Origin of the sequence: Micromonospora lacuserhaii (genome assembly GCF_036902735.1) — a bacterium.
In the GTDB taxonomy this organism is placed as follows: Bacteria; Actinomycetota; Actinomycetes; order Mycobacteriales; family Micromonosporaceae; genus Micromonospora.
In genome coordinates, this window is sequence record NZ_JBAKHO010000046.1 from 1 (window position 1) to 42,379 (window position 42,379).

A 42,379-nucleotide genomic window follows, 5' to 3' on the forward strand; every position below is an offset into this window, starting at 1 on the left:
GCTCGCCCCGGTGGCCGCCGGCCGACGCGGCGCGCCGGACGGGCCCGGCGCCGCCGGACGGGCCGGCGTCTCCGGGTTGCCGCCCACGCTGCGGGCCGGCGGCTCCTGCTCGGGCCGCTCGACCACGACCGCACCAGCGCCCGCCTCGCCGTCGATGGTCGGCGCGGAGTATTGCAGGCCCTGCTGCTGCGGCGCCCGGTTGAGGCCCTTGGCCCGGATCTCGACCGGCTTCTCCAGCAGCTGGACCTCTTCGGCCTCCGGCTCCGGCTCCTGGACCTGCACCTCCAGGTTGTACAGGAAGCCGACCGTCTCCTCCTTGATGCCGTCCATCATGGTGGCGAACATGTCGAAGCCCTCGCGCTGGTACTCGATGACCGGGTCGCGCTGGGCGTACGCCCGCAGGCTGATGCCCTCCTGGAGGTAGTCCATCTCGTAGAGGTGCTCGCGCCACTTGCGGTCGATGACCTGGAGCAGCACCATCCGCTCGAGCTGCCGGGTCCCCTCCTCGCCGAGCTGCTCCTCACGCCGGTCGTACGCGGCGTGCGCGTCCTCCTTGAGGCGGGCGAGCAGGAAGTCGGCGTCGATGCTGGCCCTGGAGCCGCCGGCCTCCTCCTCCAGCTCCTCGATGGTGAACCCGACCGGGTAGAGCTGCTTCAGGCTCGACCAGAGCTGCTCGAGATCCCAGTCCTCGGCGTAGCCGTCGCTGGTGGCGCCGGTGACGTACGCGGTGATCGTGTCGTCGATCATGTTGCGGACCTGGTCGGAGAGGTCCTCCCCGTTGAGGACCCGCAACCGCTCGGCGTAGATCACCTGGCGCTGCTTGTTGAGCACCTCGTCGTACTTGAGGACGTTCTTGCGGATCTCGGCGTTCTGGCCCTCGATCTGCGCCTGGGCGCTCTTGATCTGGCGGGTGACCATCTTCGACTCGATCGGCACGTCCTCCGGGATGTTGAAGCGCTCCATCACCGCCTCGACCGCACCGGCCCGGAAGCGCTTCATCAGCTCGTCCTGCAGGGAGAGGTAGAAGCGGGACTCGCCCGGGTCACCCTGCCGGCCGGCGCGACCGCGCAGCTGGTTGTCGATCCGGCGGGACTCGTGCCGCTCGGTGCCGAGGACGTACAGACCACCGGCGGCGGCGACCTCCTCCGCCTCGACGTCGCAGGCCTGCTTCCAGGTGGGCAGGACCTCCTCCATCGCCTTGGCGTACTCCTCCTCCTGCTCCACCGGGTCGAGGCCGCGCTGGCGCAGCTCGTTGGCGGCGAGGTACTCGGGGTTGCCACCGAGCAGGATGTCCGTACCACGGCCGGCCATGTTGGTGGCGACGGTGACGGCGCCCTTGCGGCCGGCCTGGGCGACGATCTCCGCCTCGCGGGCGTGGAACTTTGCGTTCAGGACCGAGTGCGGGATGCCGCGGCGGCGCAGCAGCTGGGAGAGGATCTCGGAGTTCTCCACCGAGACGGTGCCGACCAGCACCGGCTGGCCGGCCTGGTGCCGCTCGGCGATGTCCTCGATGACCGCGTTGAACTTGGCCTTCTCGGTCTTGTAGATGACGTCGGCCCGGTCGAGGCGGACCATCGGCCGGTGCGTCGGGATGGTCACGACGCCGACCTTGTAGACCTTGTTGAACTCGCTCGCCTCGGTCTGGGCTGTGCCGGTCATGCCGGAGAGCTTCTCGTAGAGGCGGAAGTAGTTCTGGAGGGTGATGGTGGCCAGGGTCTGGTTCTCCTGCTTGATCTCCACCCCCTCCTTGGCCTCGATCGCCTGGTGCATGCCCTCGTTGTAGCGGCGGCCGTGCAGGATGCGGCCGGTGAACTCGTCGACGATCAGGACCTCACCGTCGCTGATGATGTAGTCCTTGTCGCGCTTGTAGAGCTCCTTGGCCTTGATCGCGTTGTTCAGGTAGCCCACCAGCGGGGTGTTCACCGACTCGTAGAGGTTGTCGATGCCGAGCCGGTCCTCGACCTTGGCCACGCCGCGTTCGGTGATGGCGATGGTCCGCTTGGCGTAGTCGACCTCGTAGTCGCCCTCGCCGTCGGTGCCGGGCTGGAGGCGGGCCACCACGCCGGCGAACTCGGAGTACCAGCGGGCGGAGTGCTCGGCCGGGCCGGAGATGATCAGCGGGGTCCGGGCCTCGTCGATGAGGATCGAGTCGACCTCGTCGACCACGGCGAAGTTGTGGCCGCGCTGCACCAGCTCGTCCTTCGACCAGGCCATGTTGTCGCGCAGGTAGTCGAAGCCGAACTCGTTGTTGGTGCCGTAGGTGATGTCGCACTCGTACGCGGCGCGGTGCTCGCTGGACGGCCGGTTCGGCAGCACGACGCCGACGGTCAGCCCGAGGAACTCGTGCACCCGGCCCATCCAGCCGGCGTCGCGCTGGGCCAGGTAGTCGTTGACCGTGATCACGTGCACGCCCTTGCCGGAGAGCGCGTTGAGGTAGACCGCCATGACCGAGGTCAGGGTCTTGCCCTCACCGGTCTTCATCTCGGCGATGTTGCCGAAGTGCAGCGCCGCGCCGCCCATCACCTGGACGTCGTACGGGCGCTGGCCGAGCACCCGGGCGGCCGCCTCCCGCACCGTGGCGAAGGCCTCGGGCAGCAGGTCGTCGAGGGTCTCACCGTCGGCGAGCCGCTCGCGGTACTGCTCGGTCAGGCCACGCAGCTCCTCGTCGGTGAGGTTGACGTAGTCGTCCTCGATCGAGTTGACGGCGGCGGCGATGGCCTTGAGCCGGCGCACCATACGGCCCTCGCCAGCGCTAAGGACCTTTTCCAGAATCGACACGGATCAACGCTCCCCTAGACAGTCTCGAACCATCGTAGGCGCTTCGTTGCGGCGATGGTCACTGGTGGCGGCGGTCGGGCCCGGCGAAACCGACATAACTCCCGGTCGGCGCCGCCGCCGACGCTTATCCGGTTACGCCCACCGCGAACGATCCGGCACGATGGCTCGGATGGAGCCTGTGGAGATCATCGAGGACGGCCTGCTGCTGCGCCCGTGGCGGGCCGCCGACGCGGACGACGTGCTCCGGGCGTGCCAGGACCCGGACATCCAGCGCTGGACCACCGTACCGCGCCCGTACCTGCCGGAACACGCTCACGGCTTCGTCGCCGAGGTCGCCCCGGCGGCCTGGGCGGACGGCACCGGGGCGCCCTTCGCGGTCTGCGACGCCGGCACCGGTGAGCTGCTCGGCTCCTGCGGCCTGGTCTCGATCGACCGGGGCCTCGACTCGGGCGAGATCGGCTACTGGACCGCGCCGTGGGCGCGTGGCCGGGGCGTCACCGTACGGGCCACCCGGGCGGTCGCCCGCTGGGCCTTCGACACGCTGAAGCTGCGCCGGCTGATCTGGCAGGCCGAGGTCGGCAACCACTACTCCCGACTGGTCGCGCTCCGGGCCGGCTTCCAGATCTCCGGTGAGCTGCGGCTGGCCCACCCCGCCGAGGGCGGGCGCGTCGAGGGCTGGATCGGCTCGCTGCTCCCCGGTGAGGTGCCCGCCGCCGGCGAGCCCGGCCAGGCCGGCCCGGACACCCTGGACGCCCGGCGGGCCGCCGTGTTCGGCCGGCCGCAACCCGTCCTCTTCGCCACCGCCGGCGACACCGAGCTGCGGCTGCGCCCGATCGAGGAGCGCGACCTCGACGCGATCGTGACGGCCTGCCAGGACCTCGACACCGTGCGCTGGACGACGGTGCCGCATCCGTACCAGCGCGGCGACGCGGAGGGCTACCTCGACCACGCCGGGCTGGGCTGGGCCCGGGGCACCAGCGCCACCTTCGTGATCGCCGACGCCGACGACGCGTACGCCGGGACCATCGACCTGCGGTTGAGCCCGACCGCTCCCCGGGCCGACGTGGGTTTCCTGACCGCGCCGCACGCGCGGGGCCGCGGGTACATGCCGGCCGCACTCGGCGCGCTGAGCGCCTGGGGCTTCACCACCCTCGGCCTGGATCGGATCGAGTGGCGGGCCAACGTCGGCAACACCGCCTCCCGGCGGGTCGCCGAGAAGGTCGGGTTCACCTTCGAGGGGACCGCGCGCGGCGGCGTCCGGCACCGCGGCGAGTCGACCGACGCGTGGGTGGCCGGGCTGCTCCCGGAGGACCTGCGGTGACTCCCGAACTGATCGACGCGGGCGCGGTCCGGTTGCGCCCGTTCCGGCTCGACGACGCCGCGGACACCGCCGCCGCCTGCTCCGACCCGCTGACCCAGCGGTTCATCTCCGGCATGCCCGACCCGTACACCGAGGAGAGCGCCCGCTGGTGGGTCACCGAGGGCGCGCCCGCGGCCTGGGCCGCCGGCGGCTCGGCGTACGCGATCGCGGACCCGGCCTCCGACCGGCTGCTCGGCGGCACCGGCCTGAGCCAGGTCGTGCCGACACGCGGGCAGGCGGAGATCGGCTACTGGGTGGCGCCCTGGGCGCGGGGCCGGGGGGTGGCCACCGCCGCCACCCGCGCGCTGGCCGCGCACGCCTTCGCCGCCGGCATCTCCCGGCTGGAACTGCTCACCCACGAGGAGAACGCGGGCAGCCAGCGGGTGGCCCTCGCCGCCGGCTTCCGCTTCGAGGGGGTCCGCCGGGGCGCCAACCCGAGCCGGGGCGGTGGCCGGCACGACCTGCTGGCCTGGGTACGCCTCGCCGACGATTCGGACGCCCCGGCGCCCCGGCTGCTGCCCGACCTGCCGGACGGCCGGCTCACCGACGGCGTGGTCGTCCTGCGCCCGATCCGCCCCGACGACGCGGAGCTGGTGCACCGGCTGCACACCCGGCCGGAGGTGGTGGCGAACCAGGCCCCGCCGGTGCCGCCGACCCGCGAGGCGATCGAGCGGCGCTGCCGGCTGGCCGAGAGCGGATGGCTGACCGGGGTCATCGCCCGCCTGCTGATCGTCGACGCGGCCACGGGAGAGCCGGCGGGCACCTGCGGCCTGTCGGTCTCCGACCCGGCGGCCCGGGAGGGCACGGTCGGCTACGCGCTGCTGCCCGACTGGCGCGGCCGGGGGTACGCCACCCGCGCGCTCCGGCTGCTCACCGGCTGGGCGTTCGGGCCGGCGGGGATGGCCCGGCTGGCCGCCGGCACCATGCCGGAGAACACCGCCTCGCACGGGGTGCTGGAGCGGGTCGGCTTCCGCCGGGAGGGGCTGCTGCGCGGCCGACTGCCCGGGCTGGACGGCTCTCGCGTCGACGACCTGATCTTCGGCCTGCTCGCGGAGGACCGACGCGCAGACGGGGTCGGTCACGGAGCCGGGGCGGGACAGCCGCCCCCGGCTCCGTGACCGGCGTAGCGGGGTGGACGGGGATCAGGGTTCGATGTCGAGCGAGATGATCCCGTAGTCGTAGGCGTGCCGTCGGTAGACGACGCTCGGGCGGCCCGACTCCTTGTCGTGGAACAGGTAGAAGTCGTGCCCCACCAGTTCCATCTGGAACAGGGCGTCGTCCACGGTCATCGGCTCGGCGGGGTGCACCTTCGCCCGCGCGATGTGCCAGGGCTGGTCGTCGTACTGGTCGGCCGGATCCTCGTCCCGCTCGGCCACCGCGGTGGCGGTGGCGGCGGTGCGGGTGACCGCCCCGGCGAGGTCGTCCACCGGCAGGTCGGCGGTGGCGGCGGCGACGGAGAGCGGCGCGTGCCGGCCCCGGTGCACCCGGCGGCGGTCGGCCGCGCGGCGCAGTCGGGTGTCCAGCTTGGCGATCGCCGCGTCGAGTGCGCTGTAGAAGTCGTTCGTGCAGGCCTCCGCCCGGATCACCGGCCCACGGGAGACGCAGGTGATCTCCACTCGCTGGCAGGTGTCGGACTGGCGGGGATTGCGCTCGTGAAACAGCTCCACATCGACGCGGATGAGCTTGTGATCGTAGCGCTCGATTTTCGCGAGCTTCTCCGCTACGTGCACCCGGTAATGGTCCGGCACTTCGACGTTTCGACCCTTGACCACGATGTCCACGTGACCTCCCTTTTTCGGATGGTCGTCTCATTTTCGAACCCGGTCGACCGGCCCGTGGAGCGTCCGTGCGGGCGTCGACCGGTCAGGTACGGCTACGCCTCCTTCCACCGTCGGGGTGGGGTGCGGACCCTGGTACCCCCGACAGGAAAACGCTAACTCCTGTTCGGGAAGCCGTCACCCCCGGTTGCCGAGAACGCTCAGGAATTTTCACACCTCGTACACCAAGGGGTGAAACGGAAACACGAAGCGTCACCAATGACGTCGCTTTTGCGTTGCGGCGAGCACCGCCGCTCCCTTTGGCGTCATTCCCACGAGCCGCAAAGACCGGCTGACCGCCGCCAGGGTGGCGCCGGTGGTGACGATGTCGTCCAGCACCACCACCGCCCGGCCGTCGGCGCCCCGGCCTACCGCGCCGCGCGGGTGGAACGCCGCCTCCGCCGCCGCGGCCCGCCCGGCACTGTCCAGCGCCACCGAGTCGGGCCGGGGTGCCGCGCGCAGCGGTCGGGCCAGCCGGACGTCCCAGCCCGCGCCCCGCAGCCGGGCGGCGGCGTGCCGGGCCAGCCGGGTCAGGTGGTCGCCGTAACGGGCCCGGGCCGCCGCTGCGGTGTCCGGCACCGGCACCAGCAGCACCGGCCGCGCCGGGCCCACCGAGGCGGCCACCGCCTCGGCCAGCAGCGCGCCCAGCGGCCGGGCCAGCCCGTGCCGGCCGCGTTCCTTGTACGCCAGCAGCGCCTCCCGCAGCGGCCCTCCGTACGGCCCCAGGGCGTGGCACGGGGGCAGGCCGGGCGGCGCCGGGTCGGGGCGTACCGGGGCGGGGCGCAGCGCCGCCAGGGCCCCGGCGCAGGTCGGGCAGAAGCCCCGCCGGATGGACGTGGCGCGTTGCCGGCACCCCGCGCAGTCCGCCGGCAGCACCAGGTCGGTCAGGTCCGCCCAGAGCCCGCCGACGTCCCGCACGAGGGGCTCAGAAGAGGAAGAAGGGCGCGGTCGGGCTGCTCGCCCGGGGGCCGGCCGGCGGCGGGGTCACGTCCAGCACCTGGTCGCCGAGGATCTTCTCCGCCGAGGGGTAGCGGTAGGCCACCCCGTTGGCCTCATACATGATCAACGCGCCGGGCCGGGTGAGGACCGGGTTGGTGGGGTACGCGGCCAGGTGGGTGACCTTGGCGCCCACGTCGCTCACCAGCGGGGTCTCCACCGTCCCGTCGACGCCGACCTCGTACACCCCCGACCGCTCCGCCGTGCCGGCGACCACGAGGGCGTTCTCCCCCGCCCAGTCCACCGCCGACAGGTCGGTCAGGGAGGTGTGCACCTCCCGGGCCGGCCCCAGCGACACCACGCCGCCATCCAGGCTGACCACCGCCACGTAGAGCCTGCCGCCGACGATCAGGGCGATCCGCTGCCCGTCCAGCGAGGCGGCCACCGCGCTCACCGCGCCGGGGACGTTCAGCGGCACGGGCAGCATGTCGGCCCCGTCGTCGAACCGGTAGAGCCGGCCGCCGGCCGTCACCAGGCCGTACGGCTGGGCCGGATCCGGCGAGCGCAGCCAGACCGGCCGCCCGATGGCGGGGAACGTCTGTTTCGACTCGCGCGTCGCCGGCAACGGGGCGGCACCGTAGCCGACCCGTAACCGCTGCCGGTTGCCCGCAACGGTGGTCACCAGCGCGGCGAGGACGCGGTCGTCGGCGCGGCGGACCGCCGCCGAGACGATGCCGCGGTTGGCGGTCGTCGCCACCGGCACGGCGCCGGTGGACTGTTCCGGGAACGACAGCGGGTGGATGGCGCCGTCGTAGACGGTGAACGGCTGTGGGCTGTCACCCAGCGGATAGAGCGGGTGGGCGAGCCGGTGCCTGTCGAGGTCGTCGATGCGCACCTGGGACTGGTTGCGGGTGGTCAGCTGAAGCTGGCCGTGCAGGTCCGGCAACGACCAGGCGAGCTGGGTGGCGAGCTGCTCCAGCCGGCTGTGGTCGTCACCGGGCAGGTCGAGGGCGACCTCCCAGCGGCCGTCCGTCTCGACGGCGTTGTTGATCAGGTTGGTGCCCTTCGGCAACCGGGCCACGCCCGTGCCCAACCACTCCGAGGGCCCGCCGGTCAGCCACCGGACCACCTCGCTGACCAGGCGCTCGCTCGCCACGGCCTGCGGCAGGTAGCGCTGGTCCGCAACCAGCCGGCTCTGGTTGGAGTTCCGGCTCTGGTTGGAGTTCCAGAAGTAGACGTTGCGGGGCTGGTAGTACTGGCGCAGCGCGTCGGTGCTCATCAGCAGCACGTTCGGCGGGTTGGTGACGTAGAGGCCGGCCTCGTCGGTCCCCTCCTGCCCGGCGTTGCGCAGCGAGAAGCGGTAGGTGTCCTCCGTCGCCACCGGCGGCGACAGCACCCCGTCGGCGCGCAGCTGGCCGACCTGCTCGACGGTCAGCACGACACTGATGTCGCCGCCGACGTTCTCGGTGATCACCGGCCGGTCGGTCAGCCGGATCACGTTGATCACGGTCTCGTTGCCGGGCTTGTCCGGCAACCGGTTGCGGCTGTCCCGGTCGATGAACTGCCGCACCCGGGTGTACGCCCGCTCCGGCTCACCCGCCGCCGCGGACAGGAAGTTGTCGACGAACGCCCCCCGGTTCGTCCCGCTGGCCGTCCGGGTCGGCGGCTCCTTGCGGAAGCTGGACGCCCCGGCCTCCACCGCCGGCCCCGAGCCGTCCACCTGCACCTCGGAGTTCGCCGGAATGCCGCAGCCGGCGGCACCGACGGCGAGCAGGACGGCACAGAACACCCCGGCCACAGTCGGCCGGCGCCCACCCCACGTCGTCACGAGCGGACCTCCGCCCGATCGTTGCCGGTCGCCGACCCGGGGCCGATCGCCAGCGCGCCGTCGCCAGCGGGCCCGATGGCCAGCATCTCCCCGTCGCGCGGGCCGCCGAAGGGCAGCGTGGCGTCGGCCGGCACCAGTCGCAGCGGCGAGGTGGTGAGCCGGTCCCCCGCCCGGGCCGGCAGGGTGAGCCGGAACTGGGCGCCCTGCCCGGGCGCCCCCCACGCCTCCAGCCAGCCGCCGTGCAGCCGGGCGTCCTCCAGGCTGATCGACAGCCCCAGCCCCGTCCCGCCGGTCTGCCGGGCCCGGGACGGGTCGGCCCGCCAGAACCGGTTGAAGACCAGCTTCTCCTCGCCCGGCTTGAGGCCGACGCCGTGGTCACGCACGGTCAGCGCCACGGCGGTCTGGTCGACGCCCAGGGTGATCAGCACCGGCTTCGCCTCGCCGTGCTCGACGGCGTTGCCCACCAGGTTGCGCAGCACCCGCTCGACCCGGCGGGGGTCGACCTCGGCGATCACCGGGGTGGTCGGCACGTCCAGCTCGATGGTCACCCCGACCCGCTCGGCCAGCCCGGCGAGCCGGTCGGCGACCCGGTGCACCACCGGCACCAGGTCGGTCGGCTCCGAGTCGAGCATCGCGAAGCCGGCGTCGAAGCGGCTGATCTCCAGCAGGTCGGTCAGCAGCTCCTCGAACCGGTCCAGCTCGGCCTGGAGCAGCTCGGCGCTGCGCGCCACCGCCGGGTCGAACTCGTCGCGCTCGGCGAAGATCAGGTCGGCGGCCATCCGGACCGTGGTCAGCGGGGTGCGCAGCTCGTGCGACACGTCGGAGGTGAACCGGCGTTGCAGACGGGACATCTCCTCCAGGCGGAGGATCTGCCGTTGCAGGTTGGTCGCCATCTGGTTGAACGAGGCGGCCAACAGCGCCAGATCGTCCTCGCCGTTGACCACCATCCGCTGGTCGAGCAGGCCGGCGGAGAGCCGCTGGGCCGTCCGCGCGGCCACCCGGACCGGGGTGACCACCAGCCGGGTCACCAGGGCGGCGAGCAGGCCGAGCAGCAGCACCAGGGCCACCCCGGTGGCGAGCACGGTGGACCGGGCGTCGGCGGCCGTGGCGTCCTGCCGGTTGAGCGGCACCAGGTAGTAGAGCTCCACCTGACCGAACCGGGTGGGCACCGGCGAGCCGTACACCAGGTATTTCGTCCGCTCGCCGGCGAGCCGGCCGGTCTGGATCTGGTGGGCGATCTTGCCGTCGGCGACCGCCGCCCGCAGCTCCCGGCTGATCAGCGGCCGAACGTCCAGCGCCGGCGAGGTGCGGGTGTCGATGATGCCGGCGTAGTTGTCGGCGGTGATCGCCACGACCACCCCGCTGGTCTGCTGCGGATCACCGCCGGCCAGGTAGTTGACCGTGCCCTCGATGGTGTCCTGGAGCTGAGCGTCCTGCGGCTGGCTGTAGAGCTTGAACTGCTTCGACGAGTAGTCGCTCCCGCTGCGCAGCCGCAGCAGCACGTCGGTCTGGGCGTTGTCCAACAGGATGTTGGTGATCTTGTCGGCGATCAGATAGGCGAAACCACCCACCAGCAGGCTGGACGCCACCAGCGTGATGGTCACCACCCGGACCTGCAACGACCGCCGCCAGGTCTGGCGCAGGCCGGCGGCCAGCCGCAGCGACCGGCCCACCAGCACACGACGCAGCGCCCGCGCGGCGGGACGCCAGCCGGCGGGCGGGTCGAGGTGGGGAGTCGGGGAGCTGGTCACGGTGCGACCAGGCTATCCGGTACCCGCCTTGTAGCCCACGCCCCGAACGGTGAGGATGATTTCCGGCCGCTCGGGATCCGGCTCGATCTTGGCGCGCAGGCGCTGCACGTGCACGTTCACCAACCGGGTGTCGGCCGCGTGCCGGTAGCCCCAGACCTGCTCCAGCAGCACCTCCCGGGTGAAGACCTGGCGCGGCTTGCGGGCGAGCGCGACCAGCAGGTCGAACTCCAGCGGCGTCAGCTTCACCTCCTCGTCGTCCCGGGTCACCGTGTGCGCCGGCACGTCGATGGTGATCTGGTTGCCGGGCGGGCCGATGGTCAGCATCTCCGGGGCGACGTCCTCGCCGCGGCGCAGTCGGGCCCGCATCCGGGCCACCAGCTCCTTGGGCTTGAACGGCTTCACCACGTAGTCGTCGGCGCCGGACTCCAGCCCGAGCACCACGTCCACCGTGTCGCTCTTGGCGGTCAGCATCACGATCGGCACGCCGGATTCGGCCCGGATCGCCCGGGCCACGTCGATGCCGCTCATCCCGGGCAGCATCAGGTCGAGCAGGACGATGTCGGGTCGACTGTCCCGGAACGCGGCCAGTGCCCGTTCCCCGTCGGCGACGAACGAGGGCAGGAAACCCTCGCTGCGCAGGACGATGCCGAGCATCTCGGCGAGCGCGGGGTCGTCGTCGACCACCAGTACCCGGGCTCTCATGGGATTGATGTTTCCATCCCCGTTCAGTTCGTGGGATCGGCGTTCACCCGGCACGGTACTGCCGTGGGCCGCGTCACCGCACGTCCCACACGCAACACCGCCGCGCCGGCGGACCTCCGGAGGCCACCCGGCGTGCGGGTCCACCCGATCGGGCCGGGCGTGTCACCATGATCCCCGGGCGCGTCGCCGTCCGCCACCACACCCCGCCAGGAGTACCCGTGCCCGACGTCGGCCCGACCGCCGTGCTCCCCGGGCGCCCGCTCACCGTCGGGGAACTGCTCGACTCCGCCGTGCTGCTGCTGCGCGGCCACGGCCGCCTGCTGATCCCGCTGGCCGCCCTCCTCGCCGTCGGCGAACAACTGCTGCTGTACCCGCTACGGCAGGCCGCCTTCACCACCCCGCCGATGTGGTTCGCCAACCCCGGGTTGGTCGGCCGGTGGTGGCAGGTGGTGGTGGTCGGCGCCGGCATCGAGGCGGTGATCGTCACGCTGCTCGGCAACCCGGCCGCCCGGGCCGCCGGGGCCGCGCTGCTCGGCCGGCGGGCCGGCGTACGCGAGCTGCTCCGTCCGGCCGACGCGCGGTGGGGCGCCACCCTGCTCCTCGCCCCGCTGACCGGGCTGCTGGTCGGGCTGGCCGCGCTGCTCGGGCCGGTCTGGGCCGTCGCGTACGGGCTCACCGGGTCGGTGGCCGCCGCCCTGGTGATCGACCGGGTCCACCGCGGCGAGGCCTGGTCCCGGGCCGCGCGACTCGCCACCCGAGGCGGCGGCCGGGCCGGCCTGGTCCGGCTGCTGGGCTACCTCGGCTGGTGGTTCCTGCGGGTCGGGCTGGCCCTCGGCGTCTTCCACGGCCTGCGCTCGCTGGACCTGGTCGACGTCAGCCCCGCGGCGGCCCCCTGGCTGGCGATGGCCGCCTGGGCGGCGGTGAACAGCGTCGCGTACCCGGCGCTCGCCTGCCTGGACGCGGTCGTCCACCTGGACGTCCGGATGCGCACCGAGGGGCTGGACATCCGGCTGTCCCGCTCCCCGGCCGGCCTCCCCGAGCCCGTCCTGCTGGCGGCCGACCGGTGAGCGTCGACCGCTGGTGGACCGAGGCGGTCGCCGCCCTCGGCGATGTCGTGCCGCTGCCGCTGGCCGCGCTGCTGCTGGTGCTGCTCGCCGGGCTGGTCGCCCTGGCCTGGTACCACTTCCCGGCCTGGGTGCCACGCCGCCTGCCCCGACTACGGCTGCCCCGGCTGCGGCTGCCCCGACTACGGCTGCCCCGGTTCCGCCGGCCCCGGCTGCCCCGGCGGCGACGCCGGACCCGTAAGGCGCCCGCGTCCGCGTCGGCGCTGCCCCGCCCCCGGGCCGGCGAGACCGGCCCGCTCGCCGCGCCGGCGCAGTCTCTCGCCGACCGGCTGGCCGCCGAGGGGCGGTACGCCGAGGCCGTCCGGGAACGGCTGCGGGGCATGGTCCGCCGGCTGGTCGCGGCCGGCGCGGTCCAGCAGCGGCCGGGGATGACCGTCACCGAGCTGACCAGCGCGGCGGCCGCCAGCCGCCCGCCGGTCGACCCGCCGCTGCGCGCGGCCGGGGCGATCTTCTCCGAGCTCTGGTACGCCCAGCGGCCGGCCTCCGCGGCGCACGACCGGCGGATGCGGGAACTCGCCGAGGAGCTGGACGGGGCGCTCACCGGCCGGCCTGCGGAGGGCACTCCCGAATGACCGCCACCGCCACCGCCACCGCCGCCGCCCCGGCCGGCCAGGTCCCGCCACCGCCCCGGCGTCGCCGCCGGCACCGGGTGCTGATCCCGCTCGCGGCGGCGGCCCTGCTGCTCACCGGCACCCTCGTCATGCACGCCGTCGACCAGCCGGACCCGGCCGACCCGGGATACCTCTCCCCGGTGGCGACCGACGACGACGGCGGCAGCCGGCTCGCCGAGGCGCTCCGCGCGCAGGGCGTCACCGTGCAGCGGGAGACCGACCCGCTGCGCGCGTTCGACGCGCTGGACGACGGGCGGGCCACCCTCTTCGTACCGGCGCCGGAACTGCTGCACCCGAGAACCCTGCGCCTGCTCGGCGAAGTGCCCGCCGGCCGCCGCCTCCTCCTGGTCGACCCGTCCCGCCGGCTGCTGGAGTCGGCCGGGCTGCCGCTGGTGCCGACCGGCCGCCGCTGGGCCACCCGGGCGGTCGACCCTTCGAGCGACGGCCGCCCCTGCCCGCTGCCCGAGGCGGCCCGGGCCGGCACGGCCGCCGCCCACCGGCAGCGGTACGCGGTGCCGTCGGGCCGAACGGTGGCGCTGGACCGCTGCTACGGGTCGGGGCTGGTCCGGGTGCCGTGGAGCACCGACGTGGTGGTGATCGGCGCCGGCGACCCGTTCCGCAACGACCGGATCGGCGAGTGGGGCAACGCCGCCCTGGCCACCGGCCTGCTGTCCGCGTACGGCCGGGTTATCTGGCTCGACCTGGACGGCCCGGCGGCGGCGCCCCCGACGACCGCGCCCGGCCCGGGGGGCGACCCCACCACGGGCCCCGGCCGGGGCAGCGATCCGACCCCGGGCCCCGGCCAGGGAGACCCGACGACCGGGGACGGCGGCGCCCCGGGGGACGGCACCGGCGACCCGTCCGGCGGCGGCCGCCCGGGCGGGTCCTCGGGGAACGGCGGACCGAGCAGCGGCGACGGCGGACAGTCCGACTCGGCCGGGTCGCCGGACGATCGCAACCCGCTGTGGGACGCCTTCCCGCCCTGGTTCTGGGCGCTGCTGGCCCAGCTCGCCCTGGCCGCGCTGCTGCTGGTGCTATGGCGGGGTCGGCGGCTCGGCCCGCCGGTGGCCGAGCCGCTGCCGGTGCGGGTCCGCGCCGCCGAGACGGTCCTCGGCCGGGCCCGCCTGTACCAGCACGCCCGGGCCCGGGGCCCGGCCGCGAGCACGCTGCGCGCCGCCACCCTGGACCGGCTGCGCGGCCGGCTCCAACTGCCCGCCGAGACCCCGCCGGCCGAGGTGGCCGCCCGGGTCGCCGCGCGGGCCGGCGGGACCGCGGAGCAGGTGCACGAGCTGCTGTACGGCGCGGAGCCGGAGTCCGACGCCGAACTGCTGGAGCTGGCCCGGTCGCTGGACCGGGTGACCCGTACGGTCACGGCATCCGCCGCGGACCCGACCGAAGGAGACCACCGGTGAGCCGACCCTTGACCGCCGAGACCACGGCCGGCCCGGACGAGGCCCGGGCCGCGCTGCACCGGCTGCGTACCGAGGTGGCCAAGGCGGTCGTCGGTCAGGACGCGGTGGTCACCGGCATGGTGATCGCGCTGCTCTGCCGGGGCCACGTGCTGCTGGAGGGCGTACCGGGGGTGGCCAAGACGCTGCTGGTCCGGACCGTCGCCGCCGCGCTGGACCTCGACTCGAAGCGGGTCCAGTTCACCCCGGACCTGATGCCGGGCGACGTGACCGGTTCGCTGATCTTCGACCCGCGTACCGCCGCGTTCACCTTCCGGGAGGGGCCGGTCTTCACCAACCTGCTGCTCGCCGACGAGATCAACCGGACGCCCCCGAAGACCCAGTCGGCGCTGCTGGAGGTGATGGAGGAGCGGCAGGTGTCGGTGGAGGGTGCCCGCCGGCCGCTGCCCGACCCGTTCATCGTGGCCGCCACCCAGAACCCGGTCGAGTACGAGGGCACCTACCCGCTGCCCGAGGCGCAGCTCGACCGGTTCCTGCTCAAGCTGACCGTGCCGCTGCCCGGCCGGGACGAGGAACTGGGGGTGCTCCGCGCCCACCACGCCGGCTTCGACCCGCGCGACCTGGCCGGCGCCGGCGTACGCCCGGTGGCCACCGCCGCCGACCTGGCCGCCGCCCGGGACGCGGTGGGCCGGGTGCACGTGGCCGAACCGCTGCTCGGCTACATCGTGGACCTGTGCCGGGCCACCCGGGCCGCGCCGGCGCTGGAGCTCGGCGCCTCGCCCCGGGGCGCCACCGCGCTGCTCGGCACCGCCAAGGCGTGGGCCTGGCTGGCCGGCCGGGACCACGTCACCCCGGACGACGTGAAGGCCACCGCCCGGCCGACGCTGCGGCACCGGCTACGGCTACGGCCCGAGGTGGAACTGGAGGGCGTCGGCGTGGACGCGGTGCTGGACACGGTGCTGGCCACCGTGCCGACGCCCCGATGACCTGGCGGGCGGCCGTCCTGCTGCTGGGGGGCGCGCTGACCCTGCCGGCCTGGCCGGCGCCGTTCCTCGGCGTGGCCGTGATGACCGGCGCCGTGCTGCTGCTGACCGCCGTGGACTGGGCGCTGGCCGCCCCGCTGCACCGGGTGGTGACCGCCCGGGAGGGCGACCGGACCGTCCGGCTCGGCGGCACCGCCACCGTCGCGCTGCGCCTGGCCAACACCTCCGGCCGTACGCTGCGCGCCCAGGTCCGCGACGCCTGGGTGCCCTCGGCGGGCGCCCGACCCGACGTACCGCCGGAGCGGCTGCTGCGGGTGGTGGCCGGCGGGGAGGCGCTGCTGCCCAGCCGGCTCACCCCGACCCGGCGCGGCGACCGGCCGGCGGTGGCGCTCGCGCTGCGCTCGTTCGGCCCGCTCGGGCTGGCGTTCCGGCAGCGCGCCGGGCGGCCCGCCACGCCGCCCTGGACGCTGCGGGTGCTGCCCCGCTTCGACTCCCGTCGGCACCTGCCGGAGAAGCTCTCCCGGCTGCGGGTGATCGACGGTACCCAGGTCGCCCGGGGGCGCGGCCAGGGCACCGAGTTCGACAACCTGCGCGAGTACGTGGTCGGCGACGACGTCCGCTCGATCGACTGGCGGGCCAGCGCCCGCCGCTCCGACGTGCTGGTGCGCACCTGGCGACCGGAGCGGGACCGCCGGCTGGTCTGCGTGCTGGACACCGGCCGGACCTCGGCGGTCCGGGTCGGCGACGAGCCCCGGCTGGACACCGCCATCGACGCGGCCCTGCTGCTCACCGTCCTGGCCGCCCGGGCCGGCGACCGGGTCGACCTGATCGCCGCCGACACCGCGATCCGGGCCACCGTGACCGGCCACCACCGGCCGGCGCTGCTCGGTCGGCTGGTCACCGCGGTGGCCCCGCTGCAACCGGCGCTGGTGGAGACCGATTTCGCGCTGATCGTCGGGGAGGTGCTGCGTCGGGAGCGGCGGCGCAGCCTGGTGGTGCTCTTCACCGCCCTGGAGGCGGCCCCCCTCGCCGAGGGGCTGCTGCCGGTGCTGCCCCGGCTGGCCGCCCGGCACCGGGTGGTGATCGCGGCCGCCCAGGACCCGGTGCTCACCGCGCTGACCGGCGCCGCCCCGGCCCGCCGGGAGGACCCGTACGCGGCCGCGGCGGCCCTGCGGGCGCTGGCCGAGCGGGACCGGGTGCGCGCCGCCCTCGCCCGGTACGGCGTCTCGGTGGTGGACGCCCCCGCGGACCGGCTGGCCCCAGCGGTCGCCGACACCTACCTGCGGCTCAAGGCGCTCGGTCAGCTCTGACCGACGGCCACCGCCCGACGGCCGCACACCACGACGTACCCGAGGAAGCCGAGCCAGACGGCGGCGCCCACCCCGATCCGCAGCGCGGTCGGCACCGGCGCCGGGGTGACGAACGCCTCCAGCAGCGCGGAGACCGCGAAGAGCCCGACCAGGCCGACGGCGACCAGGATCGCGGACCGGCCCGCCTCCGCGACCGCCCGGCCGCGGGTCAGGTGCGCCGGTGGGGAGATCCACGCCCAGCCGGTGCGCAGCCCCACCCCGGCGGCGACGAAGATCCCGGTCAGCTCCAGCAGCCCATGCGGGGTGATCAGGCCGAAGAAGACGTCCGCCCGGTCGTACGAGATCATCACGCCGCCGACCACGCCGACGTTGAGCGCGTTCTGCCACAGCAGGTAGAAGACCGGCACGACGAGCACCCCGGAGGCGAGGCACTGCGCGGCGATCCACGCGTTGTGGGTCCACAGGTGGAAGGCGAACGTGGGCGCGGAGAACTCGGTGTAGTAGCCGGCGAAGCCGGAGTCGACCAGGTCGGCCGCGGCGTCCGGGCCGATGAACGCCGCCGCGGTGTCGGGGTGCCCGGCGACGTACCAGATCAGGAAGCCGCTGAGCAGGCTGAAGCCGGTCGCCACCGCGCACCACCAGGGCCACGCGCGCCAGACCGCAGCCGGGAAGCCCACCGTGACGAACCGGCCGACGGCGGCCCAGGAGGCGCGGCGGCGGCCGGTGATCCGGGCGCGGGCCCGCAGCACCAGTTGGGAGAGGCGGCTGACCAGCATGGGATCGGGTGCGCTGCCGCGTACGGCGGAGAGGTGGGTGGCGGTGCGCTGGTAGAGCATCACCAGCTCGTCGATCTCGTCGGCGTCGAGCCGGCGACGGTCGAGGAACAGCTCGAGCCGTCGCCACTCGTGGGCGTGCTCGCCGACGTACGCGTCGAGATCCACTGGTCCTCCCCCGTCCGGCGCTCATAGTGTTCACTGTGCGGGTGAGAGCGCAACCGCCGGTGCCCGTCGCGGTCCCGACGACCGGTCGGACCGCCGACGCCGGCCTGGTCAGCGGCGAGGCCGTCGAGCTGGACGTCCGGGTCGCCCGGCTGGGCTCCCGGGTGCTGGCGCTGCTGATCGACATCGTGGCCCAGGTGGCCATCGCCGCCGTGCTGGCCCTGGCGCTGATCCCGCTGGCCCTCAGCGCGCTGGAAGAACACGTGCTGGACGCGGCCCTCGGCGACGCCCTTCTCACGGTGGGGCTGGTGGCGGTGCTGGTGGGCTACCCGGTCTGCTGGGAACGCTTCTGCCACGGGCGGACGGTCGGCAAGCTGGCGGTCGGGCTGCGGGTGGTGAGCACCGACGGCGGCCCGGTCGGGGTGCGGCAGTCGCTGACCCGGGCGCTGGTCGGGGTGGCCGTGGAGTGGCCGGGCCTGGTGCTGCCCCTGCTGAGCTGGGTGGCGGGCGTGGCGGTGATGCTCACCGACCCGCGCGGGCGACGCCTCGGTGACCTGGTGGCCGGCACGATGGTGGTGCACACCCGCACGACGCACCCCTGGCGCCCCGCCCCGATGATCATCCCGCCGTTGGCCGGCTGGGCGGGCCGCCTGGAGCTGAGCCGGCTGGACGACGCGCTGGCGCTGGCCGTACGGCAGTACCTGACCCGGGCGCAGGAGTTCGCCGAGCCGTCCCGGTCCCGGCTCGCGGCCGGGCTGTGGGGCGAGGTGGCCGCGGTGACCTCCCCGGCGGCGCCCCCGGGCGTACCGGAGGCCCTGCTGCTGGCCGCGGTGCTGGCCGAGCGGAACCGGCGCGGCGCGCTGCGGCTGCGGTCGGCGCGGGCCACCACCGCGGCCCTCTGGGCGGACCTCGGCCCGGCGCCGGTCGACCCGGCCCCGACCGGCACCCCGGCGATCAGCTGAACAGGGCCCGACCCCAGTGGTCGGCGGCGTCCCGGACGCCGGGCGGGCAGGCGAAGACGGCGCTGGAGACGTGCCGCAGGTACTCGTTCATCGCGTCGTGCCGGGCCAGTTGGGTCTGGATCGGCACGAACTGCTTGCGCGGGTCCCGCTGGTACGCCATGAAGAACAGGCCCGCGTCGAGCCGGCCCAGCCCGTCGGAGCCGTCGACGAAGTTGTAGCCCCGGCGCAGCAGGCGGGCGCCGTTGTTGCGGGTCGGGTGGGCCAGCCGGACGTGCGCCGTCTCGGCGATCACCGGCTCCCCGTCGTCGCCCTTGGCCGCGAAGTCCGGCTCGTCGAACTCGTCGGTGCGGCCCAGCGGCGCGCCGGCCCGCTTGGTGCGGCCGACGATCTGCTCCTGCTCGGCCAGCGAGCTGCGGTCCCAGGTCTCGACCTGCATCCGGATCTTGCGGGTGACCAGGTACGACCCGCCGGTCATCCAGTCCTGTCCGTCGCCGGGCTGGGCCCAGAGCTGCTCGCGCAGCAGGCCGCTGTCCTCCGCTTTGAGGTTGGCGGTGCCGTCCTTGAAGCCGAACAGGTTGCGCGGCGTGGCCTGGTCCCGGGAGGTCGACGAGGTACGCCCGAAGCCCAGCTGCGACCAGCGGACGCTGACCACGCCCATGCCGATCCGCGCCAGGTTGCGGATGGCGTGCACCGCCACCTGCGGGTCGTTGGCGCAGGCCTGGACGCAGATGTCGCCGCCGGAGATCTCCGGGCGCAGCGCGTCCCCGGCGAAGTGCGGCAGGTCGGCCAGCGCGGCCGGCCGGCGGTCGGCGATGCCGAACCGGTCCCGGCCCTGGGCGTCGCGGAAGAGCGTGGCCCCGAAGCCGACGGTGAGGGTGAGCTGCGACGGCGGCAGGCCGAGCGCCTCGCCGGTGTCGTCCGGCGGGGCCTCCGGCATGCCGTCCACCGCGCCGATCACCCCGGCGTCCCGGCCGCTGGTCATCCGGGCGGCGGCGGCCGACCACTCCTGGAGCAGGGCGACGAGCTTCGCCCGGTCCTTGGTGATGACGTCGAACGCGACGAAGTGCAGCCGGTCCTGGGCGGGGGTGGTGATCCCCGCCTGGTGCTCGCCGTGGAACGGCACCGCCCCGGCGGCGGTGTCGTTCGCCGCCGCGTGGTCGACGCCCCGGACCAGCGCGCCCGCGCCGGCGGCGACCCCGGCCACGCCGGCGACGCCGACCCCGGCCAGGGTGATGGCCCGCCGCCGGGACAGTCCGCCGCGGGCGGTGTCGGTGGAGGTGGCGCTGCTCTGCTCGCTCATCGACTCTCCTGGGAGGGGACCGGCCGTCATCGGGCGACGACGGCGGCGACCTTGCTGATCGGCTCGGCGAGGGCGTTGATGCTGTCCGAGAGCTCCTTGAGCTCGGTCTTGCTCAGCGCGGTGTGCAGCTTCCAGCCGTCGCCGTCACGGTGCTTGCCGAGCACCTTCTCGACGTTGGCGAACTCGGTGTCGAGCTGGCTGACCAGCTCCGGCGCGCGCTGCTCCAGGGCGGGGCGGAGCGAGGCGACGGCGGCCTTGGAGCCCTCGAGGTTGGCGTTGAAGTCCCAGAGGTCGGTGTGCGAGTACCGCTCCTCCTCGCCGGTGATCTTTCCGCTGGCGACCTCGTCGAGCAGCGCCTTGGCGCCGTTGGCGAGCTGGAGCGGGGTGAGCTTCTCGGCGTTGGCCTTGGCCACGATCTCCTTGACGTCGGCGAGCAGCCGGTCGGCGATCGGGCCGTCCTTGCTGATGTCGCCGTTGCCCCAGAGGTCCTTCTCGATCCGGTGGAAGCCGGTGAACTCCATGCCCTCCTCGACGACCTCCTCGCGGCCGTCGATCTTCGGGTCGAGGTCGCCGAAGCTCTCCGCCACCGGTTCGATCCGCTCCCAGTAGGTGCGGGCGACCGGGTAGAGCGCCTTGGCCCTCGCCACATCGCCGGCCTTGACCGCGGTGACGAACTCCTCGGTCCGGGTCAGCAGGGCGGCGGTCTGGCTGGTCACGTACCGCTGGTAGCTGGCGGTCGCCTGGGCCAGCGCGGCGTCCGGCGCGACGGTCGCGGCGGTGCCGCTGACCTTGAGCGCGCCGCGGATGCCCCGGCCGCTCATCCCGGGCTTGCAGGCCGTCTCGTACGTCCCGGCGGGCAGCTCGACGCGCAGCTCACGGCTCAGCCCGGGGGCGATGTTCTCCACCTCGCCCATCACCCGGTCGCCGGCGGCGTAAACGTAGAACTCGTTGACCTTGCTGCCGGAGTTGGTCACCGTGAAGGTGGCCTGGCCGGCGGCCAGGTCGGTGCGGTCGACCTCGCAGGCGGTGTCGGTGGCCTTGACCGTGACCGCGTTGCCGGCCTTCGCGGCCTCCTTGCCGTCGTCGGCGCCGCAGGCGGTGACGCCGGTGACGGCCAGCACGCCGGTGGCGGCGAGCACCAGGAAGCGGGTGGTACGCATCAGTTCTGTCTCCTCAGAGGAAGGCGGGTCAGGCGCGCGGGGGCGCGGAGGCCGAGGCGGTCGACTCGGCGGGCTCGGCGGGCTCGGCGGGCTCGACCGGGTCGCCGGCGGCCGCGGCCGGCTGCGCCGGGGCAGCGGCCGGGGGCTTCGGGGCGGTCGCGGGCTTCTTGAGGAAGAGCACCATCACCGGGACGGCGTACGCCACCCAGGCGACCATCTCCAGCACGCTCGGCGCGGCGGTGATGTTGAACATCCCGGTGAGCAGGGCCGCGTACCAGGTGGTCGGGTCGAGCACGGAGGTGATGTCGAAGGCCAGGTCGTTCAGGCCGGGCAGGACGCCAGCCTCCTGGAAGTCGTGCACGCCGTACTTGAGGATGCCGGCGGCGACGAGGATCAGCAGCGCACCGGTCCAGGTGAAGAACTTCGACAGGTTGATCTTCAGCGCGCTGCGGTAGAGCAGGAAGCCGATCACCACGGACGTGGCGATGCCGCCGGCCAGCGCGAGCAGCGGACCGCGGCCGGCGCCACCGGCCGCGCTCTGCGCCGCCGAGTAGAAGATCAGCGCGGTCTCCAGGCCCTCGCGGATCACCGCGAGGAAGGCCATGCCGGCCACCGCGAGGGAGCCGACCGCGAGCGCGTCGGTCAGCTTGCCGCGCAGCTCACCGGCGATCGTCCGGGCGGCCCGGCGCATCCAGAAGATCATCCAGGTCACGAAGACCACGGCGGCGACGGAGGTGACCGCCTCGAAGAGCTCCCGGTCCTCGGAGCGGGCCAGCAGCGAGGTGGAGGTGTACTCGATCAGCCAGCCGAAGAGCACCGAGAGCGCCACGGCCAGGCCGACGCCGGCCCAGACCTGGGGCAGCCGGTCCCGGCGCTGCGACTTCACCAGGAAGGCGACCAGGATGCTGACGACCAGCGTCGCTTCCAGGCCTTCCCGCAGGCCGATCAGGTACGTGGCGAACATCGGTACTCCGTGTCTTGGTCAGGCTTGCCTTAGTTAACTTAGGGCAGCCATACCTTCCCTCTGATCCGGGGTGGCCGTCAAGTCGTTCATGAGGACTTCACTCTGGTCCCGCTCCGGCCCGGACCGGCCCATCGAGGGCGGCCACCGGCCGGTCCGGCCGTGGGAGGATCGACGGACCCCAGGACAGGACGGCCCGTGCCCAACACGCTCCGCGCCACCACCACCCTCCGCCCGCCGGGCACCACGCCGCCAGGGACTTCCGGCCCCTGTGCGCTTCGCCACCAGCCGCCCGGGCGGCGACCGTGAAGGGCTTCGGCCCGTGGCTGGCGGTGCTGGCGCTGATCGTCGTGCTCAGCGCGCTGCGGCTGCGCCCGCTGGCCGCCGCGGTCTCCCTCGCCTGGCTGGCCTGGTGCGTCTGGACCTGGATCCGCCCCACCCGTCGCGAACCCCGCTGACCCGCTCCGTCGGTCGCGGCGGCGGGCGGCGGCGGCGGGCGGTGTCGGGCGGCGGACCCCGGCGTCAGGCGGTATCGGGCGGCGGACCCCGGCGTCGTGCGGCGGGCACCGTCGCGTTAGCCAGGACACCCACACACCATCCGGTCGACCCGGCCAGCGTGCTGCTGTCCGGGTACGGCGTTCCGCTGGGTCGCTACACCACCGCGCGCCGGCCGCTGCCGCCCCCCGGGCGCCGTTTCGGACGCTACAAACTTGATGTCGTTAACGAATCGGATGTGCGTTTCCGGCATCCGGGGCGCCTGGCGCCAGGCGTGAGACGGTAGGCGTCAGGCGGCGGGTGGCAGGCACAGGCGCCAGGCGGCGGGTGGCAGGCACAGGCGCCAGGCGGCGGGTGGCAGGCACAGGCGCCAGGCGGCGGGTGGCAGGCACAGGCGCCAGGCGGCGGGTGGCAGGCACAGGCGCCAGGCGGCGGGTGGCAGGCACAGGCGCCAGGCGGCGGGTGGCAGGCACAGGCGCCAGGCCTCAGGCGGCAGGCGCAGGCGTGAGGCGGCAGGCGCGGGCGGCGGGCGCAGGAGTGAGGCGGCAGGCGCGAGGCGTGAGGCGGTAGGACCGAGGCTGGTGGCCGAGAGGTGCGGGGCGCGGGGCGTGACTGAGAGCCGCGATTCGTTGGCGTCATCAAGTTTGTAGCGTCCGAAACGGCGCCCGGCCCGGCCCTTGAACGTCGGCCAGCGTCAGCCCACCGTCGCGGCGTACACGAAAGGACCGGGCCGGCCGCGTGGCGGCCGACCCGGTCCTCAGCGGAACTCAGTAGCGGTAGTGCTCCGGCTTGAACGGGCCCTCCTCGGCGATGCCGAGGTACGCGGCCTGCTCCTTGGTGAGCTTGCTCAGCTTGGCGCCCAGCGCGTCCAGGTGCAGCCGGGCGACCTTCTCGTCCAGGTGCTTGGGGAGCACGTACACGCCGACCGGGTACTCCTCGGTCTTGGTGTAGAGCTCGATCTGGGCGATGGTCTGGTTGGAGAACGAGTTCGACATCACGAAGCTCGGGTGACCGGTGGCGTTGCCCAGGTTCAGCAGGCGGCCCTCGGAGAGCACGATGATGGCGTGGCCGTCCTCGAACTTCCAGAGGTCGACCTGCGGCTTGATGTTGATCCGGGTGACGTCCGAGCGCTTGGCCAGGCCGGCCATGTCGATCTCGTTGTCGAAGTGGCCGATGTTGCCCACGATGGCCTGGTGCTTCATCCGGGCCATGTGCTCGTTGGTGATGACGTCGAAGCAGCCGGTCGCGGTGATGAAGATGTCGGCCGTCTCGACCACGTCGTCCAGGGTGGCGACCTGGTAGCCGTCCATCGCCGCCTGGAGGGCGCAGATCGGGTCGACCTCGGTCACCACGACCCGGGCGCCCTGGCCGCGCAGCGACTCCGCGCAGCCCTTGCCCACGTCGCCGTAGCCGAGCACGACGGCCACCTTGCCGCCGATGAGCACGTCGGTGGCCCGGTTGATGCCGTCGATCAGCGAGTGCCGGCAGCCGTACTTGTTGTCGAACTTGCTCTTGGTCACCGAGTCGTTGACGTTGATGGCCGGGAAGAGCAGGGTGCCGGCGCGGTGCATCTCGTAGAGCCGGTGCACGCCGGTGGTGGTCTCCTCGGTCACGCCCTTGATGCCGGCGGCGATCCGGGTCCAGCGCTGGTTGTCCTCACCGAGGGTGCGGTGCAGCACCTGGAGGATGACCGCGTACTCCTCGGAGTCGGCGGACTCGACCGGCGGGACGACCCCGGCCTTCTCGAACTCGGCGCCCTTGTGCACGAGCAGGGTGGCGTCGCCGCCGTCGTCGAGGATCATGTTCGGGCCCTGCCCGTCCGGCCAGGCGAGCACCTGCTCGGTGCACCACCAGTACTCCTCCAGGCTCTCGCCCTTCCAGGCGTAGACCGGGACGCCGGCCGGCGCCTCGGGGGTGCCGGTGGCCCCGACCACGATCGCCGCGGCGGCGTGGTCCTGGGTGGAGAAGATGTTGCAGGACGCCCAGCGGACCTGCGCGCCGAGCGCGACCAGGGTCTCGATCAGGACGGCGGTCTGGATGGTCATGTGCAGCGAGCCGGTGATCCGCGCGCCGGCCAGAGGCTGGGCGTCGGCGAACTCACGACGGATCGCCATCAGGCCGGGCATCTCGTGCTCGGCAAGCTGGATCTCCTTGCGCCCGAACTCGGCGAGCGACAGATCCGCCACCTTGTAGTCGCCCTCGGCGAGGGTGCTCGGCCGCGCGCCACTGGTGGACGCCGGGAGGGTGCTGGTCATGGAAGCTCCTGTCGAACGATGTACTGCCCGACCGTCCACCTTACGCGCGTGCCTCGATGCCGCGCCGAGGACCTTGCAGACAGCGCACGGGGCGGTCGGTGATGGACAGACTTTCCGTCCACCCGCCGGCCGCCCCGTGCATCCCCCCGGTTTGGTTCCCTCGCGCGCGCTCTCGAACCTTCGTCGCGACAACGCTGCGTACCCATAGAGTCACACCGCGCCAGGGGCGCGTCAAGCTATTCCGGAAAAGTCGGACTTGTGGCGTGGCGGAGCGGTTCAGTAGGTGCCGCAGGTCGCCACGTACGCCTCGCCCGCACCGGCGAATACCAGCGGCTCCGCGGTGGCCGCACCGATCGCCGCCTGACCCGTGGCGAGAGTCACCGGGCCGGCGCCGTCGTCCACGGTGAGCGTGCCGCCGAGGCAGAGCACCACCCGGGGCCCCGCCAGCGCCAGCCGCACCGACGGGGTGGCCGTGCCCACCGTCACCCGGTGCAGCGCGAAGTCCTCGATCGGCACCGGCCAGCGGACCACCCCGGGCGCCACCGGCTCCGGGCGTACCACCGGGTCGTCCAGCACCTCGAACCGGAGCACCCGCAGCAGCTCGCCGACGTCCACGTGCTTCGGGGTGAACCCGCCGCGCAGCACGTTGTCGCTGGCCGCCATGATCTCCACCCCGGTGCCGCGCAGGTAGGCGTGCAGGTTGCCGGCCGGCATCCAGATCGCCTCGCCCGGCGCCAGCCGCACGTGGTGCAGCAGCAACGCCACCAGCACCCCCGGGTCGTCCGGATAGGCCTCCGCCAGGGCCCGGGCCAGCTCCGCGTCGCCGCCGGCGACCGGGGCCGCCACCACGGCCGCCACCAGCCCGGTCCGCTCCGCGGCCGGCCAGGTCAACAGCAGGCGTACGGCCTCCCGCAGCCCCGCCGGCCCGGTGCGCAACGCGTCCACCACGGGCCCCAGCGCGGGTACGCCGAACCCGGCGAGCACCTCCGCCGAGACCGCCGGGTCCCGGAAACCGCAGAGCGCCGCCATCGGCGAGAGCGCGACCAGCAGCTCCGGCTTGTGGTACGGGTCGACGTAGTTGCGCCGCCCGTCGGTGCGGTCGGCGTCGGCCGCGTACCCGGCCCGGGCCTGCGCGGCGTCCGGGTGGGCCTGGAGGCTCAGCGGGGCGTCCGCGGCGAGCACTTTCAGCAGGAACGGCAGCCGGGCGCCGAACCGGTCGAGCACCCGCTCGCCGAGCCAGTGGCCCGGATCGGCGGCCAGCAGGTCGACCAGGCTCACCCGGTCGCCGTCCCGGTCCACCGTGGCCGGGGCGCCCGGGTGGGCGCCCAGCCACAGCTCCGCCTCCGGCCCGTCGCTGGGCACCGGGCGCCCCTGCAGTTCGGCGATCGCCGAACGTGATCCCCAGGCGTAGTCGCGGATCGGGCCGTACAGCAGCTCCACGGTCAGCCTCCGGCCCGCCCCGGCACCTCACCCGGCTCGGTGTCCGGCTGCGGGACGGCGGTGTGCGACGCGGCGCCGGTACCGGCCCGCTCCGCGGCGGCGCTGTAGATGTCCGGCTCCAGGTAGATGACCCGGGCGATCGGCACGGCGGTGCGGATCCGGGCCTCCACGGCGTTGATGCCGCGGGCCAGCTCCTCGGCGCTGTCGCACGGCAGGACGCCGATCTTGGCGGCCACCATCAGCTCCTCGGGGCCGAGGTAGAGCGTCTTCATGTGGATGATCTGCTGAACCTCGGGACCCTCGGTGATCGCCCGCTCAATGGCGGCGAGGTCCTTCGGGTCCGCGCCCTCACCGAGCAGCAGGCTCTTGGTCTCGATCGCCAGCACGACCGCGATGATCACCAGCAGCACGCCGATCATCGCGGTGCCGGCCGCGTCCCACATGCCGTTGTCGGTGATCAGCGTCATCCCGACGCCGAAGAGCGCGAAGACCAGACCGACCAGCGCGCCGAAGTCCTCCAGCAGCACCACCGGCAGCTCGGGCGCCTTGGCCCGGCGGATGAACTTCACCCAGGACTGGCTGCCCCGGGTGTGGTTCGACTCCTTGATGGCGGTCCGGAAGGAGAAGCTCTCCATCGCGATCGCGGCCACCAGCACCAGGACCGGCACCCACTTCCAGCTCTCGATCGGGTGCGGGTCGGAAGCCTTGTGGTACGCCTCGTAGAGCGCGAAGAGACCACCGAGGCTGAACAGCACGATCGACACGATGAACGCGTAGATGTAGCGCTCCCGGCCGTACCCGAAGGGGTGCTGCGGAGTGGCCTCCCGCTTGGCCCGCTTGCCGCCGAGCAGCAGCAGGCCCTGGTTGCCGGAGTCGGCCACCGAGTGGATCGACTCCGCCAGCATCGACGAGGAACTCGTCAGCAGGAACGCGATGAACTTGGTGATGGCGATGCCGATGTTGGCCAACAGGGCGGCGACGATCGCCTTCGTCCCGCCATTTGCGCTCACTGGTTCGACAGCTCCTTCATTTCCGTGACGGCCGGGACGGCCATGGGGTCCAGGCCGTGGGCCAGGGCGAGGTAGATCGAGGTGAAGTCGGGTACCGCGACGAGGGAGGCGAGCCGCTCCAGCGCGGAGCCGCCCTCCGCGGTCACCACGTCGCAGCGCACCCCGCGCCGCTCGGCGAGGGTCTGCACCGCGTCGGCGCGGCGTTCCTCGACGGCGAGCGGCTCGTCGGTGTCGTCCTCGGCGTTGAGCCCGCCGTCGCGCAGCAGCACCAGCCGCAGCCGCGTCGGGTCACCCTCGACCTCCTCGCGGTCGGCGAAGATGTCCCGCGCCGATTCCACCAGGCCGCCGAAGACGCCGTCGAGCAGGCCGACCCGACCGCGACCCGCCTCGCCGAGCGCCCCGGTGACCACCGGGTAGCGGGCGTTGGCCGACAGGGTGTCGCCGAAGCGCCGGGCCGCGACGGTGGCCAGCGGGGACGACCCCCAGACGATCGGGATCGACCCGGCCAGCCCCAGGGCCAGCGACTTCGCCGGGTTGACGAAGGACTCCGCGGTCGGCCGGCAGCGGTCGGCGTCGGCGTCCAGCCGGGCCGCGGTCTCCGCCAGATCCGCCTCGTTGACCTTCACGAGGCCGAGCGTACGGGCGGCGAGCAGAACCGGCACGGTGAGCGCCCAGAGACTGGCCCGGGCCGGCGCGCGGCGGGGCACCGGGATGAACGGCGCCCGGGCCCGCTCGGCGACCGACTGCAACTGCGAGTCGGGTGCGCCGACGGCGACCAGCCGGGCACCGCGGCGGTGCGCGGCCTCGGCGGCGCCGAGCGCCTCGGGGCTGCGGCCGGAGGCGCTGACCGCGATCACCACGTCGGCCGCGCCGACCCAGCCGGGCACGCCGGAGCTGCGGTGCGCGATGACCGGCACCGGGCAGCGCGGCCCGGCGACGGTGGCGAGCACGTCCCCGGTACGCCCGGCGGTGCCGATGCCGGCGATGACGACCGCCCGGGGGCGGCCGCCGTCCTCCAGCAGCGAGAGGTTCGCCTCGGCGGCCAGCGCCGCCGACTCGCGTACCTGGGCGCCGGCCGAGGCCGTGAAGCGCAGCATGCCGCCCGGGTCGTGCTCGGCGAAGGCGTCCGGGTCGTCCAGCACGGACTCGTCGGCCACCCGCCGGCCGCTGACCCCGGCGGTACCGTCCATCACGGCTTCGCCTGCGGGCCGCCGCGGGCCTCGTCGAGCAGCAGCACCGGCACGTCGTCGCGCACCTCGAAGACCCGACCGCACTCGGTGCAGGTCAGGGTCTGCGCCTGCGCGTCGTAGTCCAGTGGGGCGTGGTGCGTGTCCGGGCAGGCGAGGATCTCGAGCAACTGCGGGTCCAGGGCCACGGCGCGGCTCCTTCCACGTGTGCGGTTCGTCGGCCGACGGTGCCGACCGGCGCAGGCGATCTTATCGGCGAACCCGCTCCAGCACCTCGTCGCGCAGTGAGATCATCCGCTCCGCGCTCGGGCCCTCGACGTTGAGCCGCAGCAACGGCTCGGTGTTGGACGCGCGCAGGTTGAACCAGGCGCCGTCGGGGAAGCGCAGGGTGAGCCCGTCCAGCTCCTCGGCCTCCGCCTCCGGGTACGCGGCGCGCACCTCGGCGACCCGGGCGGCCTGGTCGCCGACCGTGGAATTGATCTCACCGGAGGCGGTGTACCGCTCGTAGACGCTGGCCATGATCGACAGCGGCTGGGACTGCTCGCCGAGCGCGGCCAGGGTGTGCATGGCGGCGAGCATGCCGGTGTCGGCGAACCAGAAGTCGCGGAAGTAGTAGTGCGCGGAGTGCTCGCCGCCGAAAATCGCGTTGGTACGGGCCATCTCGGCCTTGATGAAGGAGTGGCCGACCCGGGTCACCACCGGCACCCCACCGTGCTCCCGGATGATCTCCGGCACGGCACGGGAGGTGATCGCGTTGTGGATCACCGTGGAGCCGGGGTGCTTGGCCAGCTCGCGGGCCGCGACCAGGGCGGTGATCGCGGACGGCGAGACCGGTTCGCCGCGCTCGTCGATGACGAAGCAGCGGTCGGCGTCACCGTCGAAGGCCAGCCCGATGTCGGCGCTGTGCGCGACCACCGCGCGCTGGAGGTCGACCAGGTTCTTCGGGTCGAGGGGGTTGGCCTCGTGGTTGGGGAAGGTGCCGTCCAGCTCGAAGTAGAGCGGGACGATCTGCAGCGGCAGGGCCGGCAGGGCGGCGTCGCCGAGCACCGTCGGCACGGTGTAGCCGCCCATCCCGTTGCCGGCGTCCACCACGACCTTCAGCGGCCGGATCGTCGACAGGTCGACCAGCTTGCGCAGGTACCCGGCGTAGTCCGCCAGCAGGTCGCGGCGCTCGGCCGGGGCCTGCGGCTCGCCGGCCGGGCGCTCGCCGCCCGCCAGCATTGCCTGGGCCCGGTCCCGGATGTCGGCCAGGCCGCTGTCCTGCCCGATCGGCCGGGCGCCGGAGCGGCACATCTTGATGCCGTTGTACTGCGCCGGGTTGTGGCTGGCGGTGAACATCGCGCCGGGCAGGGAGAGCGCGCCGGAGGCGTAGTAGAGCATGTCGGTGGAGCCGAGCCCCAGCTCGATCACCGAGCGCCCCTCGGCCCGGACGCCGACGGCGAACGCGGCGGCCAGGGCCGGGCCGGTGGCCCGCATGTCGTGCGCGATCAACACGGCGTCCCCGGGCTCACCCGCGGCGTTGAGGACCTGCGTGAAGGCGGCGCCCAGAGCCTCGGCAGTGCGCTCGTCCCACTGGTCGGGCACCGTCCCACGGACGTCGTACGCCTTCACGATCTGGGACAGGTCAGACACCGATTTCGCTCCTTGGCAGCAGGTCGTCAACGACCCGAGCGTAACGGAGCAGCGGGGTCCGCCCCGTCCTAGCCGGGCAGGCGGGGCATGAAGGTGGTGGCGTCGCCGCCCGCGGGGCCCGCCTCCGGGCCACCCTGACCGGCCGGCGGCGCCGAGGTGGGCCAGCTCTCCTCCGGGGGCGCGGAGGTGGGGGCCGGCGGGGCCGAGATCGGCCGGGCGCCGTACACGCCGCCGGTGGGGCGCGGGGTCGGGGCGACCGTCGGGTACGCGCCGGCCGCGCCGTACAGGCCGCCGGCGCGGGCCGGGGGCTGCTGCTGGCCGTACACCTGGCTGGTCTGCGTGGGGGTCGTGCCCGGCAGCCCGCCGCCGGAGCGGTAGGTGGTCGGGCCGGGGTTGCGGGGCACCGGGACGCCCGGGTAGCCACCCTGCTCGTCCGCGTCCGCCCGGTCCCTGCGGTTGTTGCGGATGAGCAGGGCGATCAGCCCGGCGCCCACGGCGACCATGGCGATGCCGAAGTACATGATCATGGATCCTCCGGAGGACTCGTCGGCGTCGGCGGCAGCGGCCTGACTCGTGGTCGGCCCAGCGACCGCGGCCTGGGTCGGCCCGCCCGGGGCGGCGACCGCGGCCTCGGTGGGCTCCGCGCTGGGGGTGGGGGTCGGGGCGGGCTCCCTGGTCGGGGTGGGCGCGGCGGCCTGGCCGTCGACCCGGGAACTGTCGGCACCCCGGCCGAGGAGCCGACCGATGGCGTTCGTCGCCTCGCCGACCACCTGCAGCCGCCCCGCCGGTGCGCCCTCCGCGAAGGCCACCCGGTAGCGGACGGTGATGCTCTTTCCCTTGCACAACGTCGGATCCGCGGGCGAGGTACGGGGGACGCTCACCTCTCCCCCGCCGCCGGAGACCGGCACGGGGAACCAGCGGCCGCCCGCGTTCACCTCTACCCGCACCTGGTCGGCGGTAATCCCGTCCAGGCGCAGCGTGAGCGAGGTGCGCAGCAGCACGCAGCCGTCGGTGCGCTTGCGCACCTCGACCGACACGCCCTCCGCCGACCCACCGGCGGTGAACTCGCCCGGAGCCCGCACGCCGACCCGGTCCTCATCGGCGTACGCCGGTGCCGCCCCGACGACCAGCAGGCCGCCCAGCACCGCGCCGGCCGTCACCAGTCGCGCCACCTGCCGACGCACGGACATGTCCACCTCACCGTCTCTTCCCCGTTGGGGTCCGCCGGTAGGTTACTACCGGCCCAGGTCACCCCCCGGTCATCGACCGCTCCACATGAGCGCCGCATCACCCCCACCCCCACCGCCCCCGCGCTCCCGCTCCCCCCTCCGCCGGGTTGATCAAGGAGTTTGGGCACGGATCTGGGCAGGAATCGTGCGCAAACTCCTTGGTCAACCAGGGAGGGTGGGGCCCGGGGGCCGGGTGGTCGCGGCGGTGAGGGCATCGCGGCTGAGGCGGTCGGCGGTGCGGGTGGTCTCCGGCAGGCGGTAGTGCGGGGTGAGGGCGAGCACCTGGGCGACGGCGTTCGCCAGGCTCATCCGGTGGCCGACGCTGACGAAGACCGGCTTCACCCCGTCCCGGGTCCGCAGCACCCGACCCACCACCTCGCCCCGATCGACCAGGTCGCTGGCGGCGCCCCGGCGCGGCCCCGGCTCGGCCCACTGGCCGACCAGCGGCGTCTTGCCCACCCCGATCGTCGGCAGGCCGGTCAGCACGCCCAGGTGGCAGGCGAGCCCGAACCGGCGCGGATGGGCCAGCCCGTGCCCGTCGCAGACCAGCAGCTCCGGGCGGACGGTCAGCCGGTCGAGCGCGCCCAGCAGGGCGGGCAACTCCCGGAAGGCGAAGAGCCCCGGCACGTAGTCGAAGGCCGGCCGCCCCACCTCGACCGCCCGGTCCAGCACGGCCAGGGTCGCGGCGTCGAGCACGGTGACGGCCGCGGCGAGCCGGTCACCGCTCTCCGCGTACGCGACGTCGAGGCCGGCCACCGTCGCGGGCCGGTCCGGGCCCGGCCCGACCAGGTCCGCGAGCGGCCGCAACCGATCCTGTACGGCCACCGCCTCGGCCACCGTCCGCGGCGCCTCCGGGCTGCTCATCATCGACTCCGTTCCGGGCAAACGGCGGTATCCCCCGCGAGCCTGACACCCTCACCATCGGCCGGACGCTCTGCCCCGGTCACTCGCCCAGGGCCTCGCGGGCCTCCTCGACCCAGCGCAGGACGCCAGCCGCCCCGCTCGCCTCGGCGACGGCCGCCGCCTCGTCGACCAGCGCAGCGGCATCGTCCCGCCGCCCGCCGTCCATGGCGAGAAAGGCCAGCGCCACCAGGTTCGCGGCCACCCCCGGACCGAAGCCGATCTCGCGGCGCAGCCGGGTGGACTCCTCCATCCGCTCCCGCGCCGCGTCGAGCTGCCCGGCCGCGTGCTCGGCGAAAGCCAGGTGCCGCAGCACGTACGAGAGGGTCAGCCGGTCGCCGACCCGGGTGGCCAGGTCGCGGGCCCTGGCGAACGCGGGAGCGGCGGCCCGCTCGTCCTTGCGGATCAGTTGGTGGACGCAGCCGATCCAGAAGAGCGCCTCGGCCTCGCCACGCTCGTCGCCGAGCCGCCGATAGAGCTCGGCAGCCCGCTCGAAGAGCGCCAACTCGCGCGGGTCCTCGACCCCGTCGCCGAGGAAGGACGCGTGCCGCAGCCGACCCCGGGCCATCGCGAGATCGGCCTCCACCCCGTCCAGGTCCCGTTCGGCGCCAGCGAGACCGCCAGGGTCACCGCCGAAGACGGCCCGCTCGTAGTGCGCATTCGCCCGGGCGATGCGGTCGTCGACGGTCACTGGCCGACCCGGCCGTCGATCCGCTCGCGCAGGAAGTCCGCGTGGCCGTTGTGGCGGGCGTACTCCTCGATCATGTGCACGAGCAGCTCGCGCAGCGTGATTTCCTCGTTGCCGCGCTTCCCCTTGACCCCCAGGTCGTTCTCGGCGACGAAGCGGCCGGCGTACGCGACCTGGGCCCGCCAGGTGTCCCACGCCTCGGCGACCACTGCGGGGTCGGCGACCGCGCCGGTGAAGTCGGCGTCCTGGTCGCTGTCGGTGCGGTAGAGCCTGGGCGCGTCCTCCCCGGCCATGATGCTCCGGAACCAGGCGCTCTCCACCTCCGACATGTGCCGCACCAGCCCGAGCAGCGACAGCGGCGACGGCGGCACCGCCGGGCGGGCCAGCTGCTCGGCGTCGAGCCCGGCGCACTTCAACTCCAGGGTGAGCCGCTGGTCGCGCAGGTAGTTGACCAGCATCTCCCGCTCGTCGTCGAAGTTGCCGTCGGAGCGGGGATCGTCCTCCGGGGTCAGGAACATGTTGTCCCAGGCGAAGGAGGGGGTGGGGAGGGTTGCCGCGGGTGGTTCGGAGCGGAAGTCCGTCATGCGCCGACCCTGACCCAGTCATCGATCGCAGGCAAGGGAATTGCGCGCCGATCAGATCCGCCGGAGCCCCAGGCGCGGCTTCGGCTTCTCACCGGCCAGGTGGCGCTGCTTGTGCTGACGCACCTGCTCGTCCCAGACCTCCTGGTCGTAATCGGGGTCGGGTGGGATCCACTTGTGCGAGCCGTCGCTGTAGTGGAACTTCTCGTCCCCCGGGCGCAGCCAGCTCACCGCACCCACCCCACGAAGCGGCGATGCAGGGTGCCGGCCGGTATCCAGATCAGATCCTCGGCGGCCCAGACGAAGTAGGAACTCATGTAGATCGCCAGCGAGACGGGCGCCCGGTCGAACTCGGCCCGCAGCTCGCGCCGGCGGGTCGGGCAGGGCCAGGGAAGGTCGCATCCGCCGCAGCTCCAGACCGGCAGGATCGGCCCGTGGGTGGTCACGGCCGGCCGCCGAGAAAGCGCGCGGTCCGCGACCGTGCCTGCCGGCTGGTCGCCCAGTCGACCTGCCAGCAGGGGTACGGCGACAGCCTCCTCCACCATGCCCAGCACCCGACGCACATGCCGTCGGGCCCGCGCAGATGCACCGCCAGGACGAGGCACATCAGTTGATCGGCGGTGGTTGCTCCTCCCCGGGCCAGTGGCCGCGATTGATCGGAATCCGATGCCGCACCCGGCAGGGCAACTCGGCCCCGCACCGGCAGACCCGACGCCACCGACGCCAGCACCACACCGGCCGATGCCGGCGGGCGAGGGTCGCCGCCACCGCGACCAGGTAGTCGTCGTAGGAAACCCGGCGTGCCATCACGCCGCCCGCTCTGTCGAACCCGCATCCCGCTCCCGAAGGTCGGTCACCCGCTGGCAGACCCCAAGCCGCAGACCGCTCACAGGGCCTCCCACCACTCACCCGGACGGTGCCGCGGGTGCCCACCCCGGACGGGGGACCAGGCCAGACACCCACGGCGGGGGCACCCAGCCGCCAAGCTCAGCAGCCCCACCAGCAACTTAAAGTACAATGTATTCACGGTCAACGCCTGCGCACATTGTGTTGTAGGTTGCTGGCGTCGTGTGGTCTGCTTGGCCCAGCCGCCAAGCTGGGAGCACCACCGATGTCTGAAGCTGCGTACCTACGGGTCGTCCGCGATATCCGGGAACAGATCACCTCCGGCGAACTCAAGCCGGGTGACAAGCTGCCGTCGTTCAAGGCGCTCTGCGAGCACTACAAGGTCAGCGGGACAGTCATTCGAACCGCAATGGTCCTGCTCAAGGCCGAGGGCGTCATCGACGGCCAACAGGGCAAGGGCGTGTACGTCACGGACCGCAAGCCCCAGACCTAGGCGCCGCACGCCGCCATGGGTCGGAGGTGGTGACCGGCGGTCACATACAACGGCAGCAGACCACGAGGCCGACACCGAGCACAGATTTGAGTGCCCGGGCCGCCACGGTCGGGCGACAGCGTTCATCCCAGCCAAAGGTCTCCGCTGAACGCCCCCAAGGACTGAAGCCGTCAGAGGTTCATCAGGTTCGCCCCGAAGGTCGGCGGTAAGCCGAAGTCACTTCCAGGCCGGCGCCTTCAAGCCCGGCTCGAATCTGCTGGACGAACGGTTCAACATCGGCAACGGGAACGTCTGTCGAAAACTCCACGTCGACCCGCCACTCGGCCGTATCGACATCCCGCCAGAGCTCCACCGTCGCGTACCGCCCACCCACCGACCAACGGGCTTCACCGAACAGCTCGTTCCAACTGTCGGTCAGTCGCCCCGACGAGTTCAACCCCAGCGCTGACCGCACCCGGTCGAGGGAGACATCGTCGAGGCTGGGTTCGATTCGCAGTGCCCAGTGGACAAGGGTCAAGGGAGCCCTCCAAGGACCTAATGGCTCGCTTATCAGCAGCGCCAGCATGGCGGAACTCGGCACACCGCCACCTGGGCCAGGCCAGTAGGGAGGGCGCATCGCCCGGCTCCTGAAAGCCGACACCGAAACACGAGGGCTCAGTCGCCAGACAGTCCCTGCGCCAGCGAGGGGTCGGCACCGGGATCACCGGCGCGTTGAAGCTCCTCCTCGAACATCGCGAAGGTCTTCTGGCGGATGCCGCGTACCAGGGCCAACTCCCTCGTCGTCGGAGACCGCCGTTCCCGATGCCCGGTCTCGATGATCGACTTGGCAGTCTCGTACAGTGCGTAGATCGGTCCGTCGCCAGACAGGTACTCGGCCCGATACCGCTCCACGTCCTGAACGAACTCCATCGCCGTCCGCTTGAAAATCTCCCCTCCGATCGCGGAGACAAGCTCCTCGAAGATCTCGTTCTCCTCCTGCCACGACCCGTCCTCCATGGATACGCGCCAAACCCGGGGCCCGTCACCGCTTGCGACGATCTTCACGGGCGAGTCGTAGTAGGAGTAGTACGACGGCAGAACTAGGCCCGGTGCGTCCTTGGTCACGGCATCTCCTCGAAGGTCGATAGCAGCGCCCGCCAGAAAAGCTGCTGCTGCCGACGCAGAATGCTGTCAGCGATCGCCTTTTCTCTCCCCGACAGGGCACGGCCGTCTTCGCGCGCAAGGCTATCGAGATCCCGCCGGACTTCGAACAGGGCATGCTCCCAGACAGCCACCTCGTCCAGCGCTGCCAGGTGCAGGCGGAACTCGGCGAGGTGCCCGTTCGACATCTCCAAGACGAGCTGGACGTCGCGGTACCCACTGTCTTGGGGATTGACGAACCGGTCCTCACACCGCACGATCCGGAGTTCCGGCAGATCTCGCAGTCGAGCGAGTGCGCCGTACAGTTGATCAAGCGATCGAAACTCCACCTTCGCCGCTGCAAGATCCCGCAGCTTGGAGACGTCGTTCCGGTACTTCACCACCTTGTCCTCGGCCCGACGACGATCCTTGGGACTCTGCCGCCAGCCGGCTTGGCCGACCACCCCGCTTCCATCGTGGGCGAGATCGGTAGCGATCCTGTTCAGTTCGGCCTGCGCTACCGCTGCTGCGGCATAAAGATCGTCGAGATAGCGCGTCCGGTATGCCTCGTCCGCCGATCTTCGCCGGTCGAAGCCTGGCTGCGCCGGAGTCTCAAGGCCCACCGCAACGCTGGCGCTGACGCGGCGTTGCGCTTCAGAAATCGGAGTCGGAAGCGGAGGGGGAGGGCGCTCATCGGCAACTGAGGCTGCGCCCGACTCATCGACATCGGCAACGACAGCACCGAGCATGTCAATGGCCGGCTGGTGGCTGGCGAGGTGGTGCAGGGTCATGGGACGTGCCGTCAGTGAGTTCGCCAACTCCGGCGTCGCGAGGATCATTCGCACCAGATCGGGGTGTTGTGTGAGCTGGCGAACCAGCGCCTCACCGAGCATCGGCATGCCCCGCGGTGGCGTTTGCCAGACCTCGTCAAGCATTCGCACAAGACGTGGGTCCGCGAAGAGTCGGACCAGGGCGTCCGCTGCCTTGTCGTTTAGGTGTGGCGCGAGCCGTCGAAGTTCCGCCGCGTCCAGCTCGGTGGCCAACTCGGCCGGGGTGACGCCTGCGGTGAAGGCAGCGTCGAGGTCCGCGCTGGCGGCAAGGATGTCCCGCACCGCCCTGCCCGTTGGCAGGCGTTCGGCGATTGCTCCGTCTCTCCTACGCCGAAGGGCATCCTGGTCATCGACAGACAGGTCGGTCGGGAGATCAGGTTCCGGCGCTCGACGGACCGGTTCGCCCGCCGACTCCGGCGTGGTGGAGCCCGGGCCGTCGAGCAGGTGAATCCGATTGAGGTACGGGTCGCCGTGCCCGTCCTGGTCGTCGGGCGCGGGCGGGTAGTTCGGAAGGTCCGGCAGAACGCTGAAGCGCCCTCGGGCCAGGCCACCCAGCGGCATCGGCTGGCCGTCGCGACCTAGCACCAGCGCGTCGATGGCGACGGCATTGTCCGGCCCGGGCGCTCCGCAGTGCGTGTAGAGCGGGCGGTCGCTGACGGAGCCGCTCTGCGGATCGAGGAAGAGGACGGTGCCGTTCTGGTTGAGCGCCACCCAGGCGTGCGAACCGCCGTTCTCCCACTCAGTGATCAGGAAGGCGTAGCTGCCGTGGCCACCGATGACGAGTTGGTCATGGAGGTTGTTGAAGGCACGCTCGACCGACTGACCCAACTCCACCGCTGCGAGCGTCTGCCCGTCCCTCGGGGCGAAGAGCCGTTGGAACCGGCCGCCCGTCACCTCCTCGACCCTGGCCGGGCCTTCCGCCTCGCCCCGGATCGGTCGCCGTACGTCGCCCTCCAGGTAGCCGTCGAAGGTACGCGGGGCGGACACGCGCGGGCGGCCGTGCAGCCAGGTGTCGTACAGCGAAAGGGTGCAGTCCAGGCAGTTGATGCCTCGGGTGGGATCCGCCTCGGGGCCGCCGTCGTTGGCCAGGGCGAACCATCCGCCCTCCCGGGGATCGGCGGTACGGACCACGGTGCCGTCGGGGTTCCGCGGCATCTGTCGTTCGAGGTCGGTCTGGTGCAGCGCCAGGGGTGGTCGCAGCCCGCCCCACTGCCCGTACCGGCGGGACCGCTCGATGGGGGGCGGGTCGTCGTCCCCGGTCAGGGCGGACCGGTCGTCGGTCTCGACGGCACCGGGAGCCAGGTCGGCCACGTCGTCGTTGATCCGCTGGAAGTCCGCCGCGTCCTCGACGACAACCTCGTCCGGCACCACAGCGCCAGCTCTGGTCGCGTCGGCTAGGTCGGCCAACTCGTACGAGTCCCGTTCAGCAAGGTCGCTGGCCTGGAACAAGTGCTCGCTGCGGAGGGCAAGGCCCGCCCTGACAGCCTCGCGCGCACGCTGCTTGAACCAGCGCGCCCGGTCCAGGTAGTGATTGGATGAATCCCGGAGATGCTCCGCAGAGTCGCGCCGTCGGCGATCTTCGTACCACGCGCGCTGGGCCTCGAAGTAGCCCCGATACCGACGTCGCTCGAGGCCTTCCCGATCCGCAGCCCACTTGGCGGCGTACCACTCCGGCGTTCGCGGTCTCAGCGATTCGATGGCCGGCACGGGCGACGGCACGGACGGTTGGTCGCTCGTCATCGGTGTGGTCGCCGGACCCGGGGCGAGCGTCTCCAGGAGCGGGAACCGGTGGGCCCGCGACGCACTCGACGCGTCGGCACCTCTCTCGGGCACACCGGTGGACTGCTCGGGTCGCCCTCCGTGCTGGGGCGTCGATGACGGCTGGTGAACCGGGCCCGGCGCAGAACTGTGGGGGGCCGTCGCAGGGGACGCCGCCTGGCTCGGCGCGAGATGCCCATCGTTGGCCGTGCTGGAGACCGGCCCGGGGCTGGTCGGGCTAACGATTGCCGGTGGGCTGGCACCGGCAGTCGTGACTGAACCAGCGAGCGTGCCGACCGTCGTGCCGGCGCCGACGTGCGCAACCGGGCCGCCTGCCGTCGCGGGCACCGGCGTCGCCGGTTGAGGCGGGGCTGGTGGCGGGTCGACCACCTGCGGCGCCGGGGCCGGTGGGTGCTCGACGGTGACGGCGGAAAGCGTGGGGCTGGCTACGGCCCGCGCTGCCTCGGCACCCTTCGACAGCGTCCTGTCGGCGTCCCCGACGATTCGCAGGTCGGGACCTTGCTGCACCCCCGCGGTACCGGAGGCCACCGCTGCGGCGTGTCGGTCGGGTGCAGGATCCGCTTGGGAAGCGACGGACGGCCGCTCGTACCCCGGCTGAGCAGCCGTCGGGGCGGCGGCACCGCCCGTTGCTGTCGCACCGGCCTCCAGAGACTCCCCACTGAGGACGGAGGCGTGCGCCGCCTCGGCAGGCGGCGGCCCCGGGGAACTCTCGCCGCACGCCGACGGGATGGGTGGGAGCGGAGGTACGGGGAGGTCGCTCGGCGCGAGGGGCGCGCCCGCGAGGGCGTGCATCCGGCCTCCGAGGCGGGCGTGCAACTCCGTGTGGGCCTGGCCCGTCGCCGATCCGCTGACCCCGGACACGGCCGCGCGGGCCGCCTCCTCGACCGACACGACGCCCTGGCCGGTGGCGAGTCCCGCCGCGCCCTCGGCGAGCACCTCACCGGTCATCTCACGGCCGAAGTGCTCCCCGATCCGGGCCGCCCGCCCGGTGGCGCGTCGGCCCAGACCCGCCAGTGGCGCCACCGCTCCGCCGGCCAGCCCACCGACCGCCGACGCACCCAGGTCCGCCAGGTCCAGGCCGTGGCGACGGCCGGTCGAGTTCTGGTACGCCTGCGTGGCGAGGCTTACCCCCGCCTCTTCCCCCGCCTCGAACAGCCCGCCCTTGACGGCCCGCCGGGCAAGGCCGCGCGCGCCACCCTTGGCGACCTCCTTGGCCGCCCGCTCGCCCGCCTCCTTGAGCCCTTGCTTGAGCGCCTTCCTGGCCATCTGGGCCAGCAGCCGCTTGAAGATCTGCTGCACGACCACCCGGGTGGCGGTGATCGCCGCACCGGCCGCGGGTGAGGCGGCGCCGGCGGTGAGCACCGCGGCCACCGCCAGCGAGAGCAGCTCGACCACCAGGATGCCCAGCTCGATCCAGACCTCGAGCTTGGCTCCCTCGATGTCGCAGCCGCACTCCTCCACCAGCCGGCCCAGGTCCGCGCTGACCGCCATCAGCACGGGCAACGGGGCCTCGTCGCCCTCGGCGACCCGCCGCCAGGCAGTGTCGAACGCCTCGGCGACCGCGCCGATGCCGCCGTATCCGCTGCGCACCTCGGCCGCCGCGGCGAAGGCGTCGTCGCGCGGCCCGGCCAGCGCGTCGGCCACTGCGTACCACTGGTCGGCGAGGTCCCAGACCGCCCGCTCGTCGCCGTCGGGCCATTCCACGCCGACGACCCAGTCGAGCGCCTCGGACACCCAGCCGGGCAGGTCCCAGGGGCAGTAGTCGAGCGGATGCGGGATCGGGCTCGGCAGCAGGCTCACAGGTCCTCCGGGCGTCAGCGCCGGCCGGGGATGCCGTCGAATCGGCGGCCGCTGGCGGTGTCCGCTTCGACGTTCGCGTCCACGGAGGCGACCGCGTGGGCGCCGAGGTTCTCCACGGTGTGCCCGACGCCCTCCCAGGCGCGCAGGAGCGTCTCCTCGTAGCGGCGGTACTGCTTCTCGAAGGCGGCGCCGATGTCGTCCCGGCCCCACGGTCGCGCCGCGCTCGCCGCTGCGATCGGGCCGCCGACTTTCGCCCGCCGGTCGCCGATCGCCTCGCCTGCCAGGTGCAGGTCGGCGCCACCTCGGCGAGCCCGGTCCCGGTCGAGCCAGAGCTGCCCCTCAGTCACGCCGCTCACCCTCACCCCGGAACACCGCGTCGGCCCGGCCGAGCAAGGCGCCGAAATCACCGGTACGCAGGAATTCCACCGACCCCGATCCGGCCGGTAGGTAACCGGCGACCAGTTCCTGGGCGGCGGCCGTGGCCGCGGCCGTGGCCCGCTGCACCGTTGTGGTGATCTTCCGGCCCAGCGCGTGGTGGTCCCGGTCGTGGTAGACACCCGGGTCGAGCTGCACCGAGATCAGCTCACCGCGCGCGCCCACCGTCACGGTCACCTTGCCGTCGTCGGAGCGCTCGGTCACCCGCAGCTCGGCGAGCCGGCCCTGGAGTTCGTCCAGACCGGACCGGAGCCGCTGGTACTGGCCGTGCACCTCTGCGAACCGAGCCCGGAGCGCGCGATTGGCGTCCCGGTCCACACTCTCGGCCAACGTCGCCTCCCCGGTCACCGTCAGTCAGGGGAACCATACCGGCTGCCATGGATCCGTGGGGTCCGGTAGTTTCAGGCCGTGATCGACCGACAACAGGCCGAGCAGCTCGCGACGGTGTGGGCCCGCCGCGATTCACAACGCCTCGGGTACGAGTGCCGCCCCCTCCTCGACGAGTTCGACCTGGGGTACGTCATCCGGTCCACAGTGGCCGTCGAGGTCGACACCAATCCGGGCGACCTGCCGACCACCGTCGTCGACAAGGAGACCGGCGAGGTCAGCACCTGGCCACGCGTGCCAGCGACGGTCGTGCAGCAGATGTACCGGCGCAGCCGCCCCACCGGTTCGCCGGCCCCCCGCACCGTCGACCCGGCGAGCCAGTTGCTCCGTGAGATCCGTCGGCTGCCTACCCCGGCCACCGTCGCGCACCTGACCGTCGAGGGCCGGACGTACGTCGGCCAGGGCACCAAGGGCGAGGTCGAGCTGAACCATCACCCGTTGGTGCGGGCCTACCTCGACGAGCTTCCGGCAGGCCACCTGGTGCGCGGCGGGGACCGCCACGCCGAGCTGATCGTGGTCTCCGACGTCCTCCACGAGTACGACCACCGCCGCGCCGCCGCCGGCCAATCGGCGATGACGATGCGGGAAGCGGAGGCTCTGCTGGCAACAGGCCGGCTCGATGTCTTCAGGGTGCGAGAACCAGGCGATCCCGCCGGCGGGCGGGTTGAGAATTTGTGCGAGTCATGCACGAGCGCCCTGGTGCACCTTGGCGCCCTGCCGTGGCCCGAGCTGGGGTCGATCACTGAGCCGCCGGCCATCACTCGGCCGATACCCGTCGTTGACCGGTTTCCACCCGTTGTCGCGCAGGCCCTAGCCGATGCAGGCTGGGACCAGAATTCTCTCAATTGGGCGCTCGCCGAGGGCGCCATCGCAGAGACTTGCGAGATTACGGGCCGAGCTCATCGACATGAGCCGTTTCCCGCAGCGGAACAGGTGTTCCTCGACTTCCCAGCTCTCGGCACGTTCCGCCGCCGGCCAGGGACAGAGGTCTGGATCCGCGTATTCGACACCAACCCGCTCCGTGCCGCGCACACCGCCGACACGCTGGCGGACTTCGGCGCGGTCCTTGGCGTACGGCTCTTTCCGATCGGCTCGGAGCGGCAGGACAGTATCCTCGCCGTCGACGAGCACGGCCGGATCTTCGCTCTCGACCAGGCCGGCGAGTGGTTCCTCGGCGACGACATCGATGCCGCGCTGACCACACTGCTGCTCGGCCGGGCACCCGCCCGGGTCCGGGACGACGGCACCTGGTGAGCGGCGTTATGCCTCTCCGTCATATTTATGGGTCTTGTGACGGGTTAGTGGGTTGTGGTGGGGGCCGGTGACGGCGCATGCCGTTGTTC

General features: G+C 73.1%; 39 protein-coding genes. 11 read left to right on the forward strand and 28 right to left on the reverse strand.

All coding sequences use genetic code 11. From position 1 onward, the window contains the following. Window positions 1-2,778 (reverse strand): preprotein translocase subunit SecA (gene secA, locus V6U81_RS22965; RefSeq protein WP_334491990.1); only part of this gene is annotated, 2,778 nt, incomplete at its 3' end. Window positions 2,779-2,947: 169 nt separating this feature from the next. On the opposite strand from secA, the gene V6U81_RS22970 reads away from it, so the two are divergent. Continuing rightward, a complete protein-coding gene (locus V6U81_RS22970; protein WP_334491992.1) occupies window positions 2,948-4,099 on the forward strand; it encodes a GNAT family N-acetyltransferase in 1,152 nt (383 codons plus the stop codon). Next, a complete protein-coding gene (locus V6U81_RS22975; RefSeq protein ID WP_334491993.1) occupies window positions 4,096-5,256 on the forward strand; it encodes a GNAT family N-acetyltransferase in 1,161 nt (386 codons plus the stop codon). The genes V6U81_RS22970 and V6U81_RS22975 overlap by 4 nt, the downstream gene beginning before the upstream one ends. 24 nt (window positions 5,257-5,280) lie before the next feature. Here V6U81_RS22975 and hpf read toward each other — a convergent pair whose 3' ends face one another. The 5 genes from hpf to mtrA all read right to left on the reverse strand — a co-directional run bounded on the left by hpf (window position 5,281) and on the right by mtrA (window position 11,172). After that, on the reverse strand, window positions 5,281-5,919 hold the full coding sequence (gene hpf, locus V6U81_RS22980) for a ribosome hibernation-promoting factor, HPF/YfiA family (protein WP_334491995.1): 639 nt from the start codon (window positions 5,917-5,919) through the stop codon (window positions 5,281-5,283). A gap of 249 nt (window positions 5,920-6,168) precedes the next feature. After that, the gene (locus V6U81_RS22985; RefSeq protein ID WP_334492052.1) at window positions 6,169-6,831 is read right to left on the reverse strand and encodes a ComF family protein; all 663 of its coding nucleotides are present in this window, start codon (window positions 6,829-6,831) and stop codon (window positions 6,169-6,171) included. Window positions 6,832-6,880: 49 nt separating this feature from the next. Next, complete coding sequence (locus V6U81_RS22990) at window positions 6,881-8,719, reverse strand: LpqB family beta-propeller domain-containing protein (RefSeq protein WP_334491997.1); 1,839 nt, start codon at window positions 8,717-8,719, stop codon at window positions 6,881-6,883. Next, on the reverse strand, window positions 8,716-10,395 hold the full coding sequence (gene mtrB / locus V6U81_RS22995) for an MtrAB system histidine kinase MtrB (protein ID WP_420884065.1): 1,680 nt from the start codon (window positions 10,393-10,395) through the stop codon (window positions 8,716-8,718). The genes V6U81_RS22990 and mtrB overlap by 4 nt, the downstream gene beginning before the upstream one ends. 87 nt (window positions 10,396-10,482) lie before the next feature. Further along, complete coding sequence (gene mtrA / locus V6U81_RS23000; protein WP_334492000.1) at window positions 10,483-11,172, reverse strand: MtrAB system response regulator MtrA; 690 nt, start codon at window positions 11,170-11,172, stop codon at window positions 10,483-10,485. A gap of 218 nt (window positions 11,173-11,390) precedes the next feature. Here mtrA and V6U81_RS23005 point away from each other — a divergent pair, with 218 nt between their 5' ends. From V6U81_RS23005 to V6U81_RS23025, 5 genes are read left to right on the forward strand one after another with little or no spacing between them, the layout of a single operon-like run. Beyond that, complete coding sequence (locus V6U81_RS23005; RefSeq protein WP_334492002.1) at window positions 11,391-12,239, forward strand: hypothetical protein; 849 nt, start codon at window positions 11,391-11,393, stop codon at window positions 12,237-12,239. Further along, window positions 12,236-12,868 carry a DUF4129 domain-containing protein gene (locus tag V6U81_RS23010; RefSeq protein WP_334492004.1) on the forward strand — a complete coding sequence of 211 codons (633 nt, stop codon included), beginning with the start codon at window positions 12,236-12,238 and terminating at the stop codon, window positions 12,866-12,868. Before V6U81_RS23005 ends, V6U81_RS23010 begins: the two co-directional genes overlap by 4 nt. Beyond that, window positions 12,865-14,319 carry a DUF4350 domain-containing protein gene (locus V6U81_RS23015; protein ID WP_334492005.1) on the forward strand — a complete coding sequence of 485 codons (1,455 nt, stop codon included), beginning with the start codon at window positions 12,865-12,867 and terminating at the stop codon, window positions 14,317-14,319. The genes V6U81_RS23010 and V6U81_RS23015 overlap by 4 nt, the downstream gene beginning before the upstream one ends. Continuing rightward, entirely contained in the window at window positions 14,316-15,302 is a 987-nt protein-coding gene (locus V6U81_RS23020; RefSeq protein WP_334492007.1) for an AAA family ATPase, read from the forward strand. Before V6U81_RS23015 ends, V6U81_RS23020 begins: the two co-directional genes overlap by 4 nt. Beyond that, on the forward strand, window positions 15,299-16,609 hold the full coding sequence (locus V6U81_RS23025) for a DUF58 domain-containing protein (RefSeq protein WP_334492008.1): 1,311 nt from the start codon (window positions 15,299-15,301) through the stop codon (window positions 16,607-16,609). The genes V6U81_RS23020 and V6U81_RS23025 overlap by 4 nt, the downstream gene beginning before the upstream one ends. Here V6U81_RS23025 and V6U81_RS23030 read toward each other — a convergent pair. Next, window positions 16,600-17,550: a stage II sporulation protein M gene (locus V6U81_RS23030; protein WP_334492009.1), complete on the reverse strand. Its 951-nt coding sequence runs from the start codon at window positions 17,548-17,550 to the stop codon at window positions 16,600-16,602. The two genes, V6U81_RS23025 and V6U81_RS23030, sit on opposite strands and share 10 nt — an antisense overlap. Window positions 17,551-17,591: 41 nt before the next feature. Here V6U81_RS23030 and V6U81_RS23035 point away from each other — a divergent pair, with 41 nt between their 5' ends. Further along, a complete protein-coding gene (locus V6U81_RS23035; protein ID WP_334492010.1) occupies window positions 17,592-18,509 on the forward strand; it encodes an RDD family protein in 918 nt (305 codons plus the stop codon). Here the strand turns inward: V6U81_RS23035 and efeB are convergent. The 3 genes from efeB to efeU are packed head-to-tail and all read right to left on the reverse strand — an operon-like array spanning window position 18,502 to window position 21,933. Further along, window positions 18,502-19,809, reverse strand: coding sequence for an iron uptake transporter deferrochelatase/peroxidase subunit (gene efeB / locus V6U81_RS23040; protein ID WP_334492012.1), 1,308 nt, complete (start codon window positions 19,807-19,809; stop codon window positions 18,502-18,504). The two genes, V6U81_RS23035 and efeB, sit on opposite strands and share 8 nt — an antisense overlap. Window positions 19,810-19,835: 26 nt before the next feature. Continuing rightward, window positions 19,836-20,969, reverse strand: a complete 1,134-nt coding sequence (efeO, locus tag V6U81_RS23045) for an iron uptake system protein EfeO (protein WP_334492013.1) — start codon at window positions 20,967-20,969, stop codon at window positions 19,836-19,838. Between the two features lie 28 nt (window positions 20,970-20,997). Then, a complete protein-coding gene (efeU, locus tag V6U81_RS23050; RefSeq protein ID WP_334492014.1) occupies window positions 20,998-21,933 on the reverse strand; it encodes an iron uptake transporter permease EfeU in 936 nt (311 codons plus the stop codon). Window positions 21,934-22,235: 302 nt separating this feature from the next. On the opposite strand from efeU, the gene V6U81_RS23055 reads away from it, so the two are divergent. Then, on the forward strand, window positions 22,236-22,388 hold the full coding sequence (locus tag V6U81_RS23055; protein WP_334492016.1) for a hypothetical protein: 153 nt from the start codon (window positions 22,236-22,238) through the stop codon (window positions 22,386-22,388). An 804-nt stretch (window positions 22,389-23,192) separates the two neighbouring features. Here V6U81_RS23055 and ahcY read toward each other — a convergent pair. The 13 genes from ahcY to V6U81_RS23120 form a co-directional block, all read right to left on the reverse strand. After that, on the reverse strand, window positions 23,193-24,680 hold the full coding sequence (gene ahcY / locus V6U81_RS23060) for an adenosylhomocysteinase (protein WP_334492018.1): 1,488 nt from the start codon (window positions 24,678-24,680) through the stop codon (window positions 23,193-23,195). Between the two features lie 276 nt (window positions 24,681-24,956). Continuing rightward, on the reverse strand, window positions 24,957-26,120 hold the full coding sequence (gene manA, locus V6U81_RS23065; protein WP_334492019.1) for a mannose-6-phosphate isomerase, class I: 1,164 nt from the start codon (window positions 26,118-26,120) through the stop codon (window positions 24,957-24,959). A gap of 2 nt (window positions 26,121-26,122) precedes the next feature. After that, complete coding sequence (locus tag V6U81_RS23070; protein WP_334492021.1) at window positions 26,123-27,130, reverse strand: cation diffusion facilitator family transporter; 1,008 nt, start codon at window positions 27,128-27,130, stop codon at window positions 26,123-26,125. After that, on the reverse strand, window positions 27,127-28,323 hold the full coding sequence (locus V6U81_RS23075) for an SIS domain-containing protein (protein ID WP_334492023.1): 1,197 nt from the start codon (window positions 28,321-28,323) through the stop codon (window positions 27,127-27,129). Before V6U81_RS23075 ends, V6U81_RS23070 begins: the two co-directional genes overlap by 4 nt. After that, the gene (locus V6U81_RS23080; RefSeq protein WP_334492025.1) at window positions 28,320-28,505 is read right to left on the reverse strand and encodes a Trm112 family protein; all 186 of its coding nucleotides are present in this window, start codon (window positions 28,503-28,505) and stop codon (window positions 28,320-28,322) included. The genes V6U81_RS23075 and V6U81_RS23080 overlap by 4 nt, the downstream gene beginning before the upstream one ends. Window positions 28,506-28,566: 61 nt before the next feature. Continuing rightward, the gene (locus V6U81_RS23085) at window positions 28,567-29,949 is read right to left on the reverse strand and encodes a phosphomannomutase/phosphoglucomutase (RefSeq protein WP_334492027.1); all 1,383 of its coding nucleotides are present in this window, start codon (window positions 29,947-29,949) and stop codon (window positions 28,567-28,569) included. A 68-nt stretch (window positions 29,950-30,017) separates the two neighbouring features. Further along, window positions 30,018-31,139: a hypothetical protein gene (locus V6U81_RS23090; protein ID WP_334492030.1), complete on the reverse strand. Its 1,122-nt coding sequence runs from the start codon at window positions 31,137-31,139 to the stop codon at window positions 30,018-30,020. Between the two features lie 201 nt (window positions 31,140-31,340). Next, the gene (nfi, locus tag V6U81_RS23095) at window positions 31,341-32,042 is read right to left on the reverse strand and encodes a deoxyribonuclease V (RefSeq protein WP_334492033.1); all 702 of its coding nucleotides are present in this window, start codon (window positions 32,040-32,042) and stop codon (window positions 31,341-31,343) included. A 79-nt stretch (window positions 32,043-32,121) separates the two neighbouring features. Then, window positions 32,122-32,769, reverse strand: a complete 648-nt coding sequence (locus V6U81_RS23100) for a tetratricopeptide repeat protein (protein ID WP_334492035.1) — start codon at window positions 32,767-32,769, stop codon at window positions 32,122-32,124. Further along, window positions 32,766-33,350 (reverse strand): DinB family protein, encoded by a 585-nt coding sequence (locus V6U81_RS23105; protein ID WP_334492037.1) that lies wholly within the window; start codon window positions 33,348-33,350, stop codon window positions 32,766-32,768. The genes V6U81_RS23100 and V6U81_RS23105 overlap by 4 nt, the downstream gene beginning before the upstream one ends. 51 nt (window positions 33,351-33,401) lie before the next feature. After that, a complete protein-coding gene (locus V6U81_RS23110) occupies window positions 33,402-33,578 on the reverse strand; it encodes a hypothetical protein (RefSeq protein WP_334492039.1) in 177 nt (58 codons plus the stop codon). Then, a complete protein-coding gene (locus V6U81_RS23115; RefSeq protein WP_334492057.1) occupies window positions 33,575-33,892 on the reverse strand; it encodes a hypothetical protein in 318 nt (105 codons plus the stop codon). The genes V6U81_RS23110 and V6U81_RS23115 overlap by 4 nt, the downstream gene beginning before the upstream one ends. Further along, window positions 33,790-34,182, reverse strand: a complete 393-nt coding sequence (locus V6U81_RS23120) for a hypothetical protein (protein WP_334492041.1) — start codon at window positions 34,180-34,182, stop codon at window positions 33,790-33,792. Before V6U81_RS23120 ends, V6U81_RS23115 begins: the two co-directional genes overlap by 103 nt. Before the next feature lie 276 nt (window positions 34,183-34,458). Between V6U81_RS23120 and V6U81_RS23125 the strand changes: the two genes are divergently transcribed. Then, complete coding sequence (locus V6U81_RS23125; protein ID WP_334492043.1) at window positions 34,459-34,686, forward strand: winged helix-turn-helix domain-containing protein; 228 nt, start codon at window positions 34,459-34,461, stop codon at window positions 34,684-34,686. A gap of 181 nt (window positions 34,687-34,867) precedes the next feature. On the opposite strand, the gene V6U81_RS23130 is transcribed toward V6U81_RS23125, so the two are convergent. The 5 genes from V6U81_RS23130 to V6U81_RS23150 all read right to left on the reverse strand — a co-directional run bounded on the left by V6U81_RS23130 (window position 34,868) and on the right by V6U81_RS23150 (window position 40,979). After that, complete coding sequence (locus V6U81_RS23130; RefSeq protein ID WP_334492044.1) at window positions 34,868-35,251, reverse strand: hypothetical protein; 384 nt, start codon at window positions 35,249-35,251, stop codon at window positions 34,868-34,870. An 89-nt stretch (window positions 35,252-35,340) separates the two neighbouring features. Beyond that, window positions 35,341-35,790, reverse strand: a complete 450-nt coding sequence (locus V6U81_RS23135; RefSeq protein WP_334492045.1) for a hypothetical protein — start codon at window positions 35,788-35,790, stop codon at window positions 35,341-35,343. After that, entirely contained in the window at window positions 35,787-40,214 is a 4,428-nt protein-coding gene (locus tag V6U81_RS23140; protein ID WP_334492046.1) for a toxin glutamine deamidase domain-containing protein, read from the reverse strand. Before V6U81_RS23140 ends, V6U81_RS23135 begins: the two co-directional genes overlap by 4 nt. Before the next feature lie 14 nt (window positions 40,215-40,228). After that, a complete protein-coding gene (locus V6U81_RS23145; RefSeq protein ID WP_334492047.1) occupies window positions 40,229-40,561 on the reverse strand; it encodes a hypothetical protein in 333 nt (110 codons plus the stop codon). Continuing rightward, window positions 40,554-40,979: a YbaB/EbfC family nucleoid-associated protein gene (locus V6U81_RS23150; RefSeq protein ID WP_334492048.1), complete on the reverse strand. Its 426-nt coding sequence runs from the start codon at window positions 40,977-40,979 to the stop codon at window positions 40,554-40,556. The genes V6U81_RS23145 and V6U81_RS23150 overlap by 8 nt, the downstream gene beginning before the upstream one ends. A gap of 78 nt (window positions 40,980-41,057) precedes the next feature. On the opposite strand from V6U81_RS23150, the gene V6U81_RS23155 reads away from it, so the two are divergent. After that, on the forward strand, window positions 41,058-42,290 hold the full coding sequence (locus V6U81_RS23155) for an SUKH-3 domain-containing protein (RefSeq protein WP_334492050.1): 1,233 nt from the start codon (window positions 41,058-41,060) through the stop codon (window positions 42,288-42,290). The last annotated feature ends 89 nt before the right edge of the window (window positions 42,291-42,379 follow it).

Coding starts and splice junctions, on each gene's coding strand:
- V6U81_RS23120 (WP_334492041.1), bottom strand. CDS start 34,182: ATGCGGGTTCGACAGAGCGGGCGGCGTGATGGCACGCCGGGTTTCCTA.
- V6U81_RS23115 (WP_334492057.1), bottom strand. CDS start 33,892: ATGGTGGAGGAGGCTGTCGCCGTACCCCTGCTGGCAGGTCGACTGGGC.
- V6U81_RS23025 (WP_334492008.1), top strand. CDS start 15,299: ATGACCTGGCGGGCGGCCGTCCTGCTGCTGGGGGGCGCGCTGACCCTG.
- V6U81_RS23130 (WP_334492044.1), bottom strand. CDS start 35,251: ATGCTGGCGCTGCTGATAAGCGAGCCATTAGGTCCTTGGAGGGCTCCC.
- V6U81_RS22970 (WP_334491992.1), top strand. CDS start 2,948: ATGGAGCCTGTGGAGATCATCGAGGACGGCCTGCTGCTGCGCCCGTGG.
- efeU (WP_334492014.1), bottom strand. CDS start 21,933: ATGTTCGCCACGTACCTGATCGGCCTGCGGGAAGGCCTGGAAGCGACG.
- V6U81_RS23105 (WP_334492037.1), bottom strand. CDS start 33,350: ATGACGGACTTCCGCTCCGAACCACCCGCGGCAACCCTCCCCACCCCC.
- V6U81_RS23090 (WP_334492030.1), bottom strand. CDS start 31,139: ATGTCCGTGCGTCGGCAGGTGGCGCGACTGGTGACGGCCGGCGCGGTG.
- ahcY (WP_334492018.1), bottom strand. CDS start 24,680: ATGACCAGCACCCTCCCGGCGTCCACCAGTGGCGCGCGGCCGAGCACC.
- efeO (WP_334492013.1), bottom strand. CDS start 20,969: ATGCGTACCACCCGCTTCCTGGTGCTCGCCGCCACCGGCGTGCTGGCC.
- nfi (WP_334492033.1), bottom strand. CDS start 32,042: ATGAGCAGCCCGGAGGCGCCGCGGACGGTGGCCGAGGCGGTGGCCGTA.
- efeB (WP_334492012.1), bottom strand. CDS start 19,809: ATGAGCGAGCAGAGCAGCGCCACCTCCACCGACACCGCCCGCGGCGGA.
- V6U81_RS23015 (WP_334492005.1), top strand. CDS start 12,865: ATGACCGCCACCGCCACCGCCACCGCCGCCGCCCCGGCCGGCCAGGTC.
- V6U81_RS23125 (WP_334492043.1), top strand. CDS start 34,459: ATGTCTGAAGCTGCGTACCTACGGGTCGTCCGCGATATCCGGGAACAG.
- mtrA (WP_334492000.1), bottom strand. CDS start 11,172: ATGAGAGCCCGGGTACTGGTGGTCGACGACGACCCCGCGCTCGCCGAG.